Annotated in this window: 46 protein-coding genes; 22 read left to right on the top strand and 24 right to left on the bottom strand. The window is 57.3% G+C overall.

The annotated features are described in order from the left end of the window. Nucleotides 1-248 precede the first annotated feature (248 nt). The 6 genes from RX972_RS19850 to RX972_RS19825 all read right to left on the bottom strand — a co-directional run bounded on the left by RX972_RS19850 (nucleotide 249) and on the right by RX972_RS19825 (nucleotide 4237). Entirely contained in the window at nucleotides 249-686 is a 438-nt protein-coding gene (locus RX972_RS19850) for a nucleoside deaminase (RefSeq protein ID WP_027901889.1), read from the bottom strand. Nucleotides 687-728: 42 nt separating this feature from the next. Beyond that, complete coding sequence (locus RX972_RS19845; protein WP_316877736.1) at nucleotides 729-1220, bottom strand: hypothetical protein; 492 nt, start codon at nucleotides 1218-1220, stop codon at nucleotides 729-731. Continuing rightward, nucleotides 1217-1756: a GNAT family N-acetyltransferase gene (locus tag RX972_RS19840; protein WP_316877735.1), complete on the bottom strand. Its 540-nt coding sequence runs from the start codon at nucleotides 1754-1756 to the stop codon at nucleotides 1217-1219. The genes RX972_RS19845 and RX972_RS19840 overlap by 4 nt, the downstream gene beginning before the upstream one ends. Nucleotides 1757-1801: 45 nt before the next feature. Beyond that, on the bottom strand, nucleotides 1802-2815 hold the full coding sequence (locus RX972_RS19835; protein WP_316877734.1) for an ABC transporter substrate-binding protein: 1014 nt from the start codon (nucleotides 2813-2815) through the stop codon (nucleotides 1802-1804). A gap of 216 nt (nucleotides 2816-3031) precedes the next feature. Continuing rightward, on the bottom strand, nucleotides 3032-3823 hold the full coding sequence (locus RX972_RS19830; RefSeq protein ID WP_316877732.1) for a phosphate/phosphite/phosphonate ABC transporter substrate-binding protein: 792 nt from the start codon (nucleotides 3821-3823) through the stop codon (nucleotides 3032-3034). Nucleotides 3824-4051: 228 nt separating this feature from the next. Continuing rightward, complete coding sequence (locus RX972_RS19825) at nucleotides 4052-4237, bottom strand: hypothetical protein (protein ID WP_206361717.1); 186 nt, start codon at nucleotides 4235-4237, stop codon at nucleotides 4052-4054. Nucleotides 4238-4269: 32 nt separating this feature from the next. Here RX972_RS19825 and RX972_RS19820 point away from each other — a divergent pair, with 32 nt between their 5' ends. Next, the gene (locus RX972_RS19820; RefSeq protein WP_316877730.1) at nucleotides 4270-4680 is read left to right on the top strand and encodes a GNAT family N-acetyltransferase; all 411 of its coding nucleotides are present in this window, start codon (nucleotides 4270-4272) and stop codon (nucleotides 4678-4680) included. Between the two features lie 136 nt (nucleotides 4681-4816). On the opposite strand, the gene def is transcribed toward RX972_RS19820, so the two are convergent. The 3 genes from def to RX972_RS19805 all read right to left on the bottom strand — a co-directional run bounded on the left by def (nucleotide 4817) and on the right by RX972_RS19805 (nucleotide 6780). Continuing rightward, nucleotides 4817-5356: a peptide deformylase gene (def, locus tag RX972_RS19815; protein WP_099270706.1), complete on the bottom strand. Its 540-nt coding sequence runs from the start codon at nucleotides 5354-5356 to the stop codon at nucleotides 4817-4819. 48 nt (nucleotides 5357-5404) lie between these two features. Then, nucleotides 5405-6367: a YihY/virulence factor BrkB family protein gene (locus RX972_RS19810; protein WP_027901882.1), complete on the bottom strand. Its 963-nt coding sequence runs from the start codon at nucleotides 6365-6367 to the stop codon at nucleotides 5405-5407. A gap of 221 nt (nucleotides 6368-6588) precedes the next feature. Beyond that, on the bottom strand, nucleotides 6589-6780 hold the full coding sequence (locus tag RX972_RS19805; RefSeq protein WP_087270630.1) for a CsbD family protein: 192 nt from the start codon (nucleotides 6778-6780) through the stop codon (nucleotides 6589-6591). Nucleotides 6781-7029: 249 nt separating this feature from the next. Between RX972_RS19805 and RX972_RS19800 the strand changes: the two genes are divergently transcribed. Next, complete coding sequence (locus RX972_RS19800) at nucleotides 7030-7410, top strand: hypothetical protein (protein WP_316877724.1); 381 nt, start codon at nucleotides 7030-7032, stop codon at nucleotides 7408-7410. 252 nt (nucleotides 7411-7662) lie between these two features. Here the strand turns inward: RX972_RS19800 and RX972_RS19795 are convergent, their stop codons facing one another. Together RX972_RS19795 and RX972_RS19790 are read right to left on the bottom strand one after the other, a co-directional pair. After that, a complete protein-coding gene (locus RX972_RS19795) occupies nucleotides 7663-8064 on the bottom strand; it encodes a DUF2177 family protein (protein ID WP_316877722.1) in 402 nt (133 codons plus the stop codon). 118 nt (nucleotides 8065-8182) lie between these two features. Continuing rightward, on the bottom strand, nucleotides 8183-9019 hold the full coding sequence (locus tag RX972_RS19790; protein WP_263268185.1) for a S1 RNA-binding domain-containing protein: 837 nt from the start codon (nucleotides 9017-9019) through the stop codon (nucleotides 8183-8185). A gap of 362 nt (nucleotides 9020-9381) precedes the next feature. Here RX972_RS19790 and RX972_RS19785 point away from each other — a divergent pair, with 362 nt between their 5' ends. The 4 genes from RX972_RS19785 to RX972_RS19770 all read left to right on the top strand — a co-directional run bounded on the left by RX972_RS19785 (nucleotide 9382) and on the right by RX972_RS19770 (nucleotide 12057). Next, complete coding sequence (locus tag RX972_RS19785; RefSeq protein ID WP_027898056.1) at nucleotides 9382-9570, top strand: hypothetical protein; 189 nt, start codon at nucleotides 9382-9384, stop codon at nucleotides 9568-9570. 171 nt (nucleotides 9571-9741) lie between these two features. Continuing rightward, entirely contained in the window at nucleotides 9742-10254 is a 513-nt protein-coding gene (locus tag RX972_RS19780) for a hypothetical protein (protein WP_316877716.1), read from the top strand. A 144-nt stretch (nucleotides 10255-10398) separates the two neighbouring features. Next, a complete protein-coding gene (locus RX972_RS19775) occupies nucleotides 10399-11124 on the top strand; it encodes a TorF family putative porin (protein ID WP_316877714.1) in 726 nt (241 codons plus the stop codon). Nucleotides 11125-11187: 63 nt separating this feature from the next. Next, a complete protein-coding gene (locus RX972_RS19770; RefSeq protein WP_099270721.1) occupies nucleotides 11188-12057 on the top strand; it encodes a DUF6279 family lipoprotein in 870 nt (289 codons plus the stop codon). Between the two features lie 178 nt (nucleotides 12058-12235). On the opposite strand, the gene RX972_RS19765 is transcribed toward RX972_RS19770, so the two are convergent. Further along, nucleotides 12236-12631, bottom strand: coding sequence for a transcriptional regulator (locus RX972_RS19765; protein WP_099270723.1), 396 nt, complete (start codon nucleotides 12629-12631; stop codon nucleotides 12236-12238). A 191-nt stretch (nucleotides 12632-12822) separates the two neighbouring features. Further along, on the bottom strand, nucleotides 12823-14169 hold the full coding sequence (locus tag RX972_RS19760; protein ID WP_316877711.1) for a DEAD/DEAH box helicase: 1347 nt from the start codon (nucleotides 14167-14169) through the stop codon (nucleotides 12823-12825). Between the two features lie 181 nt (nucleotides 14170-14350). On the opposite strand from RX972_RS19760, the gene RX972_RS19755 reads away from it, so the two are divergent. The 3 genes from RX972_RS19755 to RX972_RS19745 all read left to right on the top strand — a co-directional run bounded on the left by RX972_RS19755 (nucleotide 14351) and on the right by RX972_RS19745 (nucleotide 16750). Next, nucleotides 14351-15604 (top strand): mechanosensitive ion channel family protein, encoded by a 1254-nt coding sequence (locus tag RX972_RS19755; protein ID WP_122707281.1) that lies wholly within the window; start codon nucleotides 14351-14353, stop codon nucleotides 15602-15604. 91 nt (nucleotides 15605-15695) lie between these two features. Continuing rightward, the gene (locus tag RX972_RS19750) at nucleotides 15696-15968 is read left to right on the top strand and encodes a hypothetical protein (RefSeq protein WP_099270726.1); all 273 of its coding nucleotides are present in this window, start codon (nucleotides 15696-15698) and stop codon (nucleotides 15966-15968) included. After that, nucleotides 15965-16750, top strand: a complete 786-nt coding sequence (locus RX972_RS19745; RefSeq protein ID WP_231678191.1) for a Fic family protein — start codon at nucleotides 15965-15967, stop codon at nucleotides 16748-16750. The genes RX972_RS19750 and RX972_RS19745 overlap by 4 nt, the downstream gene beginning before the upstream one ends. 52 nt (nucleotides 16751-16802) lie before the next feature. On the opposite strand, the gene RX972_RS19740 is transcribed toward RX972_RS19745, so the two are convergent. From RX972_RS19740 to RX972_RS19725, 4 genes are all read right to left on the bottom strand, one after another. Then, entirely contained in the window at nucleotides 16803-17669 is an 867-nt protein-coding gene (locus RX972_RS19740; RefSeq protein WP_316877707.1) for an EamA family transporter, read from the bottom strand. A gap of 310 nt (nucleotides 17670-17979) precedes the next feature. Further along, complete coding sequence (locus tag RX972_RS19735) at nucleotides 17980-19194, bottom strand: aldose 1-epimerase family protein (protein WP_122397330.1); 1215 nt, start codon at nucleotides 19192-19194, stop codon at nucleotides 17980-17982. Nucleotides 19195-19449: 255 nt separating this feature from the next. Beyond that, a complete protein-coding gene (locus RX972_RS19730; RefSeq protein WP_099270732.1) occupies nucleotides 19450-20049 on the bottom strand; it encodes an FMN-dependent NADH-azoreductase in 600 nt (199 codons plus the stop codon). Nucleotides 20050-20331: 282 nt separating this feature from the next. After that, nucleotides 20332-20646: a 3-phosphoglycerate kinase gene (locus RX972_RS19725; RefSeq protein ID WP_122397328.1), complete on the bottom strand. Its 315-nt coding sequence runs from the start codon at nucleotides 20644-20646 to the stop codon at nucleotides 20332-20334. A 59-nt stretch (nucleotides 20647-20705) separates the two neighbouring features. Here RX972_RS19725 and RX972_RS19720 point away from each other — a divergent pair, with 59 nt between their 5' ends. From RX972_RS19720 to RX972_RS19705, 4 genes are all read left to right on the top strand, one after another. Further along, nucleotides 20706-21629 (top strand): LysR family transcriptional regulator, encoded by a 924-nt coding sequence (locus tag RX972_RS19720; protein WP_122807284.1) that lies wholly within the window; start codon nucleotides 20706-20708, stop codon nucleotides 21627-21629. 13 nt (nucleotides 21630-21642) lie between these two features. After that, on the top strand, nucleotides 21643-22443 hold the full coding sequence (locus RX972_RS19715) for an alpha/beta fold hydrolase (RefSeq protein WP_027902947.1): 801 nt from the start codon (nucleotides 21643-21645) through the stop codon (nucleotides 22441-22443). Between the two features lie 114 nt (nucleotides 22444-22557). Beyond that, nucleotides 22558-23124: a peptidylprolyl isomerase gene (locus RX972_RS19710; RefSeq protein WP_027902946.1), complete on the top strand. Its 567-nt coding sequence runs from the start codon at nucleotides 22558-22560 to the stop codon at nucleotides 23122-23124. Nucleotides 23125-23236: 112 nt separating this feature from the next. Next, the gene (locus RX972_RS19705) at nucleotides 23237-25069 is read left to right on the top strand and encodes an ABC transporter ATP-binding protein (protein ID WP_316877701.1); all 1833 of its coding nucleotides are present in this window, start codon (nucleotides 23237-23239) and stop codon (nucleotides 25067-25069) included. Nucleotides 25070-25229: 160 nt separating this feature from the next. Here the strand turns inward: RX972_RS19705 and RX972_RS19700 are convergent, their stop codons facing one another. Beyond that, nucleotides 25230-26351, bottom strand: coding sequence for a GNAT family N-acetyltransferase (locus RX972_RS19700; RefSeq protein WP_316877699.1), 1122 nt, complete (start codon nucleotides 26349-26351; stop codon nucleotides 25230-25232). Between the two features lie 271 nt (nucleotides 26352-26622). Here RX972_RS19700 and RX972_RS19695 point away from each other — a divergent pair, with 271 nt between their 5' ends. Further along, nucleotides 26623-27897 (top strand): putative porin, encoded by a 1275-nt coding sequence (locus tag RX972_RS19695; protein ID WP_099270863.1) that lies wholly within the window; start codon nucleotides 26623-26625, stop codon nucleotides 27895-27897. 217 nt (nucleotides 27898-28114) lie between these two features. Here the strand turns inward: RX972_RS19695 and RX972_RS19690 are convergent, their stop codons facing one another. Beyond that, a complete protein-coding gene (locus RX972_RS19690) occupies nucleotides 28115-29236 on the bottom strand; it encodes a beta-ketoacyl-ACP synthase III (RefSeq protein WP_316877696.1) in 1122 nt (373 codons plus the stop codon). Between the two features lie 508 nt (nucleotides 29237-29744). Continuing rightward, nucleotides 29745-33656: an ATP-dependent RNA helicase HrpA gene (gene hrpA, locus RX972_RS19685; protein WP_316877694.1), complete on the bottom strand. Its 3912-nt coding sequence runs from the start codon at nucleotides 33654-33656 to the stop codon at nucleotides 29745-29747. 174 nt (nucleotides 33657-33830) lie between these two features. On the opposite strand from hrpA, the gene RX972_RS19680 reads away from it, so the two are divergent. Further along, nucleotides 33831-34076 carry a type II toxin-antitoxin system Phd/YefM family antitoxin gene (locus tag RX972_RS19680; protein WP_027900067.1) on the top strand — a complete coding sequence of 82 codons (246 nt, stop codon included), beginning with the start codon at nucleotides 33831-33833 and terminating at the stop codon, nucleotides 34074-34076. After that, nucleotides 34066-34347, top strand: coding sequence for a type II toxin-antitoxin system RelE family toxin (locus RX972_RS19675; RefSeq protein ID WP_027900068.1), 282 nt, complete (start codon nucleotides 34066-34068; stop codon nucleotides 34345-34347). Before RX972_RS19680 ends, RX972_RS19675 begins: the two co-directional genes overlap by 11 nt. 226 nt (nucleotides 34348-34573) lie before the next feature. Here the strand turns inward: RX972_RS19675 and fadD1 are convergent, their stop codons facing one another. Together fadD1 and fadD2 are read right to left on the bottom strand one after the other, a co-directional pair. Next, nucleotides 34574-36265 (bottom strand): long-chain-fatty-acid--CoA ligase FadD1, encoded by a 1692-nt coding sequence (gene fadD1, locus RX972_RS19670; protein ID WP_316877691.1) that lies wholly within the window; start codon nucleotides 36263-36265, stop codon nucleotides 34574-34576. 696 nt (nucleotides 36266-36961) lie between these two features. Next, nucleotides 36962-38650, bottom strand: a complete 1689-nt coding sequence (gene fadD2, locus RX972_RS19665) for a long-chain-fatty-acid--CoA ligase FadD2 (RefSeq protein ID WP_122397382.1) — start codon at nucleotides 38648-38650, stop codon at nucleotides 36962-36964. 220 nt (nucleotides 38651-38870) lie between these two features. Between fadD2 and RX972_RS19660 the strand changes: the two genes are divergently transcribed. Beyond that, on the top strand, nucleotides 38871-39815 hold the full coding sequence (locus RX972_RS19660; protein WP_263268204.1) for an alpha/beta hydrolase: 945 nt from the start codon (nucleotides 38871-38873) through the stop codon (nucleotides 39813-39815). 41 nt (nucleotides 39816-39856) lie between these two features. Then, nucleotides 39857-40327, top strand: coding sequence for a MaoC family dehydratase (locus RX972_RS19655; protein WP_027900991.1), 471 nt, complete (start codon nucleotides 39857-39859; stop codon nucleotides 40325-40327). A gap of 499 nt (nucleotides 40328-40826) precedes the next feature. Here RX972_RS19655 and RX972_RS19650 read toward each other — a convergent pair whose 3' ends face one another. Continuing rightward, nucleotides 40827-40988, bottom strand: coding sequence for a hypothetical protein (locus RX972_RS19650; RefSeq protein WP_049827014.1), 162 nt, complete (start codon nucleotides 40986-40988; stop codon nucleotides 40827-40829). Nucleotides 40989-41208: 220 nt separating this feature from the next. Here RX972_RS19650 and RX972_RS19645 point away from each other — a divergent pair, with 220 nt between their 5' ends. From RX972_RS19645 to RX972_RS19635, 3 genes are all read left to right on the top strand, one after another. Then, entirely contained in the window at nucleotides 41209-42093 is an 885-nt protein-coding gene (locus RX972_RS19645; RefSeq protein WP_122397384.1) for a LysR substrate-binding domain-containing protein, read from the top strand. Nucleotides 42094-42183: 90 nt separating this feature from the next. Then, nucleotides 42184-42654 (top strand): RidA family protein, encoded by a 471-nt coding sequence (locus RX972_RS19640; RefSeq protein ID WP_027900993.1) that lies wholly within the window; start codon nucleotides 42184-42186, stop codon nucleotides 42652-42654. Continuing rightward, complete coding sequence (locus RX972_RS19635) at nucleotides 42651-43865, top strand: aminotransferase class V-fold PLP-dependent enzyme (RefSeq protein ID WP_122397380.1); 1215 nt, start codon at nucleotides 42651-42653, stop codon at nucleotides 43863-43865. Before RX972_RS19640 ends, RX972_RS19635 begins: the two co-directional genes overlap by 4 nt. On the opposite strand, the gene RX972_RS19630 is transcribed toward RX972_RS19635, so the two are convergent. Continuing rightward, nucleotides 43862-44200, bottom strand: coding sequence for a hypothetical protein (locus tag RX972_RS19630; protein ID WP_027900995.1), 339 nt, complete (start codon nucleotides 44198-44200; stop codon nucleotides 43862-43864). The genes RX972_RS19635 and RX972_RS19630 overlap by 4 nt on opposite strands. A gap of 215 nt (nucleotides 44201-44415) precedes the next feature. On the opposite strand from RX972_RS19630, the gene rapA reads away from it, so the two are divergent. After that, nucleotides 44416-47262: an RNA polymerase-associated protein RapA gene (gene rapA / locus RX972_RS19625; protein WP_316877686.1), complete on the top strand. Its 2847-nt coding sequence runs from the start codon at nucleotides 44416-44418 to the stop codon at nucleotides 47260-47262. Nucleotides 47263-47387: the final 125 nt, after the last annotated feature.

Here is a 47387-nt window from a genome sequence, read left to right as displayed (position 1 = left end):
CCCCAGAAACGTATTTCTCGTATGTCACACCTTAGAGACTAACCCTTCTCCTTGGTGCAGGAGCAACATACAAGGAGTGAGCTTGCTCGCGATTCGATTTCATGGCCGACGAATTTATCGCGTGAACTGACTCTATCGCGAGCAAGCTCACTCCTACAGGGAGCCGCGTTTGCTGCGCGACAGCGCTGTGTCAGGGAGACTGGGCGACCTCCTGCAGGTGCATCTTGTTTGATAAGGACAGCTACGCCCTACTCCCCAATATCCTCATTCCACAGTTCTGGCTTGCTGGCGATGAAGCCTTTCATCATGTCCACGCAGGCATGATTGTCGATCACTTCGACATCCACGCCACGCGAGCGCAGCAGTGCTTCTTCGCCCATGAAGGTCTGGTTCTCACCGACGATGACCTTGCGGATGCCGTACAGCAGAATCGCCCCGCTGCACATCGAGCAAGGTGACAGTGTGGTGTAGAGCACGGCGTCGCGATAAACGCTGGCAGGCTGGCGGCCCGCGTTTTCCAGCGCGTCCATTTCCCCGTGCTTGATAGCACTGCCTTCCTGAACCCGACGGTTATGACCGCGGCCGATGATCTGACCGTCGTGAACGATGACTGAACCGATGGGAATACCGCCCTCGGCTAGCCCCAGTTGAGCTTCGTCGATTGCGGCCTGCATGAATGGGTCCATGGTTCTACCTCGTTTCCTGAGTCTGAAGAAAAGTAATGTGCATCATTGTGGCAGCCTCGCCATAGCGCTGTTCAGCGCCTGCGAAACAAACTCCTTGAGCAGGTCGGCCGAGCGCGCCTTCATGTCGGTACCGACGTCATTCTGTTTGGCCCTGAGTTTGTTGGCCAGTTGCGGTTCTTTGTCGCCGCGGTTGAGTGCGCGCAGTTCATCAGCGCTGAAGGACTGCGCATAGGCCGCAGCCATGTTGCGATCCCATTGCGACTGGAACTGCGGCTGCAACCGCTGCAACTCATCTTTGACCAGTTCCTGCGCCTGCGTCTTCCCAACCGACTCGACGATGCTGCCAAACGTCGCAGTACGCGAAGCAACCTGATAGCCCAGCCAACCAAGGCTTTCGCCCAGGTGCCGGTCTTCGACATACGCCAAGGCGCTGTCATCAACCTCTGAAGCCTGGACACTCTGCTCAACGCTTGTCCAAAGGCCAAGCAGCAAGGCAAAAAACAAGTTGCCGGTCACTGACTTGTGCATGGTCATGAAGTCTCCTCCGCCAACCACTCATCCCGGTTCAAACGATAGATTTTCACGCCTAACCGGTGGTATTGGCTGTAAACAAATGCGTTGAAACCCACCTTCTGAATCACGCGCACGGAAGCAACATTGGCGGGCTGAACGATGGCGATGATCGAGCGCAGCCCGAGGTGTCCAAAGCCGTAAGCCAGCGTCGCACGGACAATCTCCGTGGCCAGGCCACGCCCCCAGAATTGCGGCGCCAGGCGATAGCCGATCTCCACTTCTTCAACGCCGTCGACACTCTCACGATTCAGAGCACAAAATCCCATCAGGACACCGCTGGCTTTTTCGACCACCGCCCACGGCCCGAAGCCGTGGTGCGCATAAGATTGCAAAGACCAGTCAATGAACTCCGCCGTTGCGCGCTCGCTGAGGACGCCCCGCACCGAATAACGCATCACCTCAGGATTACTGAGGATCTGCGTCATTGGCAGCACGTCGGCGCTGCTTAACTGGCGCAGAATCATGCGCTGCGTCTCGAGTACAACGTCAGTGGTCATGGCTCAACCATCAGCCTTTCAGGGGTCTGCCGGGAGCGCAGCGACTCACAATCCGTTGCTGACTTTCCCGGCCACGTCGGCGGGCACCCAGGCCTTCCAGACTTCAGGATGCTGCCTGAGGAACAACTGGGCAACCTCTTTGGGCTGCTGACGTTTTTCACTCATCTGCCCCAGGGTCTGGTTAAGCAGGTCAATCGGCAGGTCGACCTTTTCGAAAAACGCGACCAAGTCCGGGTACTGTTTGTGGAATGCATCCGAGACGCCGATGCTCAGGCGCGGTTCCAGAGAACGAGTGCCTCGTGGGTTCGGGTTATTGGCGTCGGCCAGGGTTTTCCAGGCTTCGGCGTCGAACGGCGGCTCTTCCAGCTTGATCAGTTTGAAGCGGCCCAGCAGCGGAGTCGGCGACCAGTAATAAAACAGCACAGGTTTGCCACGATGAATCGAAGAACTGACCTCTGCATCCAGCGCCGCGCCAGAACCGGTCCGGAAGTTCACGTAGCTGTCATTGAGCTTATAAGCCTTGAGTTTCTGGGTGTTGACGATTTCTGACGTCCAGCCAGTGGGGCTGTTGAGGAAACGGCCCTTGTCCGGCGACTCAGGATCTTTGAAGACGTCTTTGTAGCGAGGCAAGTCAGCCACCGACTTGAGGTCCGGGGCCAGCGGTTTGATGCCTTTGGCGGGATCGCCCTTGATCACGAACTCCGGCACCCACCAACCTTCGGTCGCGCCTTTGACGATATTGCCGAGCCCGTGCACTTTGCCTTCGGCTTCGGCCTTGACCCAGGCAGGACTGCGCCCGGCCCATTCTTCGCCGATGACCTGAATATCGTTTTTCGCCAACGCGGCTTCGAGGCTCACCGTGCTGCCCGGCAGCTTATCGGTGGGGTAGCCATAACCTTTCTCGACGATGGTGCGCAGGATCTCCGTGATCAAGCTGCCGCTTTCCCAGGTGATGTCGCCGAAGTTGATCGGTGCTGCCTTTTCCGCCGCCACTGCGGGTTGCCCCAACAGGCCAAGGGCCAGGAGTGAACAGCCGAGCAGGGTTCTGATTGATGTCATGGTCACCTCTGGATGGCCGGGCCCGGCCTGATTGGGAAATTCGTTGTTAGATAGACTTGAAAGGTATCGACATCGGCAGACGGCGATAAGTTGTACTCATGCATAGGCGGCCTGCTTCTGGAGCGACACGTCAGAGCCTTCGCAATGCACGGGGCAGGAGCGCGAAGTGCCTGAAGAACCGCGTCAGCCCATCTCGCCAACAAGTTGCCTCCTGTCTTAAAAAGCTAATGAAGGCAGCCCTTGCTCGGCCGCCTGACGTTCATAGTCGAGCAGTATCTGATAATCGTCTTGATGGGCTGCCAACACCTGACTGATCGCCAGCGCCTGTGCGACATTCGGCAAGTCCGACAGAGCCTGATTCATGGCATGACGGATGACCTCTGCCTGAGCGACATCGATGCTCAACGACGTGATGAAAGGCAGGCATGGGCCATGAGCAGTGCGCGCCAGAATACGCAAACCGCGGACCTCCTCGCTGGTATCCCGGGCCAGATAGTCGAAAGTCACGCTGTCGATGGCTGCGATATCACCGCGCCGCTCCTTGAGCCAACGCAGGCTGTGGCGATGCCCACCGGTAAGGGACACCTGCGAGAAAAACCGCCCGTTTTGCTGCAGCGGTGCAACGGTATGCCGCAACAGGTTCATACCGGAGTTGGAGTCTTCGCTATTGACGAGGCCGTGGCTGCCGAGAAAGTCCGCGACTGATCGACGAGGGTCATCAGCCCGGACCACCAGCAGGCTGCAATGCAGGCCATCGGCGCTGTTGGGCAACTCGTAAGCAGGCCGCCCGATCAGGCGAACCTTGCCGCGCAATAGCGTCATCAACGGATAACCGCAGGTCTGTGCGAGCAGTAACTGCCTGGATAGCCAGAGTTCTGGCAGATCGAGCGCGCCTTGCAAACGTTGCGCGCCGAGCACTTCGACGATCCGCGCAAGCCACGCCTCGCTGGCCTGCGCGACGCGTTCTGGTGCGGTGTACATCGATAATTCGGCAAAACCCTGAATCATGGCAAATCCGGTCAAAGCGGTTGGGCCAACCATAGACGAAAAATGCGTTGCGTGTGCAAGGGCCCGCCAGACTTCGCGCAAGGTATCTGAGACGGCTCGTGTGGGAGCGAATTCATTCGCAAATGCGGTGGGTCAGACCCGGATATTTTTCAGGAAGGAACCCTTCGCGAATAAATTCGCTCCCACAGTGAATCTTGTTTCAGCCCAAATGCCAGGCTCCGCTTGGGCTCAATGCCCAAAAAGCCCCGTATCGGATTTCTTGGCTTTTTTGTCGGCGCGTTTTTCGTCGGCGGTCTTGGCGGGCTTTTTCTTCGCGGCTTTCTTTGAATCCATACCTTTGCTCATGATGCGTGCTCCAGGGTCAAGGATCTGCTCTCTGTTATACACCGATTCGACGCTATGATAAGCAGCCATTCCTGCCGCCCCTCTGAAGTGCGCCCTGCCTGATGTCCGAGACTGAATTCTGCCCTCTACCGTCGCTCTGCCAGCCCCTGCTGGACAAGTTCTACCGCTCCCATCGCTCGCCAATGCGCTCGTCCGGAGCGGCACAGATGTGGGTGGCACGGCAGCAGGAAATCATCGGCGCACTGAGTCTTATGCCGGTGGCTGACGGGTATTGGTTGACCGGGCTGTTCGTGGCGCCGCAGTGGCGAGGACGGACCGTTGCAGGAAGACTGATCGCCAGCGCGCTCAAGGATCTGAACGGGCCGGTCTGGCTGTTTTGCCACCCGGATCTTGTGAGGTTTTACGAACGGTCAGCCTTTGCACTCACAACAGATTTGCCGCCGATGCTGGCGGACAAGCTGGCGCGGTATCAGAAGACCAAGGCGTTGATGGCGATGCAGAGGAAGGGGTAGATATTGAACCGTAGGAGCGCGCTTGCCCGCGATAGCTTCAGCACAGGCGATAGATTCGTCGACTGACAGACTGTATCGCGGGCGCTCCTACAAGAATGCATTCCAGCCCAGAGCACGAATGCACTCTGCCTAGGCGTTACTCATCCGCATTCGGATCCATATCCGGGAACATCACGTCCATGAAGCCGAACTTGCTGAAGTCGGTAATACGCGAAGGATAAAGGCGGCCAATCAGGTGATCGCATTCGTGCTGCACTACGCGGGCATGAAAGCCGTGGGCGTCGCGCAGGACCGGCTGGCCGTCCGGATCGAAGCCTTCGTAACGGATACTTTGAAAGCGGTTAACCGCGCCACGCAAACCCGGCACAGACAGGCAACCTTCCCAGCCTTCTTCAACGGCCGGATGCAACGGCGTGATCACAGGATTAAGCAATATCGTCTGAGGTACGGCTTCAGCATCCGGATAACGCTCGTTGCGTTCAAAACCGAAGATCACCAGTTGCAGGTCTACGCCAATCTGCGGAGCCGCCAAACCAACACCGCCGACGCTTTCCATGGTTTCAAACATGTCGGCGATCAGGGTCTTGAGCTCAGCGCTGCCGAACATCGATTGAGGCACAGGTGGGGCGATGCGCAAGAGACGCTCATCGCCCATTTTCAGAATGGGGTGGATCATGCGGGCCGGGCTCCTTAGCGAAAAAACCTCATCCTGCCACACTCCGGCTCAGGATTCCCCGGCCTTGGCAGGCAGCGGCAGAGAATGGTCACGCCCCAGACCGGAAACATGCTGTTTCTCTGTGGACTCGATTGCGCCATCACCTTCTACTTTCTCGCCCTTGTCCTTGCCTTCAACCGACATATGCTCGACTACGGCGTTCATCTCGGCACCCAGCAATAGCACCGCTGCCGAAATATAGAAATACAGAAGCAAGACGATGATTGCACCGATGCTGCCGTACATGGCGTTGTAGTCAGCGAACGTCTTGACGTAATAACCAAAGCCCAACGAGGCGATAATCCACACCACGACCGCCAGCACAGAGCCTGGCGTGATAAAGCGAAACTCCTGCTTCACGTCCGGCATGACGTAATAAATCAATGCCACAGCCACCATCAGCAGCATGACGATCAGCGGCCAGCGCAGGATGGTCCAGAGCGTGACGATGAAGTCTTCCATGCCTATCTGCGCGGCAATCCAGTTCATGACTTGCGGCCCGGTGACCATCAACGCGGCCACCGCCAGCATCATCATGGCGATACCGATGGTGTAAGCCACCGACAGCGGAATGCGTTTCCAGACCGGGCGGCCTTCAACCACGTCATAGGCGGCGTTCATCGCACTCATCATCAAGCGCACACCGGCCGAGGCGGTCCATAGCGCGATGACGATACCAATCGAGAGCAACCCGCCTTTGGACTGCTGCAGTTGATCAATAACCGGGTTGACCTGCTCCAAAGCCTGAGGCGGCAAAACGAGCTCTGACTGCAACCGCAGCCAGGAGAAGAAATCCGGCAGGTGCAGAAAACCGATCAGGGCAATCAGAAACAGCAGGAAAGGAAACAGCGAGAACAGCATCTGGTAGGCCAACGCTGACGCATAGGTAGACATCTCGTCATCGAGAAATTCGCTAACCGTACGGACCATCACCTTGCCCAGTGGCAGTTGGCGCAATTCCGGGAAAATCATGGCGTCTCCTTCGCTACATAACTGACGCAGCTTACACATTCACATTGATGGGTACTGCGCCTCTTACACAAGCTGTTCGCAGATAATGGCGTTTTACCTTAATTCAGTGGACTGGACGGCCTGAAAAAGGTTTCAAAACCTTGGTTTACAGACGCTGAAAATGACAACGGCCATCCGAAGATGGCCGTTGCTCAACACCAGGACTAACCCGGCTAGTCGGCTTACGCCTTGTCGACGCCCTTCTTCACTGCGTCTTTGGCCTTGCCTTTGGCTTGCTGGGCTTCGCCTTTGATTTCCTGGGCCTTGCCTTCAGCTTTCAGTTTGGAGTTGTCGGTTGCTTTACCCACGCCTTGCTTGACGTTACCGACTGCTTCGTTAGCCATGCCTTTAACTTTATCGCCAGTGCTGCTCATAGGTCTTACTCCGCAGAATCAATGAGAGGTCATCGCCTCGACGTAATAATTGACCTGCCCCTTTTGCGCAGAGTTTCAAGTATTTTCATGAACGTGACAGCCGTTCGTCTGCTGCTCATGAGCTTGATAAAACCGCTCGGTGAAACTTTGGCTTTAAGTTTGCGCAGCAACCCACGAGAATGCGCAACGCAATCCGGCTGCGTCGGGCCAATGCCCGTCGCGCTGAATACAACGATCCGCAGGAACATTATGAAACTCGATAAAAAGCAGGCCATCGCACGCCGGAACCAGGAATTGGGCGGTGCCGTGCTGGGTACCAACAACACCCACTTTGCAACCTTGAATACCAACAAGAACATCTGGTGGTTCGACCTGCCCGTGCCGCGCCTGGCGGTGGGTCAGTACGAATGGGTGCATCTGTTGCTGTACACGCCGAGCAGCGACCAATTACTGCATTTGAAGGTCACCACGGTATTCCTGCGTGATCACATGGAAGGTCTGGTGATTCGTAATAAAGGCCAGCGCAAGTCCACCGTCAGCCTGGAACTGAGCGCGGACAAGGATTCTTATCTGAAGGATGTGAGGCCGCTGGGTGCGAATTTGAGCTTCGCGGATTTCTTACAGCCGTGAGCCGTTGATTCGTAGGGGCGCACCAAGTTTACGACGCCTGCGATGGCGGGTGTCAGACGGATCGCTACGTACAATCCACCTGACCTGGAATACTTTTTTGTAGGAGCGCGCTTGCCCGCGATGGCGTTAGCACTGGCGATACATTCATCGACTGACCTTACGCCATCGCGGGCAAGCGCGCTCCTACAGGTCCAATGTTTGCTGCGCGATAGCGCTGTGTCAGAGATACCGGGCGACCTCCTGCGGATGACATCAGGCAATACGTCGAGCAACCAGAAATCCGACCGTCCCCGCCACAGCTGAAGCAAACGTTCCCCACGCCCAGTCGACCAGCGCCAACTGCGCAGGCCAGCCTTGCAGCGTGGCCCAGTTGGTCAGGTCATACGTGCCGTAAGCCACCAGCCCCAGCAACGCACTGCGCTTGGCCGCGTGGCTGACGCTGTCGCGACGCAACCCTGATTGCACCGCCAGGACGAGCAAGCCAAAGGCGTACAGCAGGTAGAAAACCACGGCGGGCGCAATCACCGGTTTGTCGAGCATCAACGGCCCAAGCCAGGCCCGATAGCTCGGCCCCATCAACAAGCCCAGCCAGATGCCGTCCAGGACCAAAAAGGTCAGCAAGATGATGAAGTAAGCAGTGAGGTTTCTTTTCATGAAAGGCGTCCTTGTCTGAGTGGGTCCGCATTGCGCGGAGCGACCTTGATGAGCATTGACGGGTTGGACCCCATGCCAGGCAGGAACGATCCATCGTCCCTGCTTTAACCGATGAACGTCAGACCAGCTCGATGCGGTCTGCGTGGATCACGATCTGGCCTTGCTTGTACAACGCACCAATGGCTTTCTTGAAATTGCCTTTGCTGACGCCAAACAGGTTGCTGATGACTTGCGGATCGCTCTTGTCGCTGACCGGCAGTACGCCGTTGTTTTCCTTCAGCTTGCCGAGGATCTTGTTGTTCAGGCTGCTGGCGGCTTGCTCGCCCACCGGTTGCAAGCTCAGGCTGATGTTGCCATCGCTGCGGACTTCCTTGATGTAGCCCTTTTCCTGCTTGCCGGCGCGCATGAACTTGAAGACCTCATTCTTGTGAATCAGGCCCCAGTGTTTGTTGTTGATGATCGCCTTGAAGCCCATATCAGTCGCTTCAGCCACCAGCAGGTCGACTTCCTGACCCAAGCTGTAACTGGCAGGCGTCTTGTCCAGATAGCGGTCCAGGCGTGCAGTCGCGGTGATGCGACGGGTGTGTTTGTCCAGATAGACATGCACCACGCAGTAATCACCGGCCTGTAACGTGCGCTTCTCTTCGGAGTACGGCAGCAGCAGGTCCTTGGGCAGACCCCAGTCAAGGAACACGCCAATGCTGTTGACTTCAACCACCTTCAGGCTGGCGAACTCACCGACCTGAACCTTGGGTTTTTCTGTGGTGGCCAGCAGCTTGTCTTCGCTGTCCAGATAAATGAAAACGTTGAGCCAGTCTTCATCTTCGCTGGGAATATCTTTGGGAATATAACGATTGGGCAGCAGAATTTCGCCGTCCGCCCCGCCATCCAGATAAAGACCGAAGTTAGTGTGTTTAACCACTTGCAAGCTGTTGTAACGCCCGATTAAAGCCATGTGCAAATACCCTCATTACGTGGGCGGCATTCTACCCGAGTTTGCGGGCCATGATGCTGACGCAGAATGTCGCTGCACCCGACATTCAAAAAGGCCAAAAAAATCAAATATTTGCTTGCAGGCGATGAACCCGTCAGACGCTCCATTCGTCAGATGCGCAGGCGCTGTAAATGCTTGATTTTCAGGCGCTGAAAAATAATCGCCGAAATAACTTATCAGTCAAAACAACCGGTTAGCCCGATATTGTTAATTATTTAGCCCCCACGGCCAGATTATTTCCTGTGAGTTTAAGAGGATATTTCCCAAGCAATTGTCAAGCCATTCGTGTACCATTGCTGGCCGTATCAAGTTTATATAGGTTAATGGCAGCCATGCGTGTAAAAGCATCCAACTCGAAAGCAAAGCCAGCTCCAGCCGTTGAAACGAGCGACTCGATCAACGCCCAGATTGCTGCTTTCCTCAAGTCCGGTGGCGAAATCCAGCAGATTGCCAAAGGCGTCAGCGGCCAGACTTTCGGCCCGTCCAAACAGATCACCCTCGGCAAAAAGTAATTCCCCTCGTTCCAGTTTTCGATCTCTATGCGTCTTGACTCCCAAGGCGCCAGAGCTTGCTAATCTTCGTTGCACATACCCGTTTCATCCTGACTGCAAGGCCGCCATTGCCTAGTCGCTCGACGACGGGCAGGATGATGTCTTGAAGCCAGCCTTTTGCGGAATGCACGAATGAAGAACTGGATGCTGTTCGGCGCACTGATCTACCTGACAGGCTGCGCGTCTCACAATTGCAATACGGTTCCTGACGACGGCCACCCCTCGGGCAGCGACTGTCGCGCAGAGCATTTGCTGTATCAGAACGATATGCTGCAAGCCAAGCTGTTGATCAGTGAAGCCGATCGTGAGAATTACGAACTGGCCGAAGCCATGCTGCGCCGGGCGGGCGTGAACGACTCATCGGGCGAAGCCGAGTTTTACCTGGCGGTGCTGTTGATTCGCCAGCAATCAGACCAGCCCAGGGTAATCGAATTGCTCGAAGATGCCGCCAGACACAAGCACCCGCTGGCAATCGCGCTGCTTTCCCAGCAGCTCAGCATGACCGATCAAAAGAAGTCCGAAGAATACCGTGCCGAGTACGCTGAACTGGATGTCGCCAAGAGTGGCTACCCCTCGTTCGATCAGGCATTGGTGGTCATTCGCGGCTTGATTATCCCTACGGCTCAAGCGACCGCGTCGAACTGAATCTCCTGTGGATCGACGAACGGTCTTCGCTCTACGACTTTCGTAGGTATGCTGCGAGGCTCTAGATCGCGGCTCCCCTGTTTTTCCCGTTGGGCCTTTGGCCATTTCAACCTGCCCCCTCCGTAACATGAAGGAGTGAGCACGATGCTCAATTTTCGCCATTACGCGTTTTCCCTAAGCGCCCTGCTTGTTTGTCAGCATGCATCCGCCCAGGTAATTGAGCGGGAATTGGGAGACTTCAGCCTGAAATTGGGTACATCGCCCACGCGCAGCATGGCGCAAGGCCTGGTAACCCAGAGCGGCTCGGGGTCATTCCATGGCGGGCTGGACCTGACCCACGACAGCGGCTTCTATTTCGGCCAGTGGACGCCCAATGTTGGCGTTACCGAGGACAGCACGCTGGAGCTGGATTCCTACATGGGGTTCAAGAAACCGTTCGATCAGACCCTCGGCTACGAACTGGGCATGATCCGCTACAGCTACCCGGACACCAGTCAGATCGATACACACGAGTTTTACGCTGGCCTGCGCATTCTCGACAGCCGCATTGGCGCAGCTTTCAGCAACGATGTAGGGCGTCGTGACAGTACCCTGATCGTCGATCTGGGCGGAGTCGAACAGTTGGGCCTGGGCGTGCGCATGCAGTACGCCAACCATCAGTACGATGCGCCACAGCAAATCTCGGATGGCAGCATGGTCACCAGTTTCAATGACTGGTCGCTGAATCTGTCGCGCCCCTGGCTTGGGCTCGACATGAACCTGATCTACAGCGGCTCAAGCCTGACCGGTGACGGTTGCAGCGCTTACAGCGGTCACAATCCGAATTGCGAAGGCACTCTTACCCTCAAGGCTGTGCGTTCATTCTTCTAATTCAGTGAACTGCTACTCTTTGGCCCGCTCTACACAAACAAGCAGGTCCATCGAGGAGTCGTTATGCGTACCCCGTTCAAAGCCTTCATTTCATTGTTGATGGCCGTGTTCATTCTTGGCGGTTGTACGCGCGTTGGGCTGGCGTACCGCAATCTCGACATCATCATTCCCTGGTCGCTCAGCGACTATCTGGAGATGAACTCAGCGCAAAAAGACTGGTTCGATGAGCGCCTCAAGGAGCATTTGAGCTGGCACTGCACAACTCAGTTGCCGGGCTATCTGGGATGGCTGGACCGCCTGCAACGCATGGTCGAAACCAATCAGGTCACGGCCGATGAACTGCAGGCACGCACCGATGAGGCCAAGCTGGCGATCGGGCAGATATCACGGCAGATCACCCCGTCTGCCGTCGAGTTGCTCGCCCAGCTGGACGACAAGCAGGTGCAGGAGATGCAGAACGCCTTTGCCAAGGACCAGCGCAAGCGTGAGAACGAATACCTCAAAGAGCCCCTGCCCCAACAGATCAGCGACCGTGCCGAGCGCATGGAAAAACGCCTGACCCCGTGGATGGGCAAACTCAACGCCGCACAGCTACAACGCATTCAGAGCTGGTCGCAATCGCTTGGCGAACAGAATCGGGCATGGCTTGATAACCGGGCCAGTTGGCAGAAGCGCTTCGTTGCGACGGTACAGGATCGCAAAGCGCCAGACTTCCCCTCGAAGATTGCGAAACTGTTGCAGGATCGCGAGACGTTCTGGACGCCTGAATATCGCGAGGCCTACGACAGGACCGAACAGGCGGCCATCTCGTTGCTGGTGGACCTGATGGCCCAGAGCACGCCTGAGCAGCGCCAGCGCCTGCTGAGCAAGATCGCCGATACCAGGAAAGACTTTACGGATTTGAGCTGTTTGAAGGCGGCTCAAGCAAGCTGAATCTGTCGATCATGCAAGAGGGAGCATGCACTCTATTCGCCATGCCTGGGCCCTGTAGGAGTGAGCTTGCTCGCGATAGCGTTCAGGTGGTCACGAAATACATGACAGGCGAAGCGCTATCGCGAGCAAGCTCACTCCTACAGGGATGCATTTCAATTCAGCAGCCTGCAGGCATTCCTCAAGCAATCTGTGCTTTGGCCGCAACCTCTTCAAAGGTTGCCGGATCCAGCGCATCCTGTTGTTCATCCAGCACCTGACGCGGGTGGTCATTGCCGGGTATGCTGCTGTCGATCAATGCCAGCAACTGTGCGCCACGCGGGGTCAGGACAAAGTTTTCGCCATTGCCGCCCTCTGCTTCCGGACGTGACTGGATAAACCCGCGGTCCAGCAGCAGCTTCTCGTATTCACTGGCAACGACCTTCAGGTGATCCAGATTTGCTACCGGCTCTCCCACTGCAGCTGACGCGGCGGCGTGGTCCTCTGCGTACTCGCGGGGTTTGAAAGTGTCGTCGGCACTGTTCTGTACTTCGTGCAACAGGCGCTCGACGAGGTCCCAGTCATAAGGTTTGTCCATTGTTATTACCTCCAGTCAACTTGGGGGAATGGCCCGTGAAATCTGGCCATCAGGCTTGCAGCTGAAAATTGTGACAGGTGCTGAAGCGCCCCGTTCAGCCGAAGCTGCCCGATGGTGACTGGATGGAGATGAATCAGAGCTCTCAGCGCAGGACCGGCTTTAACCGGTCCTACGAGAGAATTGCGGGCAACTTACTCAGCCGCAGGCGTTTCGGTCTTACGCTTTTTCAGCGGGGCCATGCCGTCTTTGCTGACCAGCGACAAGGCGTCGGTCTTCGGCCGGTTGGCGATTTTGCGTTTGGTTGGGGCCTTGGCACCGGTTTTCTTCTTGTCACCCTTGGCGTCGGTTTTTTTCTTCTTCACTCCAACGGCTTTACCTGAAGCCTTGACCTTCTTCGGCCCGCCGTAGCTGCCTTTGACTTCCTTGATGGTACGACGCTCGAAGGTCTGCTTGAGGTAGCGCTCGACACTGGACATCAGGTTCCAGTCGCCGTGACAGATCAACGAGATAGCCAGGCCTTCGGCACCCGCACGGCCGGTACGACCGATACGGTGAACGTAGTCATCGCCACTGCGCGGCATGTCGAAGTTGATCACCAGATCCAGACCTTCAACGTCCAGGCCACGAGCGGCAACGTCGGTAGCAACCAGCACCTTGGTGCCGCCCTGCTTCAGACGGTCGATAGCGGCCTTGCGGTCTTTCTGATCCTTGTCGCCGTGCAACACAAAAGCTTTGTAATCCAGCGCTACCAGACGGCCATACAGGCGGTCGGCCAGAGCTTTGGTATTAGTGAAGATAATCGCCTTCTGATACGTCTCGTTGGCCAGCAGCCAGTGGACGATCTGTTCCTTGTGGCTATTGTGGTCAGCGGTGATGATCTGCTGACGCGTACCGGAAGCCAGTTCGCTGACGCTGTTGACTTGCAGGTGCTGCGGATTATTCAGCACCTTGCCAATCATTTCGCGCAGACCGGCACCGCCGGTGGTGGCCGAGAACAGCAGGGTCTGTTGACGGTTGGCGCATTCATTGGCCAGACGCTCGACGTCTTCGGAGAAACCCATGTCCAGCATGCGGTCAGCTTCGTCGAGGACCAGCACTTCAACGTTTTTCAGGTCCAGGTTGCCGGCGTTCAATTGCTCCAGCAAACGGCCTGGAGTGCCGATCAGGATATCCGGCACCTTGCGCAGCATGGCGGCCTGGACCTTGAAGTCTTCGCCGCCGGTGATCAGACCGGACTTGATGAACGTGAACTGCGAGAAACGCTCGACTTCCTTGAGCGTCTGCTGCGCCAGTTCACGGGTCGGCAGCAGGATCAAGGCACGAATGTCGACGCGAACCTTGGCCGGACCCATCAGACGATTGAGGATCGGTAATACAAATGCAGCAGTCTTGCCGCTGCCGGTTTGCGCCGTCACCCGCAGATCACGCCCTTCCAGCGCCAGAGGTATGGCGGCAGCTTGCACCGGCGTCGGCTCGACGAATTTAAGCTCGGCCACGGCTTTTAGCAGGCGTTCATGCAGGGCGAATTGGGAAAACACGGGTGTTACCTCGACGAAATACAAAAATACGGCGCATAGCGTAACGGTTTCGGCCGCCCGAGCCGAGTTTCTTTACCACCAATGGCTGATTTTGTTACGCAATTTGCCAAGGTGTCCCCTTATCTGCGCCATGAATGTTCTAATTGCGGCGCTTTTCTCTACCGGATTTTTAAGATCATCTATGGATATTCAATCGTTGTGGCGCCGCGCCCAGGATCTCTGGGCAGTTCTTGATCAACATCCCGTCCTGCATGCGAGCCTCGGCCTGTTGTTGCTGTTGGTCGTCGCGCTGGTCGCCGGGCGACTGGCGCGCTTTCTGATTCTGCACGCTACAAAAATACTGGGCCGTCAGCCCGCACTGCACTGGGTCAATGACTTACGCCACAACAAGGTCTTTCATCGGCTGGCGCAAATGGTCCCCTCACTGGTGATCCAGTTCGGCCTGAACCTGGTACCTGACCTCAGCAAAACCGGGCAGAACGTCATCGGCAACATCGCACTGGCGTTCACCATTCTGTTCATGACACTGGCAATCGGGACGCTGCTGAACGCCCTGCTCGATATCTATGCCCGCACCACCCACGCCCGTACCCGCTCGATCAAAGGCTATGTACAGCTGGCGAAGATGATTCTGTATATCTTTGCCGCGATCATCATCGTCGCCACCTTGATCGACCGCTCGCCGTTACTGCTGCTTTCGGGTCTGGGTGCCATGTCGGCGGTGATTCTGTTGGTCTACAAGGACACCCTGCTCTCGTTCGTGGCCAGTGTGCAACTGACCAGCAATGACATGCTGCGGGTGGGCGACTGGATCGAAATGCCGCAGGTCGGCGCCGACGGCGATGTCGTCGACATCACGCTGCACACGGTCAAGGTGCAGAACTTTGATAAGACGATTGTATCCATTCCAACCTGGCGCCTGATGTCAGAGTCGTTCAGAAACTGGCGTGGTATGCAGCAATCCGGCGGACGACGCATCAAGCGCAGCCTGTTCATCGACGCCAGCGGCGTACGTTTCGTGCGTGACGATGAAGAGTTGCAGCTCAGCCAGGTGCATCTGCTGACTGATTACATCAGCCGCAAACAGGCGGAATTGCTCGCCTGGAATGAGGCTCAGGGCAACGTCGCAGCGCTATCCGCCAACCGCCGACGCATGACCAACATCGGCACCTTCCGCGCCTACGCGCTGGCCTACCTGAAAAGCCACCCCGACATTCACCCGGACATGACCTGCATGGTCCGCCAACTGGAAGCCACGTCCCAAGGCGTGCCGCTGGAAATCTACTGCTTCACTCGCACAACCGTGTGGGCCGACTACGAGCGCATTCAAGGCGATGTTTTCGATTACCTGCTGGCGGTGCTGCCGGAGTTCGGGCTTGGGGTTTATCAGCAACCGAGCGGGTCGGATATGCGGGTGGGGTTGGCGGGTAAGTGATGCCTTTCTGAATCTTCCGCGCAATGACTCCAACCCCCGTCCATACTCAGTTTTGCTACACTGCGACAACTACAGAAGGAGGCCCTTCGACATGGCAACCCTGAATATCCCCGAGAAGAACGTATCCGGATTCATTCGATCTCTAGCGGAACGCAACGGTGTTCACTACACCGAATCCAGGCTGGATAAGGTGTCTCGTGTAGTCACCCGCCTGGCTGGCGACGAAGTGAATCCAGACGATATCGAGGGCTTGCTCATCAGCCTCAGCCGGAAAGGCTTCATCGCTGGTCCGGACATGATGAAACTGCACTCGCGTTATCTGGATGAGCTCAAGGCGAACGTAAAGTATCCAGTAGCTCGATGAGCAGCCGACGTCACGCCGTTTTCGACCCATTTGGTACTTTTAAAACAAAGGGATATCTGGAGAACGCTACTGCCGAGAAGGATCTCGAAAAAGTTAAACGTATGGAGCATGTTGCCTTTACCTCTCGAATCGAGTCGGCACTGGATATGCTCGCTACAACTGATGAAATCTCCTATCAAACAGTTTTGGAGACGCACAGGACACTTTTTCAGGACTTCTATCACTGGGCCGGTCGCGATCGGCTTTCCACGGCCCCCGACAAAGAAATCTCGAAGGGCGACGTAGACTCGCCTTTCCGTACTGAATTCGAAAGACCCGAGCAGATAAAACTCGCCGTCGACTATGCCCTGCGCCTGGCTAGCGACAAAAATAAAATGAAAGAAAAAGCCGGGACCATCATGGGCCTGTTTGCTTTCGCCCATCCTTTTCTCGACGGCAACGGTAGAGCGATCTTACTCGTGCACATGGAGTTATGCTTCCGCGCCGGATTCTCAATCGCCTGGGCTGCGACTGAGAAAAATGCTTACCTCCAAGCGCTCAGCCAGGAAATTGATTCGCCCGAACTGGGAATTCTCGACTGCTATCTGAGCAACTTTATTCGCCCGGTTACTAGCCGTGACGATTGGCTTGATCAGATCGTAAGCATTCAAGGCCTGGATGGCGCGCATCCTGTCAACGCAATGGACGATGAAGTCTACGTTGCAGGAGCCGCCAATACGCCAGAAATGCTAGAGCGCTACAGGGCCCAAGCCGCCAAAAAGCGATACCGGACAGATCCCTGAAAGAAGCGTCACTCAACAGAAGGTTCAGAATCTGTAACCTTCTGTTGAGTCTTCAAGATGCGGATCTCCGCCCCATCGAACCAAGCCGACTAACCCACAACGACACCAGAATCAGCACCCCGCCAAAAGCCAGACGCTCCAGCGGTTCGTTCTGGTTCCAGATCAGCAGGTTGATCAGCAGCCCGACCGGCACATGCAGGACGTTGAAGACCGCCAGGGTGCCGCCGTTGACCAGACACGCTCCCTTGTTCCACCAATACATGCCCAGCGCCGTGGAGCAAAACCCGAGGAACAGCAGCACTGCCCACTGATCCGCTGCGTCCGGCAACCTTTGCGGGTTGCCGAACATCAGGAACGCGGGCAAGGCGATGATCAGCGCCCCCAGGTAGAAGTAGCCGAAGCGCCGGTAGTGCGGCAGATCGCTGGGGTAGCGCGCGACCAGATGTTTGTACAGCACCTGACCTGCGGCGTAGGTAAAGTTGGCCACTTGCAGCAGCAGGAAACCGCCAAGGAAGTTGCCGTCGATGCCGTCCCAACGAATCACGCCTGCGCCCAATACGGCAACCAGTGCGGCCAAGAGGGCCCACGGGTTGAAGCGTCGATTGAGTGCGTCTTCGATCAGGGTTACGTGCAGTGGCGTGAGGATAGTGAAGAGCAGGACTTCCGGCACGGTCAGCACCCGGAAGCTCAGGTACAGGCAGACGTAGGTGATGCCGAATTGCAGCGCACCGATGACCAGCATCCCGCGCATGAAGCCCGGCTCCACCCTACGCCATTGAGTCAGCGGGATAAAGACCAGCCCGGCCAGTACGACGCGGATCAGCACAGCAAAGTAGCTGTCGACATGCCCTGCCAGAAAAACGCCGATCAGGCTGAATGAAAACGCCTGGATCAGCGTCACGATAAGTAGATAACCCATGAGCACTCCCCCGTTGAAGGCGGCGACCTTAACGGGTTGGGGGATTAGGTGTCCATAAAGCACGGCGAATTCAATTCATGTAGCTTGCGCGTGCCTATCAAACAAAACATAACTCACTGAATAAATAAGGTTTTTTTGTGGGAGCGGTGTTTGCCCGCGATAAGGGCGGCGCGGTCGAAGGATAAATCGCGGTGTTCTTATCGCGGGCAAGCACCGCTCCCACATGGGACCGAGCTTGCTGTGAGACAACGCAGCGGCGGAGACGAAGCAGTCGCCCCTACAGAAGACACATCTGCCCGCCTGACGAGGCTTACTCCTTACTCAAATCCACCAACGGCTCTTTACGCACTTCGGTCGCACGCCCGGCCTGGATATCTTTGACCTTGCCCAGCGCGGTATCGACTGCTGCTTTGTCGGCTAACAAGCTGTAGCTGATCTCAAACTGGCGTTGCTCCTTGGGACCAATGGTCGGCACAAGATTCAGCGGGCGTTGGTAACGGCGGTTGTAGGAAAAGCTGGTGCCCGGCTCCAGACCGGTCACATAACCCTGGCCTTTGGTGTCAGTGTTTTTCCACAGCGAGAAGACTGGCAACTGCTGGGTATTGAAGCCCAGCGACACACCCAGGCTGCCGCCTTTGTTATGCAGGACCGCAAGGGTCTCGCCCTTGGCATCACCATAAGGCACCACGTTGTAAACGGTTTCGTCGTAGTCGGGTGTTGGCGCGCGATAGGTTTGCCAATCACCGAGATCACCTTTGGCCTTTTCGTTGAACGGCGACACCTGCTTCACCGGCGCTTCGAAACGCGCGCCCTGCTCCAGGAACGGCGTGCTGAAGTTACTGTGATACAGAGCCTGATATTCCTTCGGGTAGTCCCCGTTATTGGTCAACGTGTCGTTGAGGGTGAAGCGCGTGCTGCCGGCATCAGTCACCAGTTCGGTCTGCACCGAGAAGTCGACCTTCTTGAACGCCTGCTCTTTCAATTCGCCTTTGAGACGGATGGCAAACGGCGGCTTTTCATCAATGTGCAACGTCACTTTACTGGCCGGAATGTTCGCGGCGCGACCATGAAGGGTCAGTAACTCGCCGTTATCCATGCCCGGGTGCCCGACCCATTCGTAACCGCAGCGGGTCACCAACTCGTTGAACCCTTCCAGCCAGCCCAGACCGCCACGACCATTGAGTTCGATAAACGCTGGATTGACGATGTCTTTCACCGGCGAATCCCAGCCCATGCGCACATCGCCCACAGACGCTTGCAGCACGTTCATGCCGCGGGTGGGCACCACCGTAAGCTTCATCGTGCCGTTGTCGATATCAATTACGCTCACACCTTCCTGCCGACCGCCATGCAGCGTGCGCATCGTGATGGAGAACGGTTTGTCGGTCTTGACCCCGAGTTGGGCGCTGGTGATTTGCTGGTTCTGGGCGGGCTTGTCGGTGTCGAGCAGCACGTAGTCCCATGCGGCAGCCTGTGTAGCGACGGCAATTGCGCTGAGGCCGAAAAGCCAGGCAAGAGGTTTCATTGGGGTAGTCCTTATTGGAATTATTGGATTCGCAGCAGCATCAGGCTGAATCGGATTAATCGATTCAGCTACCAACCGAGTCTAGTCAAAATGCAGACAAACAGGAAATGCAATTCAGACGAAGTCGTCGCTGAAATACACAAAAGAAAAAAGCCCGATAACCCGCCAAAAAAGGGGATCTATCGGGCCATGCACCCAGGAGCGGGAGGTGCCAAGGGGAAGTCGATTCATTAGAGCGCGCAGCAATGCTTCAGATCAGGCCACCTGAGCCAGTTTGGCGATGGCCTGGTTCATACCCTTCTCGACGAAGTCACCGCCCATGTTCAAGCCTTCAGCGTGGATGAAGGTAACGTCGTGAATGCCGATGAACGCCAGTACCTGACGCAGGTACGGTTCTTGATGGTCCAGGCTGCTGCCAGCGTAGATACCGCCGCGAGCCGTAAGAACGATGGCGCGTTTGCCGACCAGCAGACCCTGCGGACCGGTTTCGCCGTATTTGAAGGTCACACCGGCACGCAATACATGATCCAGCCATGCCTTGAGGGTGCTCGGGATTGCGAAGTTGTACATCGGTGCGGCGAGTACCAGAACGTCCGTTGCAACCAGCTCATCGGTCAGTACATCAGAGCGCTCCAGTGCGGCTTGCTCTAGAGCCGAGCGCTGATCGGCGGGCTTCATCCAGCCACCCAGCAATGTCGAATCCAGATGCGGCACAGGGTCTGCGGCCAGATCACGAACCGTCACTTGATCAGCAGGATGCGCGGTTTGCCACTGGCCGATGAACTGTTGAGTCAATTGGCGGGAAACCGAACCTTGCTGACGGGCGCTGCTTTCGATGACGAGGACGTGGGACATGATCTGTGGCTCCAACGAAGAAGATGTGTTCGATGGAGTGGAGGTTAAGGGTGAACATATCGATTAAAAAGCGTAAAAACCTGCTACAAAATATCTAATAATTTGTTTTGTCCTACCGCTCGTTTACCCTGATACCTGCCATGTCAGGCTCTGTAGGAGCTGACGAGCACCGCGAGGCTGCGATTGCGGTGTGTCAGGCAAATCGCTATCGCAGCCTCGCGGTGCTCGTCAGCTCCTTCAAGGCGCGAATCAATTGAGAAAAACGGCACATGGCTACCAGCATCATTCGGCTTTACAGGTAAGACTGATGCGCAGCTTGATAATGCTGCGGTTGAATTTGGCGGTCACGTCCGCGCTTTTTTTCGCGGCCACGGTAATGCGCCGGGTACGGGGAGCTTCGGGGCCGTTGCGAAACACCACGCTGCATTTGGCGTCGACGTCGCCGTAGTTGTTCACGGTGATGGAGCCCATGTCGTGAAAACTATCGTGAGCGGTGTAGTCGACTTGAACGCCCTCGTAGCTTTTCTCCACTTCGATGGGGTACGCCCAGGCCGTCAACGGCAGCAGCGCCAGCAATACACAACAGATTCTGTTCATCGGCAGTCTCCAGAAGGGATTGCAGATTAGGATAAAGCGCAGCAAAAGAGGAGCATCACATGAAAGCCCCCCGCGTCACTCTCGATCAATGGCGAACCTTGCAGGCCGTGGTCGATCATGGCGGCTTCGCCCAGGCAGCCGAAGTGCTGCATCGTTCGCAGTCGTCAGTCAGCTACACCGTGGCGCGCATGCAGGAGCAGCTTGGCGTGCCGCTGTTGCGTATCGACGGGCGCAAGGCGGTGCTGACCGAAGCGGGTGGCGTGCTGCTGCGCCGCTCCCGGCAATTGGTCAAACAAGCCAGCCAGCTTGAAGACCTTGCCCATCACATGGAGCAAGGCTGGGAAGCCGAAGTGCGTCTGGTGGTGGATGCCGCGTATCCCAACGCAAGACTGGTCCGGGCACTGACAGCCTTCATGCCGCAAAGCCGTGGCTGCCGCGTCAGGCTGCGCGAAGAAGTGCTGTCAGGGGTAGAAGAAGTCTTGCTCGAAGGCGTTGCCGATCTGGCGATCAGTGGCTTCAGCATTCCCGGTTATCTGGGCACTGAAATGAGCACCGTGGAGTTCGTCGCCGTCGCCCACCCGGAACATGCACTGCATCAATTGCACCGAGAACTGACCTTTCAGGATCTGGAAAGCCAGTTGCAAGTGGTGATCCGCGATTCCGGCCGTCAGCAACCCCGAGACGTCGGCTGGCTGGGCGCTGAGCAGCGCTGGACGGTCGGCAGCCTGCCGACCGCCGCGACATTTGTCAGCAGTGGTCTAGGCTTTGCCTGGTTGCCGCGTCACCTGATCGAACGCGAACTGCGTGAAGGTGTACTCAAGGCATTGCCGATGGACAAAGGTGGCAGTCGTAACCCGACCTTCTATCTTTACTCCAGCAAAGACAAACCACTGGGGCCAGCGACGCAGATTCTCATCGAACTGATCCGCACCTTTGATACCGCACCGCTGACCGCTGCTTTCGCCGCGCCTCAACAAGCCTGACAAGGACCTGTCCATGGCCCATTTCGAACATGACGGCTGCTCGTTGCATTACGAAGAATATGGCCAGGGCCCACCCTTGCTATTGCTGCATGGCCTGGGCTCAAGCTGCCGGGACTGGGAGTATCAGATCCCGGCATTCGCCGCCCGTTATCGGGTCATCGCCATGGACATGCGCGGCCACGGGCGCTCCGACAAACCCCGGGAGCGCTACAGCATTCGTGGCTTCAGTGCCGATGTCGAAGCGCTGATCGAGCACCTCAATCTGGGCCAGGTGCATGTACTGGGGCTGTCCATGGGTGGGATGATCGGTTTCCAGTTAGCGGTGGATTATCCTCATTTGCTGAAAAGCCTGTGCATCGTCAATAGTGCACCGCAGGTCAAAGTGCGCAGCGCCAACGATGTCTGGCAATACACCAAGCGTTGGGTGCTGGCGCGGCTGCTGGGCATGCGTACCCTGGGCAACGCGGTGAGTCACAATCTGTTCCCCAAACCCGAACATGCACATTTACGCCATCTCATGGCCGAACGCTTTGCAAGCAACGACAAACGCGCTTATCTGGCCAGCTTTGATGCAATCGTCGGGTGGGGCGTCGAGCACAAGCTGTCGCGCATTACCTGCCCTACACTGGTGATCAGTGCCGATCGGGATTACACACCGGTCGCGCTTAAAGAAGCGTACGTGGGACTGATCCCGAATGCTCGACTGGTGGTCATCAAAGACTCCCGTCACGCCACGCCGCTTGAGCACCCGGAGCAGTTCAACCGTATCGCCCTGGAATTCATCGATGCCGTACAGGCTGACGTGAACGTCTAAAGCGCTTTCACGCTGGGCAAAAAAAGCCAAACGTGATTACCTTGCAGCCTGCATCGCTTCATGTGTCTGCATTATCGATCGCAGTCGAAACCATCAATCAGGATCAACTGACCCATGCTGAAAAAAATCGTCATCGCCGCCTGCTCCGTGTTGTTCGCCGCCAACCTCATGGCTGCAACACCTGCCAAGCCGACCCGCGTCGTGCTCGACACCAGCTTCGGCGCGATTGAAATCCAGCTCGAAGACCAGAAGGCTCCGATCAGCACTGCGAACTTCCTGGGCTACGTCGACAGCAACTTCTACAACAACACGATTTTCCACCGTGTGATCCCGGGTTTCATGGCCCAAGGCGGCGGTTTCACTGCGCAAATGCAGCAGAAGCCGACCAAAGATCCGATCAAGAACGAAGCGAACAATGGCCTGCATAACGTGCGTGGCACCGTTGCCATGGCCCGTACCTCGCAAGTCAATTCGGCCACCAGCCAGTTCTTCATCAACACGGCCGATAACGCCATGCTGGACAACGGCGTGCGCGACTTCGGTTACGCCGTTTTCGGCAAAGTGGTCAAGGGCATGGATGTAGTCGACCAGATCGTCAACGCCCAGTCCGGCAACAAGCAAGGCATGCAGAACGTCCCTCTCGACCCGATCTACATCAAGTCCGCCAAGCGAGTCGAATAAGCTAAACGTGTCCGCATGAAATCAGTTTAAGCATTCTTGATTTCATGCGGTCCGATCAAGGGAATATCCGCTCAGTAAGGAGAGCCCGCCTAACTCGTGGGCATCATTGCCAATGTTCTATCGTCGTTTCGAAAAACTGATCGATATCTTCCGTGACGCTCCCACCGACGCCCCGCCCAATACCGTTCTAGCCTTCTACATCTACTACCTGCGCCAGGTCTGGCCGAGCTTTGCAGCCTTGCTGGTAGTCGGCCTGGTTGGCGCGTTGATCGAAGTCGCGATGTTCAGTTACCTGAGCCGTATCATTGATCTGGCCCAGGGCACGCCCGATAAAGACTTTTTCAGCGTCCACGCCAATGAGCTCATCTGGATGGCCGTGGTTGCCCTGTTGTTACGTCCGATATTCGTTGGCTTGCACGACCTGCTTGTGCACCAGACCATCAGCCCCGGCATGACCAGCATGATTCGCTGGCAGAACCACAGCTATGTGCTCAAGCAGAGCGTGCGGTTCTTCCAGAACGATTTCGCCGGGCGCATCGCCCAACGCATCATGCAAACCGGTAACTCATTGCGCGACTCTGCCGTTCAGGCTGTGGATGCGCTCTGGCACGTGTTGATCTACGCCATCAGCGCCCTGGTCTTGTTCGCTGAAGCAGACTGGCGCCTGATGATCCCGCTGCTGGCGTGGATTGCTTCGTATATTGCCGCGCTCTGCTACTTCGTCCCCCGTGTGAAAGAACGCTCGGTGGTGTCCTCGGATGCGCGCTCCAAACTCATGGGCCGTATCGTTGACGGCTACACCAATATCACCACCTTGAAGCTTTTTGCTCATACCAATTACGAACAACAGTACGCTCGCGAAGCGATTATCGAACAGACCGAAAAAACCCAACTGGCCGGTCGCGTGGTGACCGCCATGGACACCGTCATTACCACCATGAACGGGGTGCTGATCGTCACCACTACCGGTCTGGCGTTGTGGCTGTGGACCCAGTCCCTGATCTCGGTGGGCGCTATTGCGCTGGCTACAGGTCTGGCGATCCGTATCGTCAATATGTCTGGCTGGATCATGTGGGTGGTCAACGGCATCTTCGAAAACATCGGCATGGTGCAGGACGGTCTGGCGAGCATTTCCCAACCGGTCAGCGTCACCGATCGCAAGCCTGCACCGCGCTTGAACGTGGACAAGGGCGGCGTGAAATTCGACGGTGTGGATTTCCACTATGGCAACGGTAACGGGATCATCCACGGCCTGAACCTGGACATCAGACCGGGCGAGAAAATCGGTCTGATTGGTCCATCAGGTGCGGGCAAGTCGACGCTGGTCAACCTGCTGTTGCGCATGTACGACGTACAGGGCGGACAGATCCTCATCGACGGTCAGGACATTTCCCATGTGTCCCAGGAAAGTCTGCGCGAACAGATCGGCATGATCACTCAGGACACGTCGCTGCTGCACCGCTCGATCCGTGACAATTTGCTCTACGGCAAACCGGAGGCCACCGACGAGCAATTGTGGGAAGCCGTGCGCAAGGCTCGGGCGGATGAGTTCATCCCGCTCCTGACAGATTCCGAAGGACGCGTGGGCTTTGACGCTCAGGTGGGTGAACGCGGCGTGAAGCTGTCAGGTGGGCAACGCCAGCGTATCGCGATTGCCCGGGTGCTGCTCAAGGACGCGCCGATTCTGATCATGGACGAAGCCACCTCGGCACTGGATTCGGAAGTCGAAGCGGCAATTCAGGAAAGCCTGGAAACGCTGATGAAGGGCAAAACCGTGATCGCCATCGCTCACCGTCTGTCGACGATTGCGCGAATGGACCGACTGGTCGTACTGGAAAACGGCCGCATTGCTGAAAGCGGTACACACGCCGAGTTGCTGGCACATGGTGGCTTGTATGCAAGGCTGTGGCAGCATCAGACCGGAGGGTTTGTGGGGATTGATTGATTCTGTCAGCCCCTGCAACTGATGGATTGGAATACACCCCCTGTGGGACCGAATTCATTCGGGAAGGCGGTATTCCTGACTGTGGAGATGACGTGAATGCACCGGCCCCTTCGCGAACGAATTCGCTCCCACAAGGCCGCTCAAAGGCACGAGATTGTCGTCAAACCTGCCGATACGGCAGCGCTCCTTTGGCATCTTCGGCATACGCCAGGATGCCAACCCTTTCCTGGTCAAGAAAATCACTGACCGCGTCCTTCAGCCCGGCATGGGTCAAGTAGTGCCATGACCGAGTGATCACCGGCTCGAAGCCGCGAATCAATTTGTGCTCACCTTGCGCCCCGGCATCGAAACGCTTCAGGCCGTGGGCGATGGCGTAATCCATGCCCTGGTAGAAACACGTCTCGAAATGCAGGCGGTCGAACTCCGCGAGACATCCCCAATAGCGCCCGTAAAAACTGTCACCGCCCAACAGGCTGAACGCCATTGCTACCGGCCGTGAACCCTGTCGCGCCAGCACCACACGGATGGCCTCAGGCATGCGCTCGGCCAACAGACTAAAGAACTCACGCGTCAGATACGGCGATTGCCCACGCACCTCGTAGGTATTGGAGTAACAGGCATATACGAAATCCCACAGCAGCTCGCTTAGCTGATGGCCTTCGAGCCAGTCGAACTCGATGCCCTGCCCCGCTACCTGCTCGCGCTCCTTGCGCATCTGCTTGCGCTTGCGCGAACTCAAGGCATCGAGGAAGTCCTGAAAATCCCGATAGCCACGGTTTTGCCAATGAAACTGGCAACCATAACGCTGTAGCCAGCCTGGCTGCTCGTCAAGAAACGCATCGGCCAGGGGGTCGGTGAAATTAACGTGTGCGCTGGAGAGTTCCTGGTCCTGAAGATAACCGGGCACAGCATTGAGCAACTCAATGCCGGCCTCAGGCGACGCCGACAAAATCCTTGCGCCACTCACCGGACTGAACGGCACCGCCACCAGCAGCTTGGGGTAATACGCAATGCCCGCGCGACGGCAGGCATCAGCCCAGCTGTGATCGAACACGTACTCGCCGTAAGAGTGCCACTTGCGATACGCAGGCATCGCCGCGACCAGCTCACCATTCTGGTAGTTGAGCAGGTGTTCAGCCTGCCAGCCCGAGCGTGGCCCGAGGCTACCGCTGTCTTCCAGCGCACTGAGAAAAGCATGGCGCACGAACGGCTGCCCCCCCGGAACCAGTGCGTCCCATTGGGTAGGCACGACGTTATCAAGGGTAGATATCTGGACGGGCATGCGGACTTCCCCAACTGAATCGAGCGACGCAGCAGTATCCCCCATCAGTCAACAATGTTCACCCGTCTCGGCTTCGAAGGCTCTAGCTCAAGGCTTACAGACTTTTAAATGTCACCGAGACGCCATCGTTGTGCCACCTTTTTGTCATAACCCATCGTGATACTGGCGCCTGTTTTTAGAACCGGGGGTACTAACCCTCAAACGCCCTGCCTGTGGGGCGGTTTCCCCAGGATGACCTGATGTCGTCCTTATTCACGTTATGGAGATCAACATGCGTCTTGTTTCTACACGTACTGCTTCGGCCCTGTGTGGTGGCCTGGTATTGGCAATGGCTATTCCTGCCAATGCCGCAGTCGACGCTAAATTGCTGGACATGCTCAAGGCTAACGGCTCTATCAACGCAGCCCAGTACGCTGAACTGCAGACCGAACTGGCCAAAGACCAGGCAGCACAGAAACAAGCACTCGCAGATGTGCAGAACACCAAGACAGCCTCTCAGGCCGAGTTCGAGAAAAAAGTCGCCTGGGCGACCAAGACTCAGTTCAAGGGTGACGTCCGTGTTCGCCAGGAATTCGTCAACGTCGAAGGGCAGAGCAACAGTCAGGACCAGAGCCGCCAGCGTATCCGGGCAAGACTGGGTGCCTATACCGAAATCAACCCGCAAGTGAACACGGGTATTCGCATCGCCACCGGCGGCACCAGCGGTGATGGTCGCTCTACCAACGCGGATCTGGATAACAAGTTCGCCAAGAAAAACCTGTGGCTGGACCTGGGCTACATCGACTACGCCCCGACAGCCATCAAGAACCTGCACATCATCGGCGGCAAGATGAACCAGCCGTGGGTCAGCATGGGCGATATCATCTGGGACAGCGACCTCAACCCTGAAGGCCTGGCAGCGACCTACAGCTTGCCACTGGGCGGCAAAACCGAGTTGTTCGGCAGCGCGGGTCATTACACCCTCAACAACAATATCGACGGTGAAGGCACGCAATTCCGTCATGACCTACGCATGTATGCCGGTCAGTTGGGTGCCAGGTTCGCGCCGACAGACAACCTGAAAGTTACCTTGGGCGGTAGCGTCTACGGTTTCGACAACGATGACGATGAGGGCGCAGCCGGTCTTGCAGTCAACGGTAATACACCGACTGAGTTCCAGTTGTACGAAGGTTTCGGTCAGATAGATATCAGCGGCCTGGCTGTACCACTGGGTGTGTATGGTCAATACGTCGTCAACGACAAAGCCTCTGACGGCAATGACACGGCCTGGCTGGCGGGTGTGAAAACCAAGGTGTTCGGTTTCGGTCTGGACTACAACTACCGCGATGTACAACGCAATGGCGTGGTCGGCGCGTTCACCGACTCGGACTTCGCCAACGGCTTCACCGGCTCACGCGGTCACAAGTTGAAAGTTGGTTACGAAATCGACAAGAACTTCACGATTGGTGCCACTTACCTCTTGGCCGATGCTGACCACATCCCTAACGCCGGGCGCACCGACGCAGATGCAAAAACCCTGCAACTGGATCTGGAAGCGAAGTTCTAAAGAGCACCGCAACACGTTTCAGGCTTCAAGCGGCACAGCTCCCGTCGCTTGACGTCGCAAAGACCTTACAGCTCGACGTTGCCCTGGCGATCCCCATCATCCGTTCGCCAGGGCAAGGTCGGGCTTTTTTTTCGATACCACTTTGTCGGAGTTCCGAGGGCTGTGACGGCTTTTCATCTAACGCCCCAACATCGTAACCTCTGGAAGCCCGCCGCCCTCAACGCTTGCGCAGAATCACGCTGCCAATCGAATAGCCTGCACCAAACGAACTCAGCACCCCCAGCGCGCCGCTTGGCAGGTCATCCTGATAAGTATGGAACGCGATCACCGACCCCGCCGAGCTAGTGTTCGCATACGTGTCGAGAATCACCGGTGCTTCTTCGACCGAGGCGTCGCGGCCCAAGAGCTTTTTGACGATCAAATGGTTCATGCTGAGGTTGGCCTGATGCAGCCAGAAGCGCTGCACATCGCTGACGTTCAGGCTATTTTCATGCAGGTGCGTACCCACGAGTTCGGCGACCATCGGACAGACTTCGCGAAACACCTTGCGGCCTTCCTGGACGAACAGTTTGTCGGGCGCGCCTTCGCCCTCTTCTGCTGTGCGGTTGAGAAAACCGAAGTTGTTACGGATGTTGTTGGAAAAGCTGGTCAGCAACTTGGTGCCGAGAATATCGAACTGATACGCTGAAGTGGCCAGATCGGCACGCTCAACCAGCACAGCAGTGGCGGCATCACCGAAGATGAAGTGGCTGTCGCGGTCACGGAAATTCAGGTGTGCGGTGCAGATTTCCGGGCTGACGACCAATACTGCGCGGGCCTGGCCCAATTGCACGCTGTTGCTTGCTGCCTGAATCCCGAAGGTTGCCGATGAACAGGCGACGTTCATGTCAAAGCCGAAACCCTGAACACCCAATGCTGCCTGAATTTCGATGGAAATCGCCGGGTAGGCGCGTTGCAGGTTCGAGCAGGCGACGATGACGCCGTCGACATCGGCAGCGGTCTTGCCTGCACGTTGCAAGGCTTGCTCAGCGGCAGCCACACCCATCTGGCAGAGGATCGACCATTCATCATTGGAGCGTTCGGGCAAGCGCGGCTTCATGCGGTGCGGGTCAAGAATACCGTCCTTGTCCATGACAAAACGGCTTTTTATGCCCGAGGCTTTTTCGATAAAGGCAGCGTTGGATTCAGTCAGCGCCTGGACTTCGCCACGCTCGATGGCGGCAGCGTTCTCGCTGTTGAATTGAGCAACGTAGGTATTGAAAGACTGCACCAGCTCTTCATTGGAAATGCTGTTGGCCGGGGTGTACAGGCCTGTGCCGCTGATGACGACGTTGTGCACGGTCGTTCCTCTCTTATTGATCAATGCAGGTAACGACCTGCTCGGGCATCGCGGCGGCCCCACTTTTTTGGGACCGACGTACCAATGCAAAACGGTAAAACACCCTTGGTGCGGACAAGCTTTGGCAACGCTCAGGGGTTCAAGGGCCGAAGTGTGCCATATCGGCCCCTATATTGGGGAGTTTGAACAGAAGACCTGTAGGTGCTCGTGCGATCAGGTGAGTACCTATATCTGAGCGGTGCCTGGGCCGAGCCGCATCCGGACGATAAAGGATAACGCGGTGTGTCTTCCAGCCGCGTCTCATGTATCGCGGGCAAGCCTCGCTCCCACACGTTTTGCGCATGACCCACGCACTGGGTGCTGTATCAAACCTGTGTGAGATTCTATGTTCGCCTGTAAACCTGTGGGAGCGAGGCTTGCCCGCGATGCAGACGACTCGGTTTGTCAGCCATTACCGTGTCATCGTTCATCGCGAGCAAGCTCACTCACAGATATCCGTTTGAACGGCCTACCCCTCCACTTGGCTCCATTGCTTACTCAGGCGCTTATCGGACACCGGCATTCTGGTCCCCAGTTGCTGGGCGAACAACGACACGCGGTATTCCTCAAGCCACCAGCGATAGGCGGTCAGCTCCGGATCGCGCTTGCCTTCCTGGGCGTGTTTACTGGCGCGGGCCTGGTATTGGGTCCAAAGCCCGGCCAGTTCAATGCTCCAGACCCGGTCCTTCTGCACCTGGCTTGGGAGTTTCTCCAAACGCATTTCGATGGCTTTCAGGTAACGCGGCAACTCCTTGAGCCATTGCGCCGGAGTTTCGCGGACGAAGCCCGGATAGACCAACTGCGCCAGCTGCGACTTGATGTCGTTGAGCGCGACCGCCTCGGCCAGATTGATCTTGCCCTTGAAGCGCTTTTGCAGGCCGTGCCAGAGCTTGAGAATATCCAGGGTCAGCTTCGCCAGACGCTCGGCGTGTTCAGTCCATGCGCCACGCTTGCGTTCGGCCAATGCCAGCAGCCCGGCACCGTCACGGGGCAAGCTCTCCTCGCCTTCCAGCACGCAGCTGTCGAGGCTGGCCAGCAGAATGTCTTCGACCAGCGCATCGATGCGCCCCAACTCGCGATACAGCAATGCCAGCTCGGTCTGGCCCGGCAGTTTGCTGCGCAGGAACTTGGCCGGTTCAGCCAGCTGCTGCAACAAAAGCCGCTGCAAAGCGCGGCGATGCTGATACTCAGCCTCGGCCGATGTGGAGAAACGTCCTTCCTTGACCGTGCCAGACTCTTCGACCAGCGCCGGGTAAACCGTCATGGACAGCCCGGCGATGTTCTGCTGGGTTTTTTCCGCCACCGGCGCGAAGACTTTCGCCTCCACGGGCTGCTGACCTTTCGCTGACTGCGGAACCGCCAGGGCAGCCTGACTGGCTTCGGCAAAGCGTGCCGTCAATTCGTCCAGCTCACGGCCTTCGCCGAGAAACTTGCCGTTGCCGTCGACAATTTCCAGATTCATTTTCAGATGGCTTTCAAGCTGCTGCGCGGCTTCAGCCCAGGCCTCGTCACTGACTCGCGCACCGGTCATGCGCAGCAACTCGCGACCCAGCGCCTGGGGCAACGAACCTTCGCCAAACGTAATGCGCTGCAACGCTGCCTTGATAAAGTCCGGGACCGGCACGAAGTTCTTGCGAATTGCCTTGGGCAGGTTGCGGACCAGCGCGATGCATTTGGTTTCCAGCAAGCCCGGCACCAGCCATTCCAGCCGCTCGGCGGGCAACGACAGCAACAACGGCGCAGGTACGCGTACGGTCACGCCATCGCGAGGATGATTGGGTTCGAAGTGATAAGTCAGCGGCAGGGTCAGATCGCCCAGCTTGAGGGTGTCCGGGTAATACGCCGCGGTGACTTCATTGGCCTCGCGGGCCAATACGTCTTCTTCGCGCATGATCAACAGTTGCGGGTTCTTCTGACTCTCGGTTTTGTACCAGTGATCGAAGGTCGCAGCCTGATGAATCTCGGCGGGAATTCGTGCCTCGTAAAAGCCGTAAAGCGTGTCTTCGTCAGCGAGAATGTCGCGGCGACGCGCCTTGGCTTCCAGTTCGTCGAGGGTTTCCAGCAACCGGGTATTGGCGCTCAGGCACTTGGCGCGAGAGTTGATCTCGCCACGCACCAACCCTTCGCGGATGAACAGTTCTCGGGAGACCACCGGATCAATCGGCCCGTAGTGCACCGGACGACGGCCGACCACGATCAGGCCAAACAAGGTGATCTGTTCGAACGCCACGACCTGCCCGCGCTTCTTTTCCCAATGCGGCTCGAAGTGGTTCTTCTTGATCAAATGCCCGGCCAGCGGCTCGATCCAGTCTGAATCGATCTTGGCGACCATGCGCGCATACAGTTTGGTGGTTTCCACCAGCTCAGCGGTCATCAACCATTGCGGCCGCTTCTTGCCCAACCCTGACGACGGGTGAATCCAGAAGCGCCGTTGCCGCGCACCGAGGTAATCGCCTTCGTCGGCTTTCTGCCCGATCTGACTGAGCAGACCGGAGAGAATCGCCTTGTGGAATTTCGGGTAGTCGGCGGGCTCTTTGTTGACCGTCAGTTGCAGGTCGCGACAGATCAGGCCCAACTGGCGGTGAGCGTCGCGCCATTCGCGCAGGCGCAGGTAGTTGAGGAAGTTACGACGGCACCAGTTACGCAGCGGGCTGGCGGTCAGGGCCTGACGTTGCTCTTCGAAACCACGCCACAGATTGACCAGTCCGGCGAAGTCCGAATCAGCGTCCTTCCATTGTGCGTGGGCCTGATCCGCCGCTTGCTGACGCTCCGGCGGACGCTCGCGCACGTCCTGCACGGACATCGCGCTGGCGACGATCAACACCTCCTGCAAGCTGCCCTGCTTTGCTGCTTCCAGCAACATGCGCCCCATGCGCGGGTCCACCGGCAAGCGTGCCAACTGGCGGCCCAGCGGTGTCAGCTGATTTTCGCGGTTAACCGCCGACAGTTCCTGCAAGAGGTTGAAACCGTCGCTGATGGCTTTGCCATCTGGTGGCTCAATGAACGGGAAGTCCGTGATCTCGCCCAGGCGCAGATGCAGCATCTGCAGGATCACTGCGGCGAGGTTGGTGCGCAGGATTTCCGGATCGGTAAACTCCGGCCGCCCGTTAAAATCTTCTTCGCTGTACAGCCGCACACACAGGCCCGGCTCAACCCGGCCGCAACGGCCTTTACGCTGGTTGGCGCTAGCCTGGGAAACGGCCTCAATGGGCAAGCGCTGTACCTTGGCGCGATAGCTGTAGCGGCTGATGCGCGCGGTCCCGGTGTCGATCACGTAACGGATGCCCGGAACGGTCAACGAAGTTTCAGCAACGTTGGTTGCCAGTACCACACGCCGTCCCGGATGCGACTGGAAAATCCGCTGCTGCTCGGCAGGCGACAGGCGCGCATACAAAGGCAGGATTTCCGTATGTTTGAGCTGCGCCTTACGCAGCATTTCTGCAGCGTCACGGATTTCACGCTCGCCGGGCAGGAACACCAGAACATCGCCAGGGCTCTTGCGTTCGCTGCGTTCGAAAGCGGCCAGCTCGTCCAGCGTCGCGAGAATCGCCTGATCAACCGTCAGGTCATCTTCGACGCTGTTGCCCTCTTCGTCCTGCTGGGAGGTCAGCGGGCGATACCAGGTTTCCACGGGGAACGTCCGACCGGAAACCTCGACGATAGGTGCGTCATTGAAGTGCTCGGAAAACCGCTGCAAGTCGATGGTCGCCGACGTGATGATGACTTTCAGGTCCGGGCGACGCGGCAGCAGGGTTTTCAGGTAACCCAGCAGGAAATCGATATTGAGGCTGCGCTCGTGGGCTTCGTCGACGATGATTGTGTCGTAACGCTCAAGAAAGCGGTCGTGCTGGGTTTCCGCCAGCAGGATACCGTCGGTCATCAGCTTGATCAGGGTGCTGCTGTCGCTCTGATCCTCGAAGCGCACCTGATAACCGACCAGCGCGCCCAATGGCGTTCCCAGCTCTTCTGCCACGCGACTGCCGACGCTGCGCGCTGCGATTCGACGTGGCTGGGTGTGACCAATCAGACCGTGTTGCCCGCGACCGATTTCCAGACAGATCTTCGGCAACTGGGTGGTTTTACCCGACCCGGTTTCACCCGCAATGATCAGCACCTGGTGCTTGAGCAGCGCCTCTTTGATTTCGTCACGCTTGGCAGCAATCGGCAGGCTGTCGTCGTAACGAATCAGCGGCACGCTATCACGCCGCGCAGTCACCTGAGCACACGACGCCTGCACCTTCGCCACCCACTGCGCCAGCTTCGCCTCATCGGGCTTCTTGCGCAGCTCATGCAACTGGCGGCGCAAGCGATGACGATCGCTGATCATCGCGTGGTCGAGGTTCTTCAGGAGTTGGTCAATCGAGGGCGTTTGATCGGTCATCAGGTGCGCAGGGTCTTTTTGAAAGGTGCAAAGGCGGGGATTGTCGCAGATTGAGGTTACTTGTGACGACCTCCCATATCCGACGCGAAATTCATAATAAGCAATGGCCCACTTGGATGGTTGCGAAAGCCCATTAAAAAGACCAAAATATCGCCCAAAATGGAGCACCAAATAATGCAAAGTATCTTGGCCGACATCGCCGTCAGCGTATCCGAATTGAAGAAAAATCCCTCAGCGGTATTGAGTGGTGCCCATGGATTGCCAGTCGCAGTTCTTAACCATAACAAGGTGATGGGCTATATGGTCCCCGCAGAGGTCTTCGAGGCCATGATGGAGCGTCTTGACGATCTCGATCTCGCCGACCTTATCAAGTCGCGCCAGCATGAAAAGCCCGTGCCGGTAGACATTGATGACCTTTAAGCTTGAGTTTCTGCCATCAGCATTGAAAGAGTGGGAAAAGCTGGGCCATACAATTCGTGACCAGTTGAAGAAGAAGCTTCAAGAGCGACTCAGCCTGCCAAGAGTTCCGGGTGATGCTTTGCATGGCATGCCGGACCACTACAAGATCAAACTGCGCAGCGCAGGTTATCGACTGGTGTATCGGGTCGAAGATGACCGAGTGGTCGTTACTGTGGTCGCGGTTGGTAAGCGGGAGCGTGGCGATGTGTACGCCGCAGCCGGGAACCGATGAGGTTCTTGCGTGAGACTCTACTGGGCCGCATTCGAACCTAGAACGATAATGCGTTCGCGGAGAAGCACAGCTCCAACAGACGATCACAAAACCTGTGGGAGCCGGGCTTGCCCGCGATAAGAACACCGCATATATCAGGTCTGTCGCGTCCAGCCTTATCGCGGGCAAGCCTCGCTCCCACAGGTTTTTTGATCACCTGTAGGAGCGAAGCCTGGCAGAAGAACTTTTACTTCTTCAACCCTAACTTCTTCAATTCCTCATCGCGCAATTCACGACGCAGGATCTTGCCGACGTTTGTAGTAGGCAGTGAGTCGCGGAACTCGACGCTACGCGGGACTTTGTAGCCGGTCAGGTTGGCGCGCATGTGCTCCATGACTTGATCCTTGGTCAGGGTCATGCCCGGTTTGACCACCACGAACACCTTGATCGCTTCGCCGGATTTATCGTCTGGAACGCCAATGGCCGCACACTGCACCACGCCCGGCAAGGTCGCCAGCACGTCTTCGAGCTCATTAGGGTAAACGTTGAAGCCGGAGATCAGGATCATGTCTTTCTTGCGATCGACAATCCGCATGTAGCCGTCGGGCTGGATTATTGCGATATCGCCGGTCTTGAGCCAGCCATCCGCGTCGATCATTTCATCGGTCGCGTCCTGACGCTCCCAATAGCCTTTCATCACCTGTGGGCCTTTGATGCACAGCTCGCCAACTTCACCCAGTGGCAAATCGTTGCCTGCGTCGTCGATGACTTTGCACAACGTCGAAGGCGCCGGAATGCCGATGGTGCCAATCTGGATATTCTGGTTAGGGTTGCAACTGGCTACCGGACTGGTTTCAGTCATGCCATAGCCTTCGCAAATGGCGCAGCCAGTCACTTCTTTCCAGCGTTCGGCGGCGGCCAGTTGCAAGGCCATGCCGCCGGACAGCGTCACTTTCAGGCCCGAGAAATCCAGATTGCGGAACTCGGGGCTATTGCACAGCGCCACGAACAACGTATTGAGGCCGACAAACCCAGTGAACTTCCACTTGGAAAGCTCCTTGACCATGGCGGGCAGGTCACGCGGGTTGCTGATCAGGATGTTGTGGTTGCCGATCAACATCATCGACATGCAGTGAAAGGTGAAGGCATAGATGTGATAAAGCGGCAGCGGCGTGATCACCACTTCGCTGCCTTCATTCATGTTCGAGCTCATCAAGGCCTTGCACTGCAACATGTTGGCGATCAGGTTGCGGTGGGTAAGCATCGCGCCTTTGGCCACGCCGGTGGTGCCGCCGGTGTATTGCAGCACCGCAACGTCATTGCTGGCCGGTACGGCCTCGGTGAAGGAAAGGCCACGGCCTTTTTTAAGCACTTCATTGAATTTGACTGCCGCCGGCAAGTGGTAAGCCGGAACCATCTTCTTCACGTACTTGATAATGCTGTTGATCAACAGGCGCTTGAGCGTCGGCAGCATGTCCGCCACTTCGGTGACAATCACATGCTTGACGCTAGTCTTGGGCACGACCTTTTCAGCCAGATGCGCCATGTTCGCCAGGCAGACCAGCGCCTTGGCACCGGAGTCCTTGAACTGGTGTTCCATTTCCCGCGCGGTATACAGCGGGTTGGTATTGACCACGATCAGACCGGCGCGCAAGGCACCGAATACGGTAATGGGGTATTGCAGGACGTTGGGCAACTGCACGGCGATACGATCACCGGGCTGCAAATCGGTATGGTGCTGAATCCAGGCGGCAAAAGCGCCCGACTTTTCATACAGTTCACCATAGGTGAGGGTCTGGCCCAGATTGGTGAACGCCGGCTTGCTGGCGAAACGCTCGCAAGACTGCTTCAATACGGCCTGGACGTTGGGGTATTCGTCAGGATTGATCTCGGCAGGTATGCCAGACGGATACTTGTCCTTCCAGAAGTTTTCAATCATGGAAGCCGGGCTCCTCAGCGACAGCGAATTCTTCACACCGCTTGAATGCGATGATTTTTTTGTGTTTTGGAATTGTGCAGTTCACGCTTTGTTGCTTAATGACGGGTCAAAAGCGGGCCGAGAGTAGCAGCTTTGCAAATGGCCGCCTAGAGGCAAGGAAGGCCTCTTCAGTCACTTAAATGACTCAAAAATTCATAGCGGTCACGTTTAGAGTTTTAATTCTATTTGTCGCTAGTCGGGCTAGGATAGCCGGGTTAGAGCTGCTGAAAGAAATCCCATTTTGAAATACATTCTGTGGGAGCAGAGCTTGCTCGCGATAAGGCTGGACGCGATTCACCTCAGATCCCGTCCAGCCTTATCGCGAGCAAGCTCTGCTCCTATCAAACAAGAAAATAACTACCTGATCTGGAATGCATTTTCTGTAGGAGTGAGCTTGCTCGCGATAGCTTCAGCACAGGCAATATATTCATCGACCAACAGATCGAATCGCGAGCAAGCTCACTCCTACAGGTCCCGTGTTTGCTGCGCGACAGCGTGGTGTCAGGGACACCGGGGCGACTCCCACAGGAATCACTGATGATGTGGGATCGGCTTTCGCCGGGAGAGCACCCTTTCAGCCGATAAAAATGCATCGACCTTAGTGGCCTCCTCCCGGCTAAAGCCGGTCCTACGGAAATCCAGCAATCTACGTATTGCTCAAGCGAGATCCCGCAACTCCCTCCTGAGAATCTTGCCCACCGGCGTCATAGGCAACGACTCGCGCAGCACGATCTGTTTGGGCACTTTGTAGCCGGTGAAGTTTTCTTTGCAGAACAGCTTCAGTTCTTCAACGCTGACGCCGCCTTCGCGAGGCACCACAAACAGTTTTACCGCCTCCCCCGAGCGCTCGTCCGGCACGCCAATCACGGCGCAGTTGGCGACGCCCGGATGCCCCATCACCACATCTTCAATTTCATTCGGGTAGACATTGAAACCCGACACGATGATCAGGTCCTTCTTGCGATCGACGATGCTGACAAAGCCATCGGCTTCGATCACTGCGATGTCACCGCTCTTGAACCAGCCATCTGCGTCGAGCGCTTCGGCGGTGGCCTCTGGACGTTGCCAGTAACCGAGCATCACCTGTGGGCCTTTAATGCACAGCTCGCCGCGTTCGCCTGACGGCAACTCGTTACCCGCATCATCAATGACCTTCATCAACGTGCCTGGCACGGGAATGCCAACCGTACCAAGACGCGCATACTCGCCATAAGGATTGGCGCTGGCCACGGGCGAGGTTTCGGTCAAACCATAGCCTTCGACAATTCGGCAGCCGGTCATCTGCTCCCAGCGCTCCGCGGTGGCCTTGACCAGCGCCGTGCCGCCGGAATTGGTGCTTTTCAGGCTGGAGAAATCCAGCGACTTGAAATTCGGGTGATTCATCAAGGCCACGAACAGCGTGTTGAGGCCGATCATCGCCGTGAATCGCCACTGGCCAAGCTCCTTGATGAAGCCGCCAATGTCTCGCGGATTGGTAATCAGAATGTTGTGATTGCCGCTGACCATCATGCACATGCAATTCGCTGTGAATGCATAGATGTGATACAGCGGCAGCGGCGCGATCATGATCTCCTTGCCTTCCTGGAACACTGGTTGCCCGTCGCTGCCATGCTGCAACATACAGGCGTAAACCTGCTGCATGTTGGCGACGAGATTTCCATGGCTGAGCATCGCGCCTTTGGCCAGGCCGGTGGTGCCGCCGGTGTATTGCAGCACCGCGATGTCACTGAGTTGCAGGGCCACTGGATTCAATCGATGGCCTTGCCCCTGATGCAGTGCAGCTTTGAAACGGGTTGCCTGCGGCAAGTGATAGGCCGGGACCAGCTTCTTGACCTTGTCGACGATGGTGTTGATCAGCCAGCCTTTGGCGGTCGACTGCATGTCGCCCATCTTCACTTCGATCAGGTACTTAATGTCGGTATCGGGCAGCACTTCCTGGACGAGCTTGCCGAACATGTTCAGATAAACCAGCGCCCGGGCGCCGGAATCCTTGAACTGGTGGCGCATTTCCCGCGCGGTGTACAAGGGGTTGGTGTTGACTACGATCAGGCCGGCGCGCAAGGCACCGAATACGGCAATCGGGTACTGGAGCAGATTGGGCATCTGCACTGCGATGCGATCACCGGGTTTGAGGTCAGTATTCCGCTGCAGCCATGCCGCAAAGGCGGCGGAATGGCGATCCAGGTCAGCATAAGTCAGGGTCACCCCCATGTTGGTGAACGCCGGGCGGTCGGCAAACTTGCGACAGCTGCGTTCGAATACTTCAACAACCGACATGTACGCCAGCAAATCCACTTCGGACGGCACGCCTGCCGGTCGCTTGTCGCTCCAGAAATCAGGTTGCATTGTTTTTATCCTCTTACCTGAGATTACCTGAGACTGTCTGACCCACGATGATGGCGCGGGGACTTCGCGGACGTTAGCAGCTAAAACAGGGAAGGCAAACAGAGAAGGTCGCGACATCATTACCATGAATTACAGAGCTGGCCGGTCTGCAATTCTTCAGTCACTCTACACTCCACAAACAGAGCGTTTTAACGCCGTTCCTACCGTTTCCGGAGTTGTCATGAAACATCAGCCGTTCTGGCTCGACGCCAGCGACCGAAGCCGTCTGTACGTCAACGTATGGTTACCTGAGGTCGAGCCAAAAGCGGTGGTCATGCTGTCTCACGGCATGGCCGAACACAGCGGCAGATATGCGCGCCTGGGCATGGCACTGGGCGAAGCCGGGTATGCACTGTATGCCCACGACCAGCGCGGCCATGGCAAGACCGCTGATCAAGGCATGCTCGGCCATTACGCTGACGAACAGGGCTGGGCAAAAGTAGTCGGCGATCTGGCCAGCGTCACTCAAACCATTGGCCAACGGCATCCCGACGTACCGGTTTTCCTGCTGGGCCACAGCATGGGCAGCTACATCGCCCAAGCTTATTTACAGCACCACGGCGCAGGCCTGCAGGGAGCGATCCTAAGCGGCTCCAATTTCCAGCCAGTCGCCCTGTATCGCGGCGCTCGCGTGATCGCCCGCCTGGAGCGCTTTCGCCAGGGCAACACAGGCCGTAGCCGACTGATCGAATGGCTTTCGTTTGGCTCATTCAACAACGCGTTCAAACCGGCACGTACCTGTTTTGACTGGCTCAGCCGCGATCCTGATGAGGTCGACAAGTATGCGCTGGACCCATTGTGCGGCTTTCGTTGCACCAATCAACTCTGGCTGGACATGCTTGCCGGTCTGCAGCAAATCAGCAAGCGGTCGAATCTGGCGCAGATCGATCCGGGCTTGCCGTTGCTGGTAATTGGCGGCGAATGTGATCCGGTGAGTGATGGCAAGCGTCTGAAGGATCTTGCCGACGCATTGGTCGCGGCAGGCCACCAGATGTTACAACTGAAGATCTACCCGCAGGCGCGGCATGAACTGCTCAACGAAACCAATCGTGATGAAGTCACCCGTGATCTAATCGACTGGCTGGAACAGGCAATGCATCAGCCAAGACCGCGTCGGGCGGAATAAACGCTGCGTTTGACATCAATATTCAATTTTCAGGATCACTCATGACCCAGGTTACCAACACGCCGTACGAAGCCCTCGAAGTCGGTCAGACCGCCTCATACAGCAAGACTGTCGAAGAACGTGATATCCAGTTGTTCGCCGCGATGTCGGGCGACCACAACCCGGTCCACCTCGACGCTGAATACGCGGCCTCGACCATGTTCAAAGAGCGCATCGCCCACGGCATGTTCAGCGGCGCATTGATCAGCGCTGCCGTGGCCTGCGAGCTGCCTGGGCCGGGCACGATCTATCTCGGTCAGCAGATGACCTTTCAGAAGCCGGTCAAACTGGGCGATACCCTGACTGTGCGTCTGGAGATTCTGGAAAAGCTGCCTAAATTCCGCGTGCGCATCGCGACCCGCGTGTTCAATCAGCGTGATGAGCTGGTGGTAGACGGCGAAGCCGAAATTCTTGCGCCACGCAAGCAGCAGACCGTGACGTTGACGACGTTGCCAGCGATCAGCATCGGCTGATACGGACCATTGTAGGAGCTGCCGAAGGCTGCGAAGGCGGTGTATCAGACCCACCTTTTTCGCAGCCTTCGGCAGCTCCTACAGACATAGCCAATCAAAAAAGCAAAAAAATGGGCGACCGAAGTCGCCCAAAATGCCTTGCGTGCTCTTTTTACTGGAAGGCCTCTGCTCGAGTCCTTCCAGATGAATAGTCCCTGTTCAATAGGACTAGATTAACCAGATGCGCACGGACAGGAATTGACCCAGATCAATAGCACCGCACGCTTTGTTCTAGAGGGCATGGATATCTGATTGGGTCAAAGATATTGGAGGGTTCAGCGGATAACTGTTGGAGCGAGGCTTGCCCGCGAAGAACGATATTGCGGTGTGTCTGACCTACCGAATCGACTGCTTCGCGGGCAAGCCTCGCTCCAACAGGACTGTGTTTGCTGCGCGACAGCGCCGCGGCGAAGGCGCGGCGGTCCCTCCTACAGGAAATGTACTCGGTGCGGACAGGCGCCTAGCGTTTCTTGGGCTTGTTTTTCGATTTTTTCTTGCCCTTGGCCAAAGGCATCGCCTGTTCGAATGCATCGCGCATTTCGTTGAGGCGTTTATCTTTCAGATCGTGTATCCGCTTGGCGCGCTCTGCGCCCAGGTCGATCAGGTTTTCATCTGCGCTCATGGACAACAACTCTCGAACACTGGGAAGTGGGCCAATAATGCGCAATCGCAGTGGCTATGACCAGTGGCTATCCGACAAGAAAAACCACCTTTGTTCACGCCAATCCTTTTTTGACGGCACAATTGCCGGTCAGCGCTGCTTATCAAAGGACCGAATACTCGTGCACTCAACCTCTTCAGCCCCCTTGCCACTGCCGGCATTGCATGGCGACCTGCCGCCGATGCTGACGCTGCGTGCCTTCGAGGCTGTGGCGCGGCATCTGAGTTTCGTCAATGCAGCCCGCGAGTTGTCAGTGACGCAAAGCGCTTTAAGTCATCAGGTTCACAAACTGGAAGAGTTTCTCGAGTGCCGCCTTTTTATCCGTCGCACTCGCGCCATCGAACTGACCGAGGCAGGACGCGCTTATCAGCTACAGGTTCGACAGGCACTGGAAGGCATTGCCGCAGCGACGCGCATTATTCGCCATACCGCGCCCGCGCCCAGCGTATTGCGTATCGGCCTGCTCGCCTCGTTTGCAACGATGTGGCTGGCACCGCGTCTGTCCAGCTTCATCTCGGCCAATCCGGATATCCGCGTCGAGCTGGTGCCGTCCTACGATCTGGCCGATGTGGCGGGTGGCGAAGTGGCGCTCGCGATCCGCTACGGCAAAGGTGGCTGGCCCAACGTCAATGCAACGCGCTTGATGAACGAACGTCTTTTCCCGGTGTGCAGCCCACAGTACAAAGCCGATTGGCTCGCAGCGCAACAGGGTGTCAAACAGCCTGGACTGGCGCCAGGCCCTTTGCTTACTGCTCAGGCGACCATTCCGTTCGAATGGCTGGACTGGGCCAGACAGGTGCGTATCGATATCAGCCAGCTGTCGAGTCTGATGCTGCACGACTACAACATCGTGGTTGAGGCAGCGGTCTCCGGACAGGGCATCGCCATGGGGCGTGATCGACTGATCAATCGGCGCTTGCTGGATGGCTCGTTGGTGCAGTTGCTGAACGGCGCCGTATATGAAGGGGAAATCGGCTACTGGCTGGTAACCGGCGACGAGCCACTGAATAGCGCCGCACAACGATTCGCCGACTGGCTGATCGCAGTGAGCCGCGAGAATGATTGAGCAATATCGATACGTAGGGTGAAATCTTTCAGTTTGTCGGACTGATCGCCGCCTTTCATTGTGCGCCCATCTTTATAGGGAGAGCGCCCAATGAACAACAGCCTGCGCGAGCAACTCGAAAAACTGGACCTGCAGCTTCCGACTCCGGACAGCCCGGCCGGCAACTACGTCAGCACAGTGGTCAGCCAGAACCTGCTGTACGTGTCGGGACAGATCCCCATGGTTGACGGTCAGCCCGCTTTCATCGGCCGGGTGGGTGACACGCTGAGCGAAGAGCAAGGCATCGCAGCGGCAGAACTGGCAGCCCTGGGATTGCTGGCTCAACTGGATTCGGTGATTGGCGACGATCTGTCGAAGCTGGTGCAAATCGTGAGGCTGGGCGTGTTCGTCGCATGCCCCAGCGACTTCACGCGACAGGGCGCCGTGGGCAACGGCGCCTCGAATCTGCTGGTCAGTGTGCTTGGCAAAGCCGGTCAACACGTCCGCACCTCGGTCGGGGTTTCCAGCCTGCCCGTTGGTGTAGCAGTCGAAGTGGACGCCATCTTCGAGCTGAGACCATGAGTCAGACGTTGACCGAAGCGCACATCCAGACGCTGCGCGCCGCAACGCCTGGCTGCCAGCAAGTGATCCATTTCAATCATTCCGGGGCGTCGCTGCCGAGTCAGGCAACCGTGACGGCAATGATCGAGCACATGAACCGCGAAGCCAGCCAGGGTCCTATGGAAGCCGCGGCACAGGGCGAGATGCTGCTGGAAAACGCCCGCAACACCGCTGCGCGGTTGATCAACTGCGCGCCCTCCTCCATTGCATTTCTGGGCAGCGGCTCTGCGGCGTGGGGCATGGCTTTCAGCGCACTGGGAGCATGGCGTCGCGGAGACCGCATTCTCGTCGGGCGTCACGAATGGGGCGGCAACCTGGCTTGCATGGCCCAGGCCTTCGCCGCCGGAGCCAGCCTGGAAGTGATCCCATGCGATGAGAGTGGTGCGGTGTCGGTGTCCGCGCTGGAAGCGATGATCGATGAGCGTGTGCGTTTGATTTCTCTGACATGGCTACCGGCCAACGGTGGCCTGATCAACCCGGCTGCCGCCATCGGCACAATAGCGAAACGGTACGGTATTCCTTACTTCATCGATGCCGGTCAGGCATTGGGGCAAATCAGCGTTGATGTGCAGGCGCTGGGCTGCGATGTGCTCAAGGGTGCCTGCCGCAAGTTCCTGCGCGGTCCTCGAGGTACGGCCTTGCTATACATCCGCGAGGGTTTCGTCGAACAACTTCAGCCGCCATTCGTTGACGTTCTTTCCGCGCCCCGAAACGGCGAAAGTTTTACTCCGCGCAACGACGCTCGACGTTTTGAAACCAGCGAAATGTCGCTGACGCTGATCGCCGGTTTGAATAACGCACTGAGCGAAGTGGAAGCATTGGGCGTAGCGCCTGTCCGCCAGCGTATTCGGCAATTGTCGTCATTGTTGAGGAAGCGCATGGCAGAAGTCGCAGGACTGAAGCTACAGGACCTTGGCGAAGCGCATGATCACTCGGGGCTTGTTTCATTCACGCTGGAGGGCTGGGACGCCCCGGAGATAAAAAAGGAATTAGCCATGAATGGGATAAACATCGGCGCCAATGGCGTGGCTTATACGCCACTGGACATGCAGGCCAGAGGCCTGGTGAACATTGCGCGGATTTCGGTCAGTCATTTGAACACTGAAAGCGAGATAGAGACGTTGCTCACGGCATTGCGCGAAATGAGCAACGGACAGCGGAAAACAGCCTAGACCTGAACGTCGACCCAAAGCCCCTGGCGCGGCTCGTCATCAATCAGTGGCACAACCGGAACGGTGTTGTCGGCATTCAGCGCAACACCGGGGACGGCCAGATGTTCAGGCTCGTCGTAACCTTCTTCGCGGCGACGCTGCTGTTCTTCGTGGCGTTGCTGCTCTTCGCGCAACAGCCAAGCGTTGCGCTGCTCTTCTTCGTTGCGCAAGTCGATATTGGTTTCGCCAGAACTGGCCTGCACCGGCGCCACAGGAGGAATGTCAGGTACCTGCCGGGCCGGATCCAGTTGTGACGTCACGGGTACCACACTCAGGGGAAGCGTCGGCTGCAACATTATTAGTTCTCCTTTTGAGTGGATGTCGGCCAAGCGTCTACCGACTTGACCCCGTAAATGAGAAACTTTCGACTCTGTTTTTGGTAACTAGTGCCTTTAACAGGCTTAAATTGTTGCAAGGGCGTTTAAATACAGGTGTTTTGTCACTGTACCTTTGGCCTGGGCAGCGTGTTCCGTTAACATAGTCGGCTTTTTCAAAGCGGGAGACAGGCAGCATGGCGCAGCAGTATCAACCGGGGCAACGCTGGATTAGCGACAGCGAAGCCGAGCTGGGTTTGGGCACCGTTCTGGCACAGGACGGCCGCTTGTTGACCGTGCTCTACCCGGCCACTGGCGACACACGTCAGTACGCACTGCGAAATGCACCTTTGACGCGCGTGCGCTTCTCTCCAGGCGATGTGATCACTCACTTCGAAAACTGGAAGATGACCGTCCGTGAAGTCGATGACGTTGATGGCCTGCTGGTCTACCACGGCCTGAACGCGCAAAACGAAGCCGTCACCCTGCCGGAAACCCAGCTGTCGAACTTCATCCAGTTCCGTCTGGCGACCGACCGCCTGTTTGCCGGGCAAATCGACCCGCTGGCCTGGTTCTCTCTGCGCTACCACACCCTGGAACACACCAGCCGCCAATTGCAGTCCTCTCTCTGGGGCCTGGGTGGCGTGCGTGCGCAACCCATCGCGCACCAGTTGCACATCGCCCGTGAAGTGGCTGATCGTATTGCGCCGCGGGTTCTGCTGGCGGACGAAGTGGGTCTGGGTAAAACCATCGAAGCCGGCCTGGTTATCCATCGCCAGCTGCTTTCGGGCCGCGCCAACCGCATTCTGATTCTGGTGCCGGAAAACCTTCAGCACCAATGGCTGGTGGAAATGCGCCGCCGTTTCAACCTGCAGGTCGCCCTGTTCGATGCCGAACGCTTCATCGAAAGCGATGCCAGCAACCCGTTCGAAGACACTCAACTGGCGCTGGTTGCGCTGGAATGGCTGGTCGAAGACGAGAAAGCTCAGGACGCACTGTTTGCTGCAGGCTGGGACCTGCTGGTCGTCGACGAAGCTCACCATCTGGTCTGGCATGAAGACAAGGCGAGCCCTGAATACTCGCTGGTCGAGCAACTCGCTGAAGTCATCCCGGGCGTACTGCTGCTGACCGCCACTCCGGAACAACTGGGCCAGGACAGCCACTTCGCGCGTCTGCGCCTGCTTGATCCAAACCGTTTCCATGATCTGCATGCGTTCCGCGCCGAGAGCGAAAACTATCGCCCGGTCGCTGAAGCCGTGCAGCAACTGCTCGACAAGGGCCGCCTCTCACCTGAAGCGCACAAGACCATCCATGGTTTCCTGGGTGCTGAAGGCGAAACCCTGCTGGCGGCCGTCAATGACGGCGACGAAGAAGCCAGTGCGCGCCTGATCCGCGAATTGCTTGACCGCCACGGCACTGGCCGGGTGCTGTTCCGTAATACCCGTGCCGCAGTGCAAGGTTTCCCGGAACGCAACCTGCACCAGTATCCACTGCCCTGCCCGGCTGAATACCTGGAACTGCCGCTTGGCGAACACGCAGACCTGTATCCTGAAGTCAGCTTCCAGGCACAGCCGGACGCCAGCGAAGAAGAACGCTGGTGGAAGTTCGACCCGCGTGTCGACTGGCTGATCGATACCCTGAAAATGCTCAAGCGCGTCAAGGTGCTGGTGATCTGCGCCCACGCCGAGACCGCAATGGATCTGGAAGACGCCCTGCGCGTGCGCTCCGGCATCCCGGCCACGGTTTTCCATGAAGGCATGAACATCCTCGAACGCGACCGCGCCGCTGCGTACTTCGCTGACGAGGAGTTCGGTGCTCAAGTACTGATCTGTTCGGAAATCGGCAGTGAAGGTCGCAACTTCCAGTTCGCTCACCATCTGGTGCTGTTCGATCTGCCTGCGCATCCGGACCTGCTGGAGCAGCGTATCGGTCGTCTGGACCGGATCGGCCAGAAACACACCATTGAACTGCACGTGCCGTTCCTGGAAACCAGCCCGCAAGCGCGTCTGTTCCAGTGGTATCACGAAGCGCTGAACGCCTTCCTTAATACCTGCCCGACCGGCAACGCCCTGCAACATCAGTTCGGCCCACGTCTGCTGCCGTTGCTGGAGAGCGGTGACGACGATGAGTGGCAAACGCTGATTGACGAAGCGCGCACCGAGCGCGAGCGTCTGGAAAGTGAACTGCATACCGGCCGCGACCGTCTGCTGGAACTCAATTCCGGCGGCGCTGGCGAAGGTGAAGCACTGGTCGAAGCGATCCTTGAGCAGGACGATCAGTTCACTCTGCCGATCTACATGGAAACCCTGTTCAACGCGTTCGGCATCGACAGCGAAGACCATTCGGAAAACGCCCTGATCCTGCGCCCCAGCGAGAAAATGCTCGACGCCAGCTTCCCGCTCGGCGACGACGAAGGCGTGACCATCACTTATGACCGCAACCAGGCGCTGTCTCGTGAAGACATGCAGTTCATCACCTGGGAACACCCGATGGTGCAAGGCGGCATGGACCTGGTGCTGTCCGGCTCGATGGGTAACACCGCCGTGGCGCTGATCAAGAACAAGGCGCTCAAGCCCGGCACTGTCTTGCTGGAGTTGCTGTATGTGAGTGAAGTGGTTGCACCGCGCTCGCTGCAACTGGGTCGCTACCTGCCACCGGCCGCCCTGCGCTGCCTGCTTGATGGCAACGGCAACGACCTGTCGGGGCGCGTGTCCTTCACCACGTTGAATGATCAGTTGGAAAGCGTGCCACGTGCCAGCGCCAATAAATTCATTCAGGCTCAGCGCGACACGCTGAACCCGCAGATCAACGCCGGTGAAGCGAAGATCGCCCCGAAACATGCCGAACGCGTTGCTGAAGCGCAGCGTCGTCTGGCAGCGGACACCGACGAAGAACTGGCCCGTCTGACCGCGCTGCAAGCCGTTAACCCAACCGTGCGCGACAGCGAACTGGTTGCGTTGCGCGAACAGCGCGAGCAAGGACTGGCCATGCTGGACAAGGCAGCGTTGCGCCTTGAAGCGATTCGGGTGTTGGTGGCTGGGTAATGGCCTGGCGATAGATCACAGCGACCCAATCGCGGGCAAGCCCTGCTCCCACAGAAGATCGCATACCCTGTTGGAGCGAGGTTTGCCGCGAAGCCGTCAATGCAATCCACTTATTCGCTCTTCGC

Origin of the sequence: Pseudomonas syringae group sp. J309-1, from assembly GCF_032582135.1 — a bacterium.
Lineage (GTDB): Bacteria > Pseudomonadota > Gammaproteobacteria > Pseudomonadales > Pseudomonadaceae > Aquipseudomonas > Aquipseudomonas quasicaspiana.
The sequence above is the reverse complement of the archived record's forward strand: the minus strand, read 5'-3'. Positions and strand labels throughout refer to the sequence as shown.

Coding starts and splice junctions, on each gene's coding strand:
- RX972_RS19850 (WP_027901889.1), bottom strand. CDS start 686: ATGGACCCATTCATGCAGGCCGCAATCGACGAAGCTCAACTGGGGCTA.
- RX972_RS19845 (WP_316877736.1), bottom strand. CDS start 1,220: ATGACCATGCACAAGTCAGTGACCGGCAACTTGTTTTTTGCCTTGCTG.
- RX972_RS19840 (WP_316877735.1), bottom strand. CDS start 1,756: ATGACCACTGACGTTGTACTCGAGACGCAGCGCATGATTCTGCGCCAG.
- RX972_RS19835 (WP_316877734.1), bottom strand. CDS start 2,815: ATGACATCAATCAGAACCCTGCTCGGCTGTTCACTCCTGGCCCTTGGC.
- RX972_RS19830 (WP_316877732.1), bottom strand. CDS start 3,823: ATGATTCAGGGTTTTGCCGAATTATCGATGTACACCGCACCAGAACGC.
- RX972_RS19825 (WP_206361717.1), bottom strand. CDS start 4,237: ATGGCTGCTTATCATAGCGTCGAATCGGTGTATAACAGAGAGCAGATC.
- RX972_RS19820 (WP_316877730.1), top strand. CDS start 4,270: ATGTCCGAGACTGAATTCTGCCCTCTACCGTCGCTCTGCCAGCCCCTG.
- def (WP_099270706.1), bottom strand. CDS start 5,356: ATGATCCACCCCATTCTGAAAATGGGCGATGAGCGTCTCTTGCGCATC.
- RX972_RS19810 (WP_027901882.1), bottom strand. CDS start 6,367: ATGATTTTCCCGGAATTGCGCCAACTGCCACTGGGCAAGGTGATGGTC.
- RX972_RS19805 (WP_087270630.1), bottom strand. CDS start 6,780: ATGAGCAGCACTGGCGATAAAGTTAAAGGCATGGCTAACGAAGCAGTC.
- RX972_RS19800 (WP_316877724.1), top strand. CDS start 7,030: ATGAAACTCGATAAAAAGCAGGCCATCGCACGCCGGAACCAGGAATTG.
- RX972_RS19795 (WP_316877722.1), bottom strand. CDS start 8,064: ATGAAAAGAAACCTCACTGCTTACTTCATCATCTTGCTGACCTTTTTG.
- RX972_RS19790 (WP_263268185.1), bottom strand. CDS start 9,019: ATGGCTTTAATCGGGCGTTACAACAGCTTGCAAGTGGTTAAACACACT.
- RX972_RS19785 (WP_027898056.1), top strand. CDS start 9,382: ATGGCAGCCATGCGTGTAAAAGCATCCAACTCGAAAGCAAAGCCAGCT.
- RX972_RS19780 (WP_316877716.1), top strand. CDS start 9,742: ATGAAGAACTGGATGCTGTTCGGCGCACTGATCTACCTGACAGGCTGC.
- RX972_RS19775 (WP_316877714.1), top strand. CDS start 10,399: ATGCTCAATTTTCGCCATTACGCGTTTTCCCTAAGCGCCCTGCTTGTT.
- RX972_RS19770 (WP_099270721.1), top strand. CDS start 11,188: ATGCGTACCCCGTTCAAAGCCTTCATTTCATTGTTGATGGCCGTGTTC.
- RX972_RS19765 (WP_099270723.1), bottom strand. CDS start 12,631: ATGGACAAACCTTATGACTGGGACCTCGTCGAGCGCCTGTTGCACGAA.
- RX972_RS19755 (WP_122707281.1), top strand. CDS start 14,351: ATGGATATTCAATCGTTGTGGCGCCGCGCCCAGGATCTCTGGGCAGTT.
- RX972_RS19750 (WP_099270726.1), top strand. CDS start 15,696: ATGGCAACCCTGAATATCCCCGAGAAGAACGTATCCGGATTCATTCGA.
- RX972_RS19745 (WP_231678191.1), top strand. CDS start 15,965: ATGAGCAGCCGACGTCACGCCGTTTTCGACCCATTTGGTACTTTTAAA.
- RX972_RS19740 (WP_316877707.1), bottom strand. CDS start 17,669: ATGGGTTATCTACTTATCGTGACGCTGATCCAGGCGTTTTCATTCAGC.
- RX972_RS19735 (WP_122397330.1), bottom strand. CDS start 19,194: ATGAAACCTCTTGCCTGGCTTTTCGGCCTCAGCGCAATTGCCGTCGCT.
- RX972_RS19730 (WP_099270732.1), bottom strand. CDS start 20,049: ATGTCCCACGTCCTCGTCATCGAAAGCAGCGCCCGTCAGCAAGGTTCG.
- RX972_RS19725 (WP_122397328.1), bottom strand. CDS start 20,646: ATGAACAGAATCTGTTGTGTATTGCTGGCGCTGCTGCCGTTGACGGCC.
- RX972_RS19720 (WP_122807284.1), top strand. CDS start 20,706: ATGAAAGCCCCCCGCGTCACTCTCGATCAATGGCGAACCTTGCAGGCC.
- RX972_RS19715 (WP_027902947.1), top strand. CDS start 21,643: ATGGCCCATTTCGAACATGACGGCTGCTCGTTGCATTACGAAGAATAT.
- RX972_RS19710 (WP_027902946.1), top strand. CDS start 22,558: ATGCTGAAAAAAATCGTCATCGCCGCCTGCTCCGTGTTGTTCGCCGCC.
- RX972_RS19705 (WP_316877701.1), top strand. CDS start 23,237: ATGTTCTATCGTCGTTTCGAAAAACTGATCGATATCTTCCGTGACGCT.
- RX972_RS19700 (WP_316877699.1), bottom strand. CDS start 26,351: ATGCCCGTCCAGATATCTACCCTTGATAACGTCGTGCCTACCCAATGG.
- RX972_RS19695 (WP_099270863.1), top strand. CDS start 26,623: ATGCGTCTTGTTTCTACACGTACTGCTTCGGCCCTGTGTGGTGGCCTG.
- hrpA (WP_316877694.1), bottom strand. CDS start 33,656: ATGACCGATCAAACGCCCTCGATTGACCAACTCCTGAAGAACCTCGAC.
- RX972_RS19680 (WP_027900067.1), top strand. CDS start 33,831: ATGCAAAGTATCTTGGCCGACATCGCCGTCAGCGTATCCGAATTGAAG.
- RX972_RS19675 (WP_027900068.1), top strand. CDS start 34,066: ATGACCTTTAAGCTTGAGTTTCTGCCATCAGCATTGAAAGAGTGGGAA.
- fadD1 (WP_316877691.1), bottom strand. CDS start 36,265: ATGATTGAAAACTTCTGGAAGGACAAGTATCCGTCTGGCATACCTGCC.
- fadD2 (WP_122397382.1), bottom strand. CDS start 38,650: ATGCAACCTGATTTCTGGAGCGACAAGCGACCGGCAGGCGTGCCGTCC.
- RX972_RS19660 (WP_263268204.1), top strand. CDS start 38,871: ATGAAACATCAGCCGTTCTGGCTCGACGCCAGCGACCGAAGCCGTCTG.
- RX972_RS19655 (WP_027900991.1), top strand. CDS start 39,857: ATGACCCAGGTTACCAACACGCCGTACGAAGCCCTCGAAGTCGGTCAG.
- RX972_RS19650 (WP_049827014.1), bottom strand. CDS start 40,988: ATGAGCGCAGATGAAAACCTGATCGACCTGGGCGCAGAGCGCGCCAAG.
- RX972_RS19645 (WP_122397384.1), top strand. CDS start 41,209: ATGCTGACGCTGCGTGCCTTCGAGGCTGTGGCGCGGCATCTGAGTTTC.
- RX972_RS19640 (WP_027900993.1), top strand. CDS start 42,184: ATGAACAACAGCCTGCGCGAGCAACTCGAAAAACTGGACCTGCAGCTT.
- RX972_RS19635 (WP_122397380.1), top strand. CDS start 42,651: ATGAGTCAGACGTTGACCGAAGCGCACATCCAGACGCTGCGCGCCGCA.
- RX972_RS19630 (WP_027900995.1), bottom strand. CDS start 44,200: ATGTTGCAGCCGACGCTTCCCCTGAGTGTGGTACCCGTGACGTCACAA.
- rapA (WP_316877686.1), top strand. CDS start 44,416: ATGGCGCAGCAGTATCAACCGGGGCAACGCTGGATTAGCGACAGCGAA.